This is a genomic window from Clostridium sp., assembly GCF_029258205.1.
Taxonomy (GTDB): Bacteria; Bacillota; Clostridia; order Clostridiales; family Clostridiaceae; genus Sarcina.
The window spans coordinates 1-51,128 of sequence record NZ_JARHZJ010000010.1; the positions used below are offsets into that span (position 1 = coordinate 1).

The window sequence follows — 51,128 nt, forward strand, 5'->3', positions numbered from 1 at the left end:
AACCAGGATATTAAGAGTTCCAGGAAGTATAAATTCTAAATCAAAAACAGTAGTAAATATATTAGACGAGTACGAATATGTTTATGATTTAAGAGAAATACAAAATGAATTTTTACCTGAATTAAAGACATATGAAAAGAAAAAAGGTAGACCAAGTAAAATAAATTATATTTATAGAGAAAGAAGTTTGTATTATGGAAGGATACAAGACATAATAAAACTTTGTGAACTAAGAGAATATGATTTAAAAGGTCATAGAGAACTTATAATATATATATTACCACATTTCTTAAGTAAACATTGATTTAAATATCATTTTCAACTCAAAATTATACTAATTTATTTCTATGAAAGTTTTGTCGAGTGTTTATATTAAAAATTAAATATACTAACTTTAATTTTTGTACAACTTATATTAAATATAATTACATAAAAAGAAAATTAAGGTTTAAATAAAATAATATCTAAACCTTAATTTTCAATATATTTTTTAGATAGTTTACATAAAATTATTCAAATTCTCTAATAAAACTAGAATTAGTGATTTATCTGTAATTTTATCATTCTTTAAATTAGGAGTTATTAGTATATAAATTTTACAGTATGATTCTCCCAATCAATTTCATAAGCATGATTTGTAAAAGTTGGAGATGTAGCTTGTTGGTTTGATCCATACCATTCAAGTCCAGACCAATTTAAACTATATAAATCATGATATGTTCTATAACTTAATATAAGTTGTGATTTTTTCATCCCTTTTGGAGCTTTAAGAGCGACTGCCATGTCAGGAGTAAAACCACCTGAAATTAATGTAGATAAGTCTTTAGTATCAGTAAAGTTTTTATCTCCCGTGTTATGTAATCTAGATTTCATAAAAAGTTGGTTTCCATAAAACGGATGATAAGAATCTTTATCATATCCATCTTTAGTTTTATTAAAAACTATATCCCATGAAGCCACTTTAAGATTATCAGCTTTTTGGATTGTTTTAAAATCAGGTTGCTCATATTTTACTGAACGTTCAAAATTATATCCAGCATTTCCCTCAATAGAACCTTTAGAAATATTTCCACCAATAGAGTATCCAAGTGTTTCTGTTACTTCTACTTTTTCTATTGTATTACTAGGAATACTTTGTAAAATTTTAACCTCATTCTTAGGATCATCTGATTGAATAGCTATGTTATACTTGCTTGGCCAAAACATACGTCCAGAATAATAACTACCAGATTTGTTAAGTCTTGAAGGAATAAATCCTTTTAAAGAAACAAGAGCTGTTAAATTGCTATCATTTGGATCTTCAATAAAAGATGCTGATATAGAAGTTTTTACATTTGATGTAGAGTTTGCGTCTGAAGAAGTGTAAACTTCAGCCTTTTTACCATTTGAATCAATTTCTTTAGGTAACGTAGCAGCTTTTACATATGAAATATTTCCAACTAATAAAGTACATAACATTAAGCCTGTACATAAAAATCTTTTCATTTTAATTCAACTCCTTATTTTTATATTTAATATTTGTGATAATAGTTTTTAATAACTAATATATAAATTAATTTTTTAGTGGTGAATCAAAAATATGTGAAAAACACATAATTTATTGAACTAACATAAATAATTATAATTAACTAATTTTTAGCTATAATTATTGAAGATGTATTTAATATTAAATTAACATAAAATATTATATATATAATATCAATAATTTTAAAAAAATTAGAAAAAAATGATATTAGTATAAAATAGTAGATGTTTTTTTTCTAATTAATTAAAATAATATTTAGTTAGATAAGGGAAGTGTTTCTTATTATTATACTGGTGCCTTATATAGTACAACTACTTTACTTCAAATATTATGTCAAGATGAAAATCATAGTTCTATTCCATAAGGAACTAATTTTAATAAACCTGAAAATTGGGATTTAGGTTTAAAGTTTTTATATTGTATCGATTCTGTTTGTGATTTTGTATAGTTGTGTTATTTTTTTTACAAGAGAAAAATGAGATTTATTGGAGGAATGAATTATGAATTGTAATAAAACTATTTACACACCAGGGCCTACTAATTTAAGAGAAAATGTAAGAGGAGCAAGAGCTTTAAAAACTACAAATCCAGATGTTGATTTAGATTTTGTTGAGTTTTATAAAGAAACTTGTGATAGATTTGGAGAAATTATAAATACTAAAAATGATTGTTATATACTTTCTGGAGAAGGAATTTTAGGATTAGAAGCTGCTTGTGCATCCTTAACTGAAAAAGGAGATAAGGTTTTAGTTATAGATAATGGTTTATATGGAAGATGGTTTGATGGATTTGTAACTATGTATGGGGGAGAAGTGACATATTTTTCAGGAGACTATAATAAAGAAATTGATATTGAAGCTTTATCTAAGTTTTTAGAGAAAAATAATGATTTTAAATATGCTACAGTTGTTCATTGTGATACTCCAACAGGGGTATTAAATCCTATTAATAAAATTTGTCCATTACTTAAGAGTTATGGAATTTTAACTGTTGTTGATTCTGTTTCAGCTATGGTAGGAGAAGAATTTAAAGTTGATGAATGGCAAATTGATATAGCATTAGGTGGTTCTCAAAAGGCATTCTCAGCAGAACCAGGTTTAACTATGGTTAGTATAAGTGATGATGCAAGAAAAGTTATGGAAAATAGAGAAACACCTATTGTAGGTTTTTATTGTAATTTGAACATATGGAAAAATTATTATAAAGATAAGTGGTTTCCATATACAATGCCAATAAGTGATATTATTTCTTTTAGGGTTGCTATAGACAATATTCTAGAGGAAGGAAAAGAAAAAGTTATTGAAAGACATAGAAATATTGGGGAAGCGACTAGAAAGGCAGTAAAAGAATATGGGCTAGATTTATTCTTAAAAAGTGGATATTCAAATACAGTTACAGCTGTGAAAATACCAGAAGAAATAGGTGCTTTAAACTTAAGAAATAATCTAAATAAAGAATATAATGTGCTAATGTCAACATCATTAGATAAATATGAAGACAGGTTATTAAGAATTGGACACATGGGGGAAAATGCAAATATAAAAGATATAACTTATGTTTTAAATGCTATAGACAAGGCTTTAAAAGATTTAGGGTTTTCAAGTGAAAAGCATTTAGATAAATTATTTATAGATAATATCTAATTTATTTAAGGAGAACTTTGTTTTATTTTAGCTAAAAATTTTAACTTTAAATTTAGAATATAAAACTTCAAAAAGGGAAAAATTAAATTGTATTGATGTTTATTAGAAATAAATATCAATAGATTATAAAATTAAATGAACTAGTTTGCGATAAAATCAAACCCTAGTATTTAATAAGGATTAAATTATATGATTTTATAGAATTAACTTCTTCCGCAAATTAGCATATTACCTATAAAACATTTATTTTAATCCTTTTTAAATAAATTGAGATCAAGGTTTAGGTTTTTAGATTTCTTCCTAGCCTTGGTCTTATTTACTTTATACTTGTTTATTTAATTCTAAGATAGAAGTTCAAAATATAAAATTAAAAAGTTTTATTTTTATTTGAATTTAACTTGAATTATATAAAGTATCTAAATTTAAACAGTTAAAAAGATAATATAAATTAAAAAGTTAAATTTATAATTAAAGAGATTTTAAATTTAATTTAAATTATTAAAAATATGAACTATAAAACTAATATTTGTCCACTTTACACTTAATTGCTTATAAGATATCTTTAAAATAGATAATTTAGATGAATCGAAAGAAAAGAAGCCCATTAATTTGATTATTAAGCTAGTATTCTAAAGATTTATTTTATGATTTTTAAATTTATCAAGGGGTGAGATGAATGTTATTTCAGATAAATGAACGTAAGAATATTGTAAACGGTTTGTGTGAAAAGCTAGAAAAAGCAATATACAATGTAGTTGCGCCTTTAAAAATAGATATGTATATAACTAAGGAGCCAGTAAGTTATGAAAATAGATTAACTGGAGAGTATAAAAAAGGAGTTATAGGAGAATCTTGGGGAGAACTTTGGGACTGTGGTTGGTTTAACTTTAAGGGGGAAGTACCTGCAAGTTATGAAGGAGAAAAGATTGTCCTTTTAATAGATATAAGTGGAGAAGCTTTTGTAGTAGATAAAAATGGAAATCCTATGAGAGGACTTACAGCTTTAAACTCAGAGTTTGATTTAACTTTAGGAATGCCAGGTAAGAGAGAAGTTCCTATGTTTGATAGAGCCAAAGGGGGCGAAGTTATAGATTTATGGGCAGATTGTGCATGTAATGATTTATTTGGTAAATATAGAGATAATGGAATTATAAAAGATGCGTATATTGCAACTTGTAATGAAGAAGTAAAGGCTCTTTACTATGATGTAGAGGTTTTATATGAACTTATGAATCAATTACCAGAAGATAGTGCTAGATATCATACCATATTAAATGCTCTTTATGAAGCATCAAAGGTATTAAGTATTAAAACTGGAATGAGTGGATGTGATTTCTTAAAGGATGGAGTTGTTACTCAACAGGAAGTTACAATCTTAAATGAAGAAGAAGTTAAAAAAGCTAGAGAAATATTAAAGAAAGAATTAGATAAAAAAGGTGGAGATCCTTCACTTTCAGTTTCAGCTATTGGACATGCTCATATAGATTTAGCTTGGTTATGGCCAATAAGGGAAACTATAAGAAAAGGAGCTAGAACATATTCAACAGTTTTAGCAAATATGGAGAAGTATCCTGAGTATGTATTTGGAGCAAGCCAACCTCAACTTTATCAGTGGATGAAAGAATATTATCCAGATTTATATGGAAGAATTAAAGAAAAGATAAAAGAGGGAAGATGGGAAGCTCAAGGAGGTATGTGGGTTGAACCAGATACTAATGTTCCATCAGGAGAATCTTTAGTAAGACAATTATTATATGGAAAGAGATACTTTAGAGAAGAATTCAAAAAAGATATGGATACTTTATGGCTTCCAGATGTATTCGGATATTCAGCAGCTCTTCCACAAATTCTTAAAAAGAGTGGTGTAGATTATTTCATGACAATTAAATTATCATGGAACAATCATAACCAATTTCCACATCATACTTTTGTATGGGAAGGAGTAGATGGTAGTAGAGTATTATCACACATGCCACCAGAAGGAACTTATAATAGTTCAGCAGCGCCGAGAGCTGTTGCTAAGTCAGAGAAAGCTTTCTTGGATAAAGGCTTATCAGATGAATGCTTAATGTTATTTGGAATTGGTGATGGAGGAGGTGGCCCAGGAGAAGAGCATTTAGAAAGATTAAGAAGAGAAAGAAATATAAATGGAATAGCTCCTGTTAAGCAAGAGACTTCAAGCAATTTCTTTAAGAGAATAGAAAAAGATATGGATAAATATAGTGTGTGGAGTGGAGAGTTATACTTAGAGAAACATCAAGGAACTTACACTACACATGGTAAGAATAAAAAATATAATAGAAAGATGGAAATAGCTCTTAAAAACTTAGAATTAGCAGCAATGCAAGCTAAAGTTTTAGGAAAGGGAGACTATCCTCAAGATGAAATAGAAAAAGTTTGGAAGGAAGTTCTTTTATATCAATTTCATGATATTTTACCAGGATCATCCATAGGCAGAGTTTATGATGAGTCAGTAGAAGCCTATGAAAAGATGCTTGCTAAGGTAGAAGGAATGACTGAAAAGTTATATAGAGATATTTTAGAAAGTGAAGATAGCAAAGAAGAGGGAGCTATATTAGTAAACTCTTTATCATGGAGTAGAGAACAATGGATTAAGCTTTATGATAGATGGACAAAGGTTAACTTAAACTCTTTAAGTGGAGAAAAAATTAAAAAAGAAGAAATTGAGCCATATTGTGAAGTTTCAACTTTAAAAGTTTCAGAAACTAACTTAGAAAATGGATTAGTTAAAGTTGAATTTAATGAAAATGGAACAATTGCAAGAATTTTTGATAAAGAATTAAATAAAGAAGTCTTAAGAGATGAAAAAGGAAATGAACTTAGAGTTTATGAAGATAATGGAGATGCTTGGGACTTCTCAGGAGTTTATGAAGATAGACCATCTGAAATTTTTGATTTAGTAAAATCAGAAGTTATTGTAGATGGACCAAAGGCAACTATTAAGCAAAATTATAAATATGGAGATTCTACTTTAGTACAAGAAATAAGCATTTTAGAAGGTAGTAAGAGAATCGACTTTAAAACAAAGGTTGATTGGAAAGAAAATGGTAAGATGCTTAGAACTTCTTTCAATACTAATGTTTATACTAGAGAGGCAGATTGTGAAATACAATTTGGTACAATAAAGAGACCAACTCATGGAAATACTTCATGGGATATGGCTAAGGGTGAAATATGTGCTCAAAGATGGATAGATTTATCACAAAGGGATTATGGAGTTGCTTTAATAAATGATTCTAAGTATGGACACAATGTTTTAGAAACTAAAATAGACTTAAATCTATTAAGAAGTCCAGGATATCCAGATCCAAATGCTGATAGGGGAGAGCATGAATTTACTTATTGCTTATTCCCGCATATAGGAGACTATATCGAAGGAAATGTTGTTCATGAAGCTCATGAAGTTAATGCTCCAATACAAGTGATTTATAGTGAAAACTTAGGTGAAAACCTAGTTAAAGAAGCAATGGCTTCAATAGATTGTGAAAATGTAATAATTGATACAATTAAAAAAGCTGAAGATGGTGACCAGATGATAATCAGATTATATGAGTGTCATGGGGAAGATGCTAAGGCTAAAGTTAATATAAATGTTCCACATGAAAATGTAGAAATGGTTAACTTAATAGAAGATAGTATAGATGGAAAAGAATTAAACAAAGAAACAATGCACCTTACATTTAAACCATTTGAAGTTCATACTTTAAAAGTAACATTAAAATAATTAAGAATTTAAGTAATATTTATATAGAAGATAATACTAACAGATAGTAAGGGAATTAAAAGAAACACTTCTTTAATTACTTGAAGAAAATGGTAAGCATAGCTTGCCAAGTGGGAAATTAGGTATAAGGAAAAGGCAACTTTTTAGGGAAGGTTGCCTTTTTGATTGTAAAATATATTTATATAATCTTTTATTTAGAATATAATATTGTAAAGGTAATTAATTTAAATAGTATTGGAAAAAGAGAAAGGGTGAGTTAAATGAATAATTTTACTTTTTATAATCCTACTAAAATTAACTTTGGTAGAGGAGTTGAATCCTCTGTTGGAGAAGAAATTAAAAGCTTAGGAGCAAGTAAAGTACTTTTTCATTATGGTGGAGGAAGTATTAGAAAAAATGGGGTATATGATAGAATTTTAGATTCTTTAAATAAAGCAGGATTACATGTAATAGAACTTGGAGGAGTTAAGCCTAATCCTAGATTAAGCTTAGTTAAAAAAGGAATAGAACTTTGTAAAAATAGCAAAGTTGACTTTATACTTGCAGTTGGTGGAGGAAGTGTTATTGATTCAGCTAAAGCTATAGCTCTTGGTGTTCCTTATAATGGAGATGTATGGGATTTCTTTACTAAAAATATTAAAATAGAAAAAGTTTTACCATTAGGTACAGTATTAACAATACCAGCAGCAGGAAGTGAATCGAGTTCAGGAACTGTTATAACTAATGAAGATGGATGGTATAAGAGAGCAACAGGATCACCACTTTTATATCCTAAATTTTCAATGTTAAATCCAGAACTATGTTTTACTTTACCAGAATATCAAATAGCAGCTGGAAGTGCAGATATTTTAGCTCATTTAATGGAAAGATATTTCACAAATACAAAAAATGTTGAACTTATAGATAGATTAATTGAGGGAACAATGAAAACAGTAATAAATAATGTTCCTAAGGTATTAAAAAATAAGGAAGATTATGATAGTTTTGCAGAGGTTATGTGGGCTGGAACAATAGCGCATAATAATCTTTTAAGTACAGGAAGAGAAACAGATTGGGCATCACATAATATAGAACATGAACTAAGTGGAATATATGATGTTACTCACGGGGCAGGATTAGCTGTTATATTTCCAGCTTGGATGAAGTTTGTTTATACGCATGATTTAGATAGATTTAATCAATTTGCTACTAGAGTATTTGATGTTCAAGTTGAAGATAAAACTAAGGAAGAGGTTGCTTTAGAAGGAATTAAGAAACTTAAAGAATTCTTCAAATCAATAAATCTTCCAGTTACTTTAAAAGAGCTAGAAATAGATGAAGATAGATTAGAAGAAATGGCTAAAAAATGCACAGATAATAATGAACATACAGTAGGTAATTTTGTAGAATTAAACACAGAGGACATACTTAAAATATATAAATTAGCTTTATAAAATAATAAAGAATAAATTTTAAGATAGAGCCTTATTTAATAGTATAAATTAAGGGGGTTTTTGGTAAAATGAATCATAAAAAACGTTCAAAAATATTGTTGGCATCTGGAATAATAGGAACTATTTATTCATTGCTTTTGATTAGATTTTTTTTAGCATATTTTTCTGTAGGGATTGTAAGTGATGTTGATATGGAAAAGGCTGTATCAGCTCTTGCAGTTATTATTGTTATACCACATATGGTTTTATTTGTTTTAGCTACAATATTTAATTGGGTTTCCTATATAAAAAATAAAAGAGGATTTGCTTTAAGTTCAGGAATCCTTTATTTAATATCATTTATTGTATTTCCAATGGATTTAATTTTTGTTATTCCAAGTACAGTTTTAAGCTTCATAGGATATTTTAGCCTTAAAAAAATAAATAATAGTAAACAGGAAAATATGTGTATGTAAATTTGTATGATATGTATCAAAATAACTTTTTAATAAAACTTGAAATTATATTATGAGAATTAATAGATTTATATTTTTAATAAGTTTTATTATTTAGTTTTGATACATATCCTTTTTTACTGTTGTAAATGTTTTGTTAGTATCAGTTTATATAAGCTTAGATAGAATACTATAAATTATAGTTGTGGGAGTTTCAAGGAGAGGAGGAGTTAAGTATAAACATCTATATACTTAGCGTATTATAATGTTAAATAGGGAGTTAGCTCAAAATATAGTTAATAAAATGATGGAGGTTATTCCTTACAATGTAAACATAATGAATAATAAAGGAGTAATAATAGGTACTGGTGATTCAAGTAGAATAGGAATGATACATAATGGGGCTTTAGAAGCTCTAAGAGTAAAAAAGGTGATTGAAATATGTAAAGATGAGGGGAAGGTAAAATCTGGAGTTAATTCACCTATATTTTTTAGAGAAAAAGTTATAGGGGTTATTGGCATAACAGGAAATCCTAAAAATGTTAGGCAATTTACACAACTTGTAACTGTTACTGCTGAGCTTTTAATAAATCAAGAGTACACTTTAAACAAGCATATAGTTAAAGAAAGATTGAAAGAAGAATTTATTTATGAATGGTTGTATTCAAAAGAATCCTATGACTTAGAATTTATTCAAAGGGGAATCAATGTAGGCATAGATATTTCATTAGATAGAATAATACTTGTATTGGAATTTAAAAAAGATCAATTTAAGGAAATAATTAAAAAAATAAAAAGATTCATAAAAGAAGATGAGTATTATATAAATTTAACTTCAAATAGAATAGTTGTAATTTTAGTAGATAATAATTTGATTTATAAGAGATTAAACGAGTTAAAGGAAATTATGAATGACACAAATTTTAAGATAGGATTAAGTTCAAAACATAAAATTATATCAAAATCTATGAATGAGGCAGTAGAGGCCGTAGACATAGGAAATAAATTATATAAAAATGAGTTCTTTTACGATTATAAAAAAGTAAAGGTTTTTAGTTACTTAGATAATTTTTTAGATGAAGAGGAATGGAAAATTATTAATAACAAGATATTAGAGGAAAATATGGGAGAAGAATTATTAGAAACTTTTATATCCTATATGAAGCATAGTGGAGAGAGGAAAAAGACAGCAGAAGCCTTACATATACATAGGAATACATTGAATTATAGATTAGATAGAATTGAGGAAATAACAGGCCTAAGTTTTGATAATTATTTAGATTTATTTCAATTTTTGATTGCATATATAGTAAGTCAATTAAAATAAAAAAAGGTTTTCTTTGTGCATATGCATAAAGAAAACCTTTTTATTTTAGTGATATTAAATAATGATTTTGGATATGAAAACTTATACAATGAAATTCGTCAATATAAATAAGAATAAATGAGTTTAATAAGAAGGAGGAATTTATTATGAATGTAACAGTTACAGCTTTAGGAGCAGTAATTGCATTAGTTATTGCAATTACTCTAATCATAAAAAAGGTTCACCCAGCATATGGACTTATACTAGGAGCTTTAATAGGAGGACTTGCTGGTGGAGCAGGACTAACAGGCACAGTTAATTTAATGATGGATGGAGCCCAAAATATGATGCCTGCTATCCTTAGAATACTTACAGCTGGGGTACTAGCAGGGGTGTTAATTGAATCAGGAGCGGCAGCTAAGATTGCAGAAACAATAGTTGAGAAGATTGGAGAATCAAGAGCTCTTATAGCCTTAGCAATAGCTACAATGGTATTAACAATGGTTGGAGTTTTTGTAGACGTTTCAGTAATAACAGTATCTCCAATAGCTTTAGCAATAGCTCACAAATCAGGTTTAAGTAAACCAGCTATATTATTAGCTATGGTTGGTGGTGGAAAGGCAGGAAATATAATGTCTCCAAACCCAAATACCATTGCAGCAGCAGACAATTTAGGAGTTTCATTAACTAATGTCATGATAGCAGGTATAGTGCCAGCTATATTTGGAGTTATAATTACATGCATATTAGCAAGTAGAATAAAGAAAAAAGGTTCTTTAGTAGAATCTGATGAACATATGAAAGAGTTAACAGATATGCCTAGATTTTTACAAGCTATGGTTGGACCATTAGTAGCAATAATATTATTAATGCTAAGACCAATAGCAGGAATTGCTATAGATCCATTAATAGCCTTACCAATAGGTGGTATATGTGGAATAATAGCTATGGGAAAGATTAAGCATATTAATAAATATGCAACATATGGACTAGCTAAGATGAGTGGTGTAGCTATACTTTTAATAGGTACAGGTACTTTAGCAGGAATAATTGCTAATTCAGGATTGAAGGATGTTATTATAAGTGGAATAAACGCTTTAGGATTACCAAGCTTTATGTTAGCACCAGTTTCAGGAATACTTATGTCAGCAGCAACTGCCTCTACTACTTCAGGAACAGCAGTTGCTACATCAGTATTTGGTCCAACAATTGTTCAATTAGGAGTGGCACCACTTGCTACAGCAGCTATGATACATGCTGGGGCTACAGTTTTAGACCACTTACCACATGGAAGTTTCTTCCATTCTACTGGAGGAAGCGTAGCAATGGATATGGGTGAAAGACTTAAACTTATACCATATGAATCTTTAGTTGGATTAACAATGACAATTGTATCTACTATAATGTTTGGAATAATATTAAAATAGTTATTTAATGAATAAAGAAAAGTTTACTTTTAAGATTTATGATTTAAAACAGAGTTTTTAGTAAAAACACAGTGAATTTTAAAATAAAAGATTAAGATAAAATCTATTAGGAGGAAATATAGATGAAATTTGTATTAGCACCAGATTCATTTAAGGAAAGTATGACTTCAATGGAAGCCTGTAATGCTATGGAAAGAGGAATTAAAAAAGTCTTTAAAGATGCAGAATGCATAAAGGTTCCAATGGCTGACGGTGGAGAGGGAACTGTAGAAGCTTTAGTTCATGCTACTGGAGGAAGAATTGAAAGAGTAAATGTTACTGGACCTTTAGGAAACAAGGTGGAAGCTTTCTATGGAGTTTTGGGCAATGGAAAGACTGCTGTTATAGAAATGGCTAGTGCTTCAGGAATTCAACTTGTTAAGAGAGAAGAAAGAAATCCTTTAATAACAACAACTTTTGGAACTGGAGAAGTTATAAATGCTGCATTAGATCAAGGAATAAAACATTTAGTTATAGGAATCGGTGGAAGTGCCACTAATGATGGAGGATGTGGAATGCTTCAAGCTTTAGGTGGAAAACTTTTAGACAAAGATGGAAATCAAATAGCCTTTGGTGGAGGAGCATTAAAAGATATAGAAAGTATTGATTTAAGTTTTTTAGATAAAAGATTAAAAGAAGTATCAATAGAAGTAGCTTGTGATGTAACTAATCCATTAGTAGGAGAAAAAGGAGCTTCAGCAGTATTTGGTCCTCAAAAAGGGGCTACTCCAGAGAAGGTTAAAGAGTTAGATAATAATTTAGCTCATTATGCTTCGGTAATAAAAAAAGACTTAGGAAAAGAAGTTTCACAAATAGAAGGTTCTGGTGCTGCTGGAGGATTAGGTGCTGCTTTATTACTATTAGGAGGTCAATTAAAAAGAGGTATAGAGCTTGTAATAAAACATACAGAGTTAGCTGAAAAAGTAAAGGGAGCAGACTTTGTATTTACTGGTGAAGGAAGTATAGATAATCAAACTATATATGGAAAAACACCAATGGGAGTTGCTACTGTAGCTAAGGAAAATGGAGTTTCTACAATTGCCTTTTCTGGAAAAGTTGGCGAAGGAATACAAGGTCTTTATGAAACAGGTATAAAGAGTATATTTAGTATAATGACTGGAGTTTTAACTTTAGATGAAGCTTTAAAAGAAGGAAGTAGGAATTTAGAGATAACAACTGAAAATGTAGTTAGACTTTTAAAATAAAGTTTATAATTTGTATATAGTTATTTATTAGATAATTAAGTAAAGGTTAAGAATTAATTAAAATTAATATTTTATTAAAATAAATAGTTTAAAGTGAAGATAAGCAATAAAAAATATATTGCTTGTTTTCACTTTTTATTTTTATAAAATAAGATTCTTTTAAAAAGTTATTAAAAAATAAAAATAGAGAAAAGAATAAATAAGAAAATATAATATAATCTTATTTTATTAGGATTTTAGTAATTAAAATTAGTAGAAAAAATGAATATATGGTATAACTATAAGAAGACTAATAAAGTTTTAAAAAGGAGATAAAAATAATATATGAAATTTAATCAATTAAATCTAAGTGAGGATATTATTAAAGCACTTAATAACTTAGGATATAAAAATCCATCAGAGGTTCAGGAAGCTTCTATTCCAAAGTTATTAAAGGGTAAGGATATAATAGTTAAATCTCAAACTGGTAGTGGTAAAACTGCAAGTTTTGGAATACCTGTTTGTGAAAAGATAAATATTGAAGAAAAAAAGGTTCAGTGTCTAGTTTTAACGCCAACTAGAGAGTTAGCAATTCAAGTTAAAGATGAGATTTCTAATATAGGAAGAATAAAAAAGGTAAGATGTGCAGCTATATTTGGGAAACAACCTTTTAATGAGCAGATTAGAGAACTTAAACAAAGAGTGCATATAGTAGTAGGAACTCCAGGAAGAGTATTTGATCATATGGAAAGAGGCACTTTAGACCTAAGCGAAGTGAATTATGTTGTCATAGATGAAGCTGATAAAATGCTTTCAATGGGATTTATTGATCAAATAAAGGATATATTAGGAGAATTAAGATCAAACAAAACTACTGCATTATTTTCAGCTACATTTTCTAAAGAAATAGAGGAAATATGTGAAGATTATATGAGAAATCCTATGCTTTTAGAGATTAAATCAAAGGTATTCAATAGAGAGAGAATAGAAGAAAGTGTACTTGAAATAGAGGAGAGAAATAAGGAGAAAGCTTTATGGAAATGTCTTTATGCTTATCATCCAGATAGTGCTATAGTATTTTGTAATACAAGAAATAAGGTTAAGTCTGTTTACAAGATGCTTAGAGATGAAGGAATAACTTGTAACGAGCTTCATGGTGATATGGAGCAAAAAAAGCGTATTGAGGTTATGGAAAACTTTAGAGATAAGCACTTTAAAGTATTAGTTTGTACTGATATAGCTGCTAGAGGAATTCATGTAGATAGCATAGAACTTGTTATAAATTATGAGGTTCCAATGGAAACAGAAAGCTATGTTCATAGAATAGGAAGAACTGGTAGAGCGGGAAGAGAAGGAAAAGCTATTACTTTTGTAAATCATTATGAGAAGAAATATTTAGAAAATGTTGAAGAATATATTGGGTATGAAATAAGAAAAGCAAGTCTTCCTGTTGATGAAGAGGTTAAGTCTGGAAGAAAAATATTTAAGGAAAGCCAAAAGGTTCAATTAAAAGAGAGTAAAAAACCCAAGAAAGAAGTTCATAGTGATATAGTTAAAATACATATTAATGGTGGAAAGAAAAAGAAAATAAGAGCCTTTGATATTGTTGGATGTTTTAGTAATTTACCAGGCTTAACAGGAGAAGATATTGGAATAATAGATGTTCAAGATGGTTTTTCATATGTTGATATATTAAATGGAAAAGGCGATAAAGTTTTAAAGAGCTTTAAAGAAGTTACTATAAAGGGTAAAAAAGTAAAAATACAAATGGCAAGAAAATAAAAGACAAAGTTTCTTATATATGATTTAAGATAAAATATATTTAAGTTATATATTAAAATTAAAGTATATGTAAGAATAATAGTGAATTATAAGTTTTATTTTGAAATATTATGATTAATTCAATTATAAGATTAGTTATAATGTTAAATTATTTTAAATTATATAATGATAATTAAATATATGGTAAAATTAAAGTAAGATATAGAAAAATATATCTTACTTTTTTAAAAGGAAATTTTGTTTTTGAGAGGTGGTCTGTATGAAGAAAAAGGTTGCTATCTCTGTTACAACTTTAGTAATAATATTTTTAATATCTATAGTATATCTAGGGTTGTATCATAATGACTATATGGGAGAAAATAAGTCATTAAACAAAGAAGTTATAAGTATTATAGAAAGTGAAGAGGATAAAAAGCTAGATTTAATTTCTTTAAATAAAAATATAGCTTTTGAATGGGATGAAGTTTATTTAATATCTCCATACCAAGATGTAAGCGATTTTTTTAAAGAGATGAATACTTACGCACCTGAAAAAATATACAACTCAGAAATAAATGATGTATACATGCTAGCTTTTACTAAGTATTCTGACAAGTTAGGAAAAAATAAACTAATAGAATATATTTATATACCAGTAACTTATGTTGATTCTCAAAAATTAAAAGATATGGAAGTTATAAATGGAAATTATTATTATTCAAATGATAATTTAGTTTAGATTTTAAAGCTCTAAGTTTAAAACTTAGGGCTTTTGTTTAATTAAGAATTAATTATAAACTAAGAATTTTCTATACATTTGTATAGTTTGTAGAGATAATTTAAGAACAAAACTATATTTTAAGTAATAGTATGCATAGGTTATTTGTTCTATTCCATAACAAAATGTATAATAATGATGCTTAGAAAGGATTATAAATTTGAGGAAGTAAAATATTAGTGTGTTTTAGGAAAGGGTAAACAGTTTTGGAAAGTTATTTTAAGGATATATGAGTTATTAAAGTTAAATACTAATTAGGAACTAAATTTGAAAGGAGTGTTTAACTTTGTCTCATAAAAATAATAAAAACAGTAAAGATAATAAAAAGACTAGTCAAAAAACTAAAAAAGAAGTAGAAAAAATGAAAAATGAAACTGCTAATGAAATAGGATACTCTAAGGAATCAAGAAAACTTGGAAAAGATAAAACTAGAAATAATCCATATATGGGACCACAGTAATTAAAAATAGAAAATATTTTAAGTTGAAAAATTAGAGATTATGGCTAATTAAAGTTAGCTATAATCTCTAATTTTTTTGATTTTATTTTAAATGCTTACTTGTTTATGTAATATTATGTAGTTTTTGTAATAAGATACATTTTTTTATTTTGCTAAACATATTAATATAAATAGTAAAACACAACAAAAAGTAGTTTTATTAAATATAGTGAAGGGGGATTTTAAATTGTTTAGTAAAAAATTTAAAAAGCAAATGGCTTGTGTTTTAGCAAGTACTTTTGTATTTGGATTAGTTAATCCAAGTGTAATTAATGTAATGGCATCAACTGATGTTGAGATTACAGAAGGAGTTACTGTAACTGCAAAGGGAAATACTGGAGGCAATACAGCTGATTTAGCCATAGATGGTGATTTGTCTACATATTGGGAATCTTCAAATGATTACAAATGGATAGAGATTGATTTAGGTGGAATTTACGAATTATCAAAGATTGAAATATTTAATAAGGATGAAGCTGTGTATAAATATAATATATATGCTTCAGAGGATGGAGAAAACTTTAATAAAATAGCATATAAAAATAATGATAATGTATCAGATAGTAATGGTAATATACATACTATTGACAATGTAAGAGCTGGAAAAATTAGAATTGATGTAGTTCAAAATAGTAGTAGTGACAGGGTGAATATAGCTGAAATAAATGTATTTGGTAAAAGTACAGGAGAAATTTTACCGGAAGTTAAGAAAATTAATACAAGGAATTTTAGTGAAACTTCATGGGCTACTGAATATGAGAAATTTGAGAATGATAGTGCTTATGCTAGTGAAAAGACTTTAAACGAAATAAAGAATTTAGTTGGTAGAGTAATAGGAGAAGAATTTAAAGATAAGTTTATTTTTGAAATAAGAGATCAATTAAATGGAAATGATGTTTTTGAGGTTTCTGATTCACAAGATGGAAAGGTTTTAATAAAAGGAAATAATGGTGTTTCCTTAGCATCAGGATTTAACTATTATTTAAAAAATTATTGTAATTTAAGTTATAATCCAATAATGGGATCTAATTTGAAAATGCCTAAAACAATTCCCTCTGTTGGAGAAAGAGTAGTTATAGATACTCCATATGAGTATAGATATGCATTAAACTTCTGTACTTATTCTTACACAATGTCTTTCTGGGATTGGGATCAATATGAAGAATTCTTAGATTGGTGTGCTATGAATGGTGTTAATTTAGTCTTAGATATAATTGGACAAGAAGAGGTTCTAAGAAGAACTTTAAAAGAATTTGGATATAGTGATGAAGAGGTTAAGGAGTTTATTTCAGGACCTGCATATTTTGCTTGGTTCTATATGCAAAATATGACTGGATTTGGAGGACCACTTCCAAATGATTGGTTTGAACAAAGAGTAGAACTTGGAAGAAAGATGCATGATAGAATGCAAAGCTTTGGAATAAATCCTGTTCTTCAAGGATATTCAGGTATGGTGCCTAGAGACTTTAAAAAGAAAAATCCAGAAGCACAAACTATTTCTCAAGGTGGATGGTGTGGTTTTGATAGACCAGATATGCTTAAAACATATGTAAATGAAGGTGAGATAGATTATTTTCAAAAAATTGCAGATGTCTTTTATAAAAAGCAAAAAGAAGTATTTGGAGATGTAACTAACTTCTATGGAGTAGATCCATTCCATGAGGGAGGAAATACTGGTGATTTAGATAATGGAAAGATATATGAAACAATTCAAAATAAGATGATACAGCATGATAATGATGCAGTTTGGGTTATACAAAACTGGCAAGGAAATCCTAGTAATAGTAAATTAGAAGGATTAATTAAAAAAGACCAAGCTATGGTTTTAGATCTTTTCTCAGAGGTGAGTTCAGATTGGAATAGATTAGAGGATAGAGAGTTACCATGGATTTGGAATATGCTTCATAACTTTGGTGGAAGAATGGGTATTGACGCAGCACCAGAAAAACTTGCAACAGAAATTCCTAAGGCTTTAGCTAATTCAGAGTATATGATTGGTATAGGCATTACACCAGAGGCTATAAATACAAATCCTTTAGCATATGAACTTTTATTTGATATGGCTTGGACTAGAAATCAAATAAACTTTAGAACATGGACTCAAGATTATATTAAAAGAAGATATGGTAAGACTAATGGAGATATTTCACAAGCTTGGAATATTATATTAGACACTGCTTATAAAAAGAGAAATGACTATTACCAAGGAGCTGCTGAGTCTATTATAAATGCAAGACCTGGATTTGGAATAAAAAGTGCTTCAACTTGGGGACATTCAAAAATAGTTTATGATAAGAGTGAGTTTGAAAAAGCTGTTGAAATATTTGCAAAGAACTATGATGAATTTAAAGATAGTGATGCATTTCTTTACGACTTTGCTGATATATTAAAACAATTATTAGCTAACTCAGCTCAAGAATATTATGAGGTTATGTGTAATGCTTATAATAATGGAAATGCAGAGAGATTTAAATTTGTTTCAGGAAAGTTTTTAGAAATTGTTAAGATTCAAGAGAGAGTATTATCAACTAGACCGGAATTTTTAATAGGAAATTGGATTGAAGATGCTAGAACTATGCTTAAGGACGCTGATGATTGGACTAAGGACTTATTTGAGTTTAATGCTAGAGCTTTAGTAACAACTTGGGGTTCAAGAAGTAATGCTGATGGTGGTGGTCTTAAAGATTATTCTAATAGACAATGGTCAGGATTAACTGAAGATTACTATTATGCTAGGTGGGAAAAATGGATAAATGGATTACAAACTGAATTAGATGTAGGAACTAAAGCACCTAATATAGATTGGTTTAAGATTGAGTATGACTGGGTAAATAAGAAGAGTGATACAGATAAGCTTTATCCTACAAAAGCTTCTAATGAAAGTTTAGGAGAACTTGCTAAGATAGCAATGGAGAATTATTCAGTAACTAATATGGATAAAATATTAGGTGAAAGTGAATCAGTGGAAAGAGTTAATATTGCTCTAGGAAAGCCTGTAAGTAGTGAAACTCATGGGGAAATTGAATCTAATCCTTTAACTAACATTACAGATGGAAATACAGGAACTATTTGGGTTGCTGATAAAGAAGGATATCCTTCAAGTGTAACTGTAGATTTACAAGGAATTAAAAGTGTAGATGGAATAGAATTTGCTTTTAGAAATCAAGCTGGTGATAGGGCGGTAACATATAAAGTAGAAGTTATGAATGAAAGTGGACAATGGTTAACAGTATCAGATAAATCAAATGATTATTCTAGTAAGGGTGTCATTGAAAAGGTTGACTTTACTGGAAAGGCTAAAAAAGTTAAGGTTTCATTAACTGGGGTGAATTTAGAGTTAAGTCCATCATATAAAATACCAGAGTTAGCAGAAATAATGGTATATGAGGGAAAAGAAAATTTAGATGAGTATGTTAACGTTGCTTTAGGTAAACCAGTTACTGGAGCAGAGGCAGAGAATGGGAAATCATTATCTAATATTACAGATGGGGATTTAAATTCCCTTTGGGTCAGTAATAATGGAAAAACTCCAGCAACTACATCTATTGATTTACAAGGAACAGAAAATGTTGAGTTTTTAGAGCTTCACTTTGAAAAGTCAGGACTTAGATTTCAATTTAAAGTAGAAGTAGAAGATACAAGTGGAAATAGAGAGACCGTACTAGATATGACTTCTAATACAGAGGATAATGAAAAATCATATAATATACCTGTAAAAAAAGAAATAAGTAAAATACATGCTACCATTACTGGGAAAGCGCCAGGTGGTTCATTTGATCAAGCTTGGGCAGCTATTGCTGAAATTAAAGCTATGAGTAGAGAGGCTATAAATAAAGGTGAACAAGCTTCAATAGCATTACCACAAGGAAATATGAAAGTTACAGCAACATCAGAGCATCCAGATGTAGGAAATGAAGGGGTAGCGAAGTTTGCTATTGATGGAAAAGAAAATACTATATGGCATACAAAATATTCTCCAGTAGAAAAATTGCCACAAAGTATTACTTTAGAACTTGGAGGAAGTTACGAAATTAACAAATTCACTTACTTACCTAGAAGTGGTTCTAAAAATGGAAATATAACTAAATATGAGTTTTATGTAAGCAACGATGGAAATAATTTTAGAAAAATATCTGAAGGAAATTGGGATGATAGTGGAAGTTTAAAAATATTAAAATTCAATAGTAAAAAGGCAACTCATGTTAAACTTGTAGCTTTAGAAGGGGTTGGAGGATTTGCTTCAGCTGCTGAATTAAAGGTATTTGCAATTCCAGAAAATCTAGCTATGAAAGATGAGACTAAGGTTGAGACAACTTCAAATAGTTGTGAATTAAATAATTTAAGAGATGGAAATGAAAATACTCTTTGGATTCCAAAAGAAGATAAAAAGTCTGTAACTTTTGATTTAAGCAAGGAAAATGATATATCAGTAATAGATATAGTAAGCAAAGGGAATTCGCCATTAAAATATTCTATAGAGCTTTCTAATGATGGAACAGAGTGGACAAATTTAGTTGATGAGAGTAAAAATCAAGAGAATAAAGACATGTATTCAAATATATTAAAATTAGGAAAAATAGGAAGATTTATAAGATTTAATTTTAGTAGTGATGAGGTTAAGATTGGAGAAATTAGAATTTACAAAGGAGACTCTACTTCAAGTTTAGATTCTTATATAAGAGTTGTTGAAGATGTATATAATAGTGCAGTAGTTGGTGATATGGCTGGGAATTATACTTCTAAATCAAAAGAATTACTTGGAAATGCAATAGATGAGGCAAAATTAGCTTTAGGAAATGATGTGAATTCAAAAGAGGCTAATGAAGTTATAAGCACTTTAAAAATAGCTTTAAATGAATTCTATAAGGGATTTGTTCAAATAAATAGAACTAAACTTGCAGTTTTAATAAGTGATGTTGATATTTTACTAAATGAAATATTACCAAGTCTTATGAATAGTATGAACTATAATGAAAAGTCTATAGTAAATTTAGAAGTTAAAAAGTTAAAATCAGAAAATAATGAAGCTAAAGAAGTTTATAATAAAAAGCAAGTTTCACAAAGTGAAATAGACACAGCTTATGAGGAGCTTAAAAATATATTAAATGCATACTATGATTCTGTAAGTGCTGAAACTGCATATAAATCAATGGTACTTTTAGCTAAGGAAAAGGTAGAAAATGCAGTAGTTGGAAATGGAAATGGACAGTATTCTAAAGAATCTGTATATGCGTTAAAAGAAGCTATAAGAATTGTTGAGAAAGAATTTGAAAGTTCTACAACTTTAGAAGAGATTAGAAATATAACAAATACTTTAAAAGAAGCTATAGATACTTTCGTTGAAGCAGTTAATAAAGTTGATAAAGCGCAATTAGAAGAGATAATATCTACAATAAAAAGTAAATTAGACTATGCAGAAGGAGTATATATTCCTAATGCTATAGAAGAACTTAGAAATGCTTTAGATAAAGCTAAAGAAGTATTAAACAATCAAGGTGCAAATCAAGAGATTATAAATAATGCTATTTCTGATTTAACTGAAGCAGAAGCTAAATTTGAACTTTCAAAAGTTCCTAATAAAGATGAATTAAATTCTGAGATAGAAAGAGCATATGATGTTTTAGAAAAACTTAAAGGATTTGATTATCTTGAAGGAATAAAAATAAAATTAGAAGATGCTATTTTAGAGGCTGAAAGAGTTAAAAATGATGAAAATTCATTAAAAGTAGATGTGGATAAAGTTTTATGTGAATTAAAGGGTTTAATAGAAGGAGCTTTAAAAGATATGAATTCTTCAGATATTATAGTAAGTTCAGTTAGAGATTTTAAAGCAACTAATATTTCAAAGAAAAATGTAACTGTTTGGTGGAATGCTCCTGAAAATTCATTTGGATTAGAAGGATATGTACTATATAAAGATGGTAAAAAAGTAGCTGAATTAGGAAAAGATGAGACTACTTATAAGTTTAAAGGATTAAATAGACATACTATATATAACTTTAAAATTGTAGCAAAATATAGTTATGGAAAGCTTTCTTCAAAAGAATCTATAACTTTAAGAACTGAAAGATAAAATAAAACTTTTTAGATAAAAAGGATTTATATGAAATTTTAATGACTAGATTAATAGAGTGTATTAAAAGTTATTTTAATACACTCTATTTTATTAAATATAATTTCTTACCTTAACTATTTCATTATTCTTTTTATATATTCTAGGAACTCTGTGGCTAATCATACAAAGTATTTCGTAGTTTATTGTTCCCATAATTTCAGCCATATCATTAGCATCAAATTTCAATCCATTTTCTTCACCTAAAAGAATTACTTCATCACCAATTTTAACATCTTCTATATGAGTTACATCAATCATACATTGATCCATACAAATTCTACCTATAACATTAGCAAATTGACCATTTATTATGACTTTGGCTTTTCCGCTAAGAAGTCTTGAATATCCATCAGCATATCCGATTGGAAGAGTGGCAATTTTACTTTTCTTTTCAGTTTTATAGGTTCTTCCGTAGCTTATATACATATTTTCATCTAGTTCTTTAACAAAAGCTACGTTAGTTTTTAATGTAAGGGCTGGTTTAAGTTTTAAGTTTTCTTTTTTTACTTCTTCAGAGGGATAATATCCATAAGAAATAATTCCACATCTAACTCCATCTAAATAAGTTTCAGGCAAATCCATAATAGCTCCACTATTAGAAGCATGTTTTAACGGAATGTATATACCATTGTCTTCTAAAGCTTTATTAAAATCAGTTAATTTTGAAAATTGCTCATAAGTATAAGTTTTATCTTTTTCATCTGATGTTGAGAAATGAGTAAATAATCCTATCACTTCAATTCCAGGTAAAGAACAGATTTCTAAAACTTTATTTAATCCTTCTTCATTTGGAAGGAAACCTATTCTACCCATTCCTGTATCTATTGCAATGTGTATTTTAGCTTTTTTACCAAGTTTTAATGCGAAGTCAGATAATTCCTTAGCATACTCCACATCATAAACTGTCTGTTCAATTTCATTATTTATTAAATTCTCAGCAAAACTTATAGGAGTATAGCCTAAAATCATAATAGGTGCAGTTATTCCAGCATCTCTAAGTTCATCAGCTTCTGTTATTATAGCTACTGCTAATCTAGAAGCACCATTTTCTAAAAGAGTAGAAGCTATGTCTAAAGCTCCATGACCATAAGCATTAGCCTTAACAACGGCTATTATTTCTTTTTCACCAACTAAGTTTTTTATTTCTTTCATATTACTTGCTATTGCATCTAAATCTATTTCAGCCCATACAGGTCTAACACATATATCCATTTTAAAACACCTCAAATTAATTACACTTTTGTGATTTTAATCTAATTAAATTCAACTTAAATTATTAAATTAAGAAATTGTAGCTAAATTATTATGTTAATATAAACTATTAAGTATAAATGATTATATTTTTATTTAAAAACTCAACTACATAATATTATTATAAGATATTGTAACATAAAGTGAAGAACCACCATAATTGTAATTTTTATATAGAGTGGTTTTAATATTATTGAGTTGGTACACTTTTTATAAATTAAGTTTAAATAGATTAAATTGTGTTTATTTGGATGGTTATATAAATAAATGAAACCTTATAATGTATTAAAGCAATAAAAAGCCTAATATAATTTTATGTATATTCTAAAATAAAGTTGAAAAAAAGAAACAGAATAGAGAAATCTGTTTCTTTCCTTACTTTATTGTAGGTAAGTATATTGTAAATTCAGTGAATTCATAAGTACTACTTACTTGAATTTTACCATTATATGATTCTACTAACTCATTTACTATAGCTAGTCCAAATCCATTATTACTTTCTTTATTTTCCTTTGTGGTAAATCCAGTATCAAATATTTTATTTACTATTTGATCTGGAATTTTAGGACCATTATTTTGAATTTTTAATACAAAATAATTAAAACTATAATAAGTATTAATTTTTATTGAACCATTACCATTTAAAACTTCAACAGAATTTCTTAATATATTAGAAACTATGCGTTGAAAGTCTAATTCATTTACATTAGTTTCTAATAAATCAGCATTTTCATCTATCAATATAGTAATATCTCTTAAATTAATACTATTTACTATCATTGATATAATTGAAGTGTCATGAGACATAACAATATTATTAATAATATTATCATTACCATCTATTATATTTTTCAATAATTCTCCTAATTTTTGATAATTTCCCATAAGGTGCAATCCATATAAATAAGAAATTTGAGAACCATAATCATGTTTTAATTTTCTTAAAGAGCTAATATTCTGTTCTAAATTTAAATTTAGTAGCTCAATTTCTTTTGATTTTTTTTCTATGTTAGAAAAATATATTATTATAAATATTATAAATATGAATAATAAGGTTAATATTATTTCTGTAAATATAGGATTATCTTTTGCATTAATAATAGCATTAAATGAAGCTATAAAGTCTAGTACTATTGTAAAGAGTATTAAATATATAATTGCACTATTTCTAGACTTTATAGTTTTGTAAAGTGAGTATATACTTTTCTTTTTATATAAAACTAAAAAGGCAAGTATATACTGTGGAAAATACATTAAAATTATATTAAATATGTTACTTTTATTTATTAATGATATATTTTGGGACAAAAAATTATATACAAAAGATGAAATTATTAAGGTTATAACAATTAATGCATAAATCAAACTAAATCCAATAGCAGCAGCTAAAAAATCATCTTTATATATTATACCTCCAAAAATTAACATTATTAAATGAAGAATTAATGTTGCAACACTTGAATTCCCCATAAAAAAAGTTGCTAGTGATATTATTGTCCACAAAATAAATATATATAATAACATTTTTGACTTTGGTTTTTTATATTCTTTTTTACTGCATAAATTTATTGTAATTATAAATAATACACATTGTAAAAAAGAGTTTATCGTATCAGCTAAAAATATAGTCTTATTCATTTTTATCTAAATTTTTTCATAGATTCAGGCATTTCTTCTAATCCTATAGTAGCAAAAGAAGTAGTTGAAGCGTTGATAGTTAATGTAGTTAATAGTGCTAACATTGATAATATTTTTTTTCTCATTTTAAAAATCCTCCTTTTTATATTTATTAAATAATAGTAATGATTGTATTAACAAAGTCCATGTTATCGTTTGAGAGACCCATGAAATTTTAAAAAATATTAAGGATATCAAGAAAAGAATACTTGAATTTGTGACACTTAATATTTTATTTTTTTTGATTAAATTTTCTTTGGTTAAAGGGAATCTACTATCTATTACTGGAGCTTTATTATAAATACTAAAAATACTAAACAAATTTAAAATAACAATACTAAATAAACCTAGATTGTTAAAAATAACAAGCATAATTATGCTCGTAGTAATAATTAATGTGGCAATAAAGCATTTAAATTGGCTATCTTCATGATAACCACCAATAAATGGCTTTATAGAGCACATGCTAAGAATTATTATTAAGCTTTCTTTAAAATATCCAAAGATTCCAGAAATTATAATTACAGAAATACATTTAATAAATTCAAATGCTAATACAATTACAACATATTGAATTTGCTCTAATAATTCTTTATCAAAGTCAAGATCTTTTGCCAAATATTCTACAGCACATTTTAAAAAGTTTCTCATAAAAAATCTCTCTTATCTAAGTTTTCTATAAAAATTAAAAATGTAATATGCTTACATTATAATAAAAAAATACTTAATTTATATAGAATATACCTTTTTTTAAAGGTATATTTACAATTTTTTCATAATGAGGAAAGAATATATGTTTTATATTGTAAAATTTTTAATAAATATACAATTTTTTAGAGAAAAATTATCAATATCATTTATGATTTATATTTATAGAATTAATTGTTTTTAAGAAATGGTATTTTTAGAATAATATTTAAAATAATACTATATATTAAAATTTAATATAGAAAATATAAAGGAGCGTGTATTAAATTTAAAACTTTAATACACGCTCTCTTTAGTATTTAATTTAAATTCTATATATTATTAAATATTATTAAACTGTAAGAGAAGCATTTTTCTCTAAAACTTCAGTTTCGTTATTTTCATCTTTAGTATTAATACCATTATTTTTGTATTCATATATGACACTTATTAGTTTACCACTTATACATACGGCTATTATTGAGAAAAATATTTGCTTAAAATCTAAATAAACTAAGGACATTAATAAAACAATGGCATCTGTTAACATATATACATGTTGTACCTTAAGAGGAGTAAATTTATTACCTATTAAGGCTATTACATCATCTCCACCAGAAGCACCACCACCGCGTAATACTATTCCAGCACCAAAACCAACTCCAATACCTGCTAAAACACTAGCAACTAACATATTATCAGTAAAGTTAGGCGTTAAAAATCCTATGTTTTCCCAAAATTTATAGGATACTGAGAAGCAAAAAGTTGCAAATATTGAACATGCTAAGAATTTTTTGCCAAAGAATTTAGAACCTATTGCAAATAATGAAAAGTCAATAATTAAGTTAGTTATAGAGGGAGATATGTTAAAAACATTTTTTACTAAAAGTAATAAGCCTAAAACTCCACCTTCTGTTACATTATTTTGGTAGTTAAAATTATAGCTACCAAAGGCTAAGATACTTGAACCTAGTGCAATTAATAAAACACTTCTCAAGATCTTCTTTTTCGATTCCAAAATATCACTCTCCTAAAATTGTCGTAATTTAACTATAAAGAAAATAGCAAACTTAATATGTCTACTATATGGAAATAAAAAATTATGAATTTAAAATTATATTTTATAGTAAATTACTGTATGTTTTAATTATAATATTAAGAAATATTAAGAGCAAATCATATAAAATAATAGTAATTATGATTAAAGGGGTAATTCTGCAATAGCAATAAATAGTCTTTGTGGTCATCTGTTTTTCTTTAAAGTATTCATTTTTACAAGGTTTTCCGAAAATTTAAAATATTGTTGTTATATAGTAAGAAAACTTAACATGAATAAATGGTTAATATATATAAATTTATTTTTATTTGAAATACTATAAGAGAGAGGAAATATATATAGTATTCTTAAATTTAAAAATAAGTATTTTACATAAAATATATTTTAATTTTTAAATTTAAGAACAAAACATATGAAAAAGGATGGTATATTTATGAAAGTAATTGTTAGAAAAGAGTCAGAGCAAGATTACAAAACAGTAGAGCTTCTAGTAGAAGAGGCATTTAAAAATGCTGAATATAGTGATCATATGGAACATGTTTTAGTAAGTAAACTTAGAAAAGGAGAAAACTTTATTGATGGGTTATCTCTAGTGGCTGAAAAAGAAGGAGAAATAGTAGGGCACATATTATTAACTAAAGCCAATATAGAAAATGAAACAGGAAAATATGAAACTTTAGCCTTAGCACCAGTTTCAGTTTTACCTAAATATCAAGGTATTGGAATTGGAGGAGAACTTATAAAAGAAGGTATGAGAATAGCTAAAGAGCTTGGTTATAACTCAATAATAGTTTTAGGGCATGATAAATACTATCCTAAATTTGGATTTAAAAAAGCTGGAACTTGGGGAATAAGAGCTCCTTTTGAAGTACCAGAAGAAAACTTTATGGCAATAGAATTAAATGAAGAAGCTTTAAAAAATATAAGTGGTGTGGTAAGATATGCTAATGAATTTTTAGCAGATAATAATCAGTAATAACTTTATATATTTTATATATTTATTAAATATTTAGATGTTATTTTATTAATTTAAAGTAAAAGAATACAGTGGTTGTATAAAAATAAATTATAAGTTTTACAATTTGTTTATACAACCATATTTTTATTTTTTATATTAAAGCTTTAAAAGTTTGTTGATTTTTATAATATTTAAAAAAGTATTGCTATTTAAAATTATATTTATTTAAATAATCTATTCCAAAGTAAACATATATTATTGATACTAAAAAGCTTAATGAAAAACTAATAATTATATTTAAGCTTGTTAAATTTAGTAATGCTAATAATACTAAGCATGGAGTTATTCCATAAGTACTTATCTTCATTATTTCTCCAAAACTTACATGGTTATTTCTTATTCTACATATAAATTTAGTTATTATAGCTAATATTAAGGTTACAATGTATGAGAAAGCAATAAATACAATAACCATTAGGGATAAATAGGTATTTCCAAAGGTTTTCTCTAGACTATTTATAGAATTTTTTAAGTCATTATCATTTAAAGAGAGATTAATACTAGAATAATTAGTTTCAGTAATTTTATTATTGTCATATTTAATTATTAAAGATTCATTTCCAAAGGCAATTCCTGATTCATAATCTTTTAGTAAGTCTTTTGCAGGTTCTTTATCATTTAATATAAAGGTCCAATTTTCTTCTTGAAAAACTACAAAGTTAGAATCTTTTAGGTCTAAAACTCCATCTTTAATTTCAAATGGAGGAATTTTATCTTCAAAGGCATATTTTCTAGAAATTAAAAATTTATTAAGTTCAGTGTAATTTTTACTAAAAGCTAAAAGACCTAATAAAAGAGATAAAATAAGTAAATAAAAGAATGCACTGATTCCAGATGTTCTAATAAGTTCTTTATATCTTTTAGGAGTAAATAAACTTATATAAAATCTTTTAAATAGTTTCATATAATCACCCTTTCTATTTTTTATTAGTTTGTTCATTAAATAGAAATTTATTAATACTGTTAATATTTGTTTAATTAATTTGAAAACGATTTTAAAGAGATGTGTAGTATGATATTATAAAAAATGTATTAAATGGAAAATAAAGAATAAAAAGTATTTAATATAATTAAATATTAATGAAATGTTGGGGGATTTTTATGATTAAAAGGGATTTTAGAAGAAAGTTAACTATATGTTTAGCATCTGTTATGGCTTTAAACCTTGGTATAACTGTATCGGTAAAAGCTGATGAGGGATTAAAAAATGATATGAAAAATAATGATATTACTAAAGATATAAGTATATATCCAACTCCTAAAGATATTTCTATAGGAAATAGTGAATTTATCTTAGAGGATTCAATTAATATAGTTGGAGGAGATTTAGCAGATACATATGCCTTTGAACTTTTGAAAAATATGTTAACTGAATTTGGCATAAAAATCAATGAATCAGAAATTGAGGGGGCTACTACTATTTATATAGGAGAGCGCGATGACAATATTGAAGAATTGGAAAATACATTAGAAGAAATGAATGTAGACACATTTTCAATAAGTAAAGATGATGGATATGTATTAGCAACTGATGAAAATACAGAGGGAAATAGAATAGTTATAAGAGGAAATAATGAAACAGGAACTTTTTATGGTATAAAAAGTTTAAAACAGTTAATTAAAAAGAAAGATAATAAGGTTATTTTAGATGAAGTTATTATAAAAGATGAGCCGAGTTTTAAAATGAGAGCTGTAGTTGAAGGTTTCTATGGAACACCATGGTCTCAAAAGGAAAGAGTGGATCAAATAAAAATGTATGGAGAATATAAAATGAATGCTTATATATATGCTCCAAAGTCAGATCCATACCATAGAGAAAAGTGGAGAGAGTCTTATCCAGATTCTGAATTAGATAGAATGAAAGAACTTATAAAGACAGCTAATGAAAACAAGGTGGATTTTGTTTTTGCAATATCACCAGGTTTAGATATAAAGTTTGAAGGAGAAGATGGAGAAGTAGATTTTAAAGCTTTAATAAAGAAAGCAGAGACTCTATATGATATGGGAGTTAGAAGCTTTGCAATTCTTTGGGATGACATAGAAAATCGTAATGGAGTTCAACAAGCGGAAGTTTTAAATAGATTTAATAAAGAATTTATAAAGAATAAAGATGGCGTTAAACCATTAATAACTGTTCCAGTAGAATATTGGGGTAGCTCAATGTTCAACGGAGAAGATGTGAAGACATATACTAAAGAGTTTGCAGAAACTTTGGATAAGGATATTGAAGTAATGTGGACAGGAAATGATGTTATTCCTCCAAATGGGGTTAGTTTAGAAGATGCCAAGAAAGTTTCAAATGTATATAATAGAAAAATGATGTTATGGTGGAATTATCCTGTTAATGATTATAAAGAAGATAAGATGGCTTTAGGACCAATATATGATTTAGATAGAAATTTAGATGAGGAAGTGTCAGGATTCATAGTTAATCCTATGAGATTTTCTGATTCATCAAAGATTTCTACCTTAACAGGAGCTGATTATGGGTGGAATTCAGTTTCATATGAAGCAGAAAAATCATGGGACAAAGCTATTGAATTTATTGCAGGAGAAATGAAAGAAGAATTTAAGATTTTTGCTAATCATTCAACTAGATTAGATACAGGAAGACCAGATTCACCAGAGATTAAAAATACTATAGATAATTTATGGGAAAAGTGGGAATTAGGTTCTGATATTAGTGGAGAATTAAGCAATTTGCAAAGTGAGTTTTCTAAAATGGTTAAGGTGCCAAATAAATTAAGAACTAATTTAGAAAATAAAGTTTTATTAAATCAATTAGATTCACACTTATCAAAGTTTGAGATTTATGGAAAGGCTGGACTTAAATCCATAGAAATCTTACAAGACATATTAAATAAGGATATGTCAGAGTTTTGGAGTGATAGTTATGAAGGAATAAAGCTTCTTAGAAATTTAGATGAAATAAAAGCTACAATTGCTAACAATGTGGTTGATCCATTTATAAGAAAAGTACATGAAGTTGGAAATGAATATTTCAATAAAGAAACTACTGGTTTAGATGACAAGGAATATTTTTATACATCAATTGGAAATATTGCTGATCATAAATATTCAGAGTGGTTTATTTCTGAAGAAACACATGGTCCAAATTATATGTTTGATAATAAAGATGATACAGGCTTTTGGTCAGCAGCTCCAGTACAAAAAGATGAGTTCATAGGATTTGATTTAGGAGAAGATGAAGAAATTAAAGATATATATCTTCTTATGGGAAGAAATAATAATGATACAGATATTTTGACAGAGGGAGTAATAGAGTATTCATTAGATGGAGAAAATTGGACAGAGTTAGAGATTAATAATGGAGAGAGAGAATTACTAGTTGAAACAGAAATAAAGGCTAGATTTATAAGATATAGAGCTATTTTAGACTCTGAAAATAAGTTATATGTTAGAGATTTTAAAGTTAATACTGGAAAGAGTAAAGAAAAATTAATCGGAAATATAGAAGTTAAAGATTTAAATATTAATAAGTCTTCAGAGGAAGAAAATCAAATTATATCTGTAAGCAATATAAATAAGGTTTCATTTGAAAAGGGAGATTTCATAGGACTTGCTATAAATGATGTTAAAAATGTAATTGGATTTGAAGTCTTAGGAGATATAGAAAGTAATAAATTTGTATTAGAAAGTTCCTTTGATAATATAGAGTGGGAAGAAGTTTGTGATGGAACTAGTTTTAAAGATGAGACTCCTTTAGTAGGAAAGTTCTTTAGAATAAGAGCTAAAGAAAAAACTGAAGCTAATATTAATGAAATTAAGATTTCATTAGAAGGATATTCTAAGGGAATAGTGTCAACAAATAGAAGAATAAGTTCAAATGCGAATATACATCCTGATTTTATTGCTGACAATGATTATGGTACATCTTTTGTATGCTCAGACACTATTAAAAAAGGTGACTTTGTGCAATTAGATTTTGGAGTAGAAAAGAAAATTAGAGATATAAAATTAGTTCAAGGACCAGGTGGAGATTATATAGATGGAGATATTGAGTATTCTTTAGATGGAGAAAATTGGACAAAAGTAGGAATTGTAGAAGGAACTGATACTTTAATAAAAGATTTAGATGTAAAAGCTAAATATGTTAGAGTTATTTCAAATGGATATAAGGATCGTTGGTCAAGAGTTAGAGAATTTACTGTGAATACAACTGTAAAAGAATTTGAGACTAAGGCTACTGCAGATGGCACTTATATAGATAGAAGTGAGAATATAAGAGATAATAATTTAAACTCTGCATATATACCAGAAGGTGAAATTAAGAGTGGAGATTATCTACTACGTAGAATTTTTAATGAGAGATTAGTTTCAAAAGTTACAGTTGCTCAGAGTATAGATAATTTATCAGGAGCAAAAGTTATTGGAAAGACTGTAAATGGAGAGAATTTAGACCTTGGAGTGTTAGATAATGGCTTAAATGAACTTGTGCTTAAGAATCCAAGACAGTTAGCATCTTTGAAGTTAATATGGGAAAAAGATGCTGGAAAGGTAGAAATCTTTGAAGTAAAACCTACATTTGTATCTTTAGATTCTATAATTGAAGATATTAAAAATGAAATTCAGCGTGGAAAAGATGTTTTAGTTGAGAATAAAGATAAAGAAAATGAAGAAAGAACTCAGTTAGAAGAAGCATTAAAAAATATTGAGTATTTATTAAATAATAATGCTTCAGATGATGAAATTGTAATAGCATATGAGGATTTAACAAATAAAATAAAAAAATTTATTGATTCAGAGCCAAATAAAGAAGATAATAAGCCAATAAAACCAGAAGGTGGAGAAAATAGTTCTGAAGGTGAAGAAGATAAAGAAGATTCTGGAGATAAGAGTGATAATGAAGGGGAAAATGGAAATCTTCCAAACACTGGATCACCTTTAGGCGCAGGTGAGTTAATGTTAGTAGGAGTAGCTTTAGCTACACTTGGAGGATTGACTATTAAAAAGAAAAAGTAATTAAATAAGAAATAAAATTATTTTATAATATAGTAGCTGTATCAAGATAAAAAGTAAAACTTATTTTGATACAGCTACTTATTTAATAGAATTTGTGAATATAGAATTTTTCTAGAATATGAAATGGATCTTAAGAACCATATAAAATAAGTATTAATCTAAAATATATTTATACACTAAATTAGAATTAGTATTTTTTATATTTTTCGTGATCAAATTTTTCACGTTTTTTTTCTTTAATTCTACTATTTATTGCCCAAATAACTAAAATTATAGAGCCTAGAATCATAGAACCATAAAACAAAGAAATTAATCCTACTATAATCATAAAACACTTCCTATCTAGGCATCTTCATAAATAACAGCTGTACCATAAGCAACCATTTCAGCAGCTCCAGCAGTAAGAGAAGAAGAAACAAGTCTCATTCCTATAATAGCATTTGCACCTAAAGATTCAGCTTCGTCTACCATTCTTCCTATAGCAATTTGTCTAGCTTCTGTGAGCATTTCTGTATAAGAAGTCATTTCGCCACCAACCAAGTTTTTAAAACTTGCAGTAATATCCTTACCTATGTTTTTATATCTTACAGTACTTCCTTTAACAAGTCCTTTAACTTCTTTTATTCCTTTACCTGGTATTGTTTCAGTTGTTAATACTAACATAATTTATACCTCCTGAAAGTATTTTTATATTTATGATTTAAGTTAAAATATATTATTTTGAATATAAACTTAGTTAGTAAGATAATAAATTAAAGAATAAACCAACTAAGTTATTGGATAAATAATATCATAAGTTGACGGATAATTCAATATATAGTATTTAAAAACTTATAAAAAGATAACTAAAAGCTTATATAATTCTAAATTTTGTTAGGGTTTTATTATAATATTAATATTGTGTGAATAAAAATGGTAGTGTAAAATAATGTTATAATGTAAAATTTTACTTGAAAAGTTATCAATTTAAGTTTATTTTACATTAAATAATATTAGAAAAGAGGATAATAAAATGAAAAATATTGATGCTTATACAAGTAACAAAGAAGCTAGAAATAAATCTATTAAAGAAGGTTCTAAAATTTTTGCAGATGAAATGAGAAAATTACAAGAACAAGATGATGAGAAGAATAGAGAAGAAGATATAAAAGAAACTTCTGAAAAATTAGCTGATTATATGAGAGAGATATAAGAAAAATAGGGTTATGCCTAAGGTGGATAATTAGTAAGGTTTTTTATGGGTAAAAAATTTATAAATAGAAGCATTTCATGCTGTTTTAAATATAGAAGAAATTTATAGAAAATCATATTAAAATTATTAAGAGTCATTTTTTTTCACATATTAAGAAAAAAATGATAAAAATAATGAATTAAGTTATGTTATTATTGTTAATAAGTTAATTGAAATATTATTTAATTTTATTTAATTTTTTTTAATTATTAAATGATAATAACAATCAATTTCAATAAATTAAGTGAAGTTAGGAGGATAAGAAAGTCTTAATGAAAGATGCACTATATGTAAAGGATGATTTTTTTAAAAGCAATTTCTTTATGCAGAGATTTTATTTTGATACAGTTGTTGAAATTAGTATATGTTGTTGCATAAACAAAGGTAATGATATATTAAATAAATCATTTGATTTATGCAAATATTATGAGGAACTTCTTAGTAAAACTAAAAAAGGTAGTGATATTTACAATGTAAACAATAGTGGTATAGATGGCTTTGATGTTAATGATGAAACATTAAACATAATAAAAAGAAGTATATATTACAGTGAACTTTCTCATGGAAATTTCGATATTAGTATTCAGCCACTTTTAATGCTTTGGAATTTTAAAAATGAAAAGAATATTATTCCTAATCAAAAAGATATTGATGGACGTTTGAAATTGGTAAATTATAGAGATATGTTGGTTGATAGAAATCACATCAAGCTTAGAAAAAAAGGAATGTCAATAGACTTAGGAGGAATTGCTAAAGGATATATAGCAAATAAAATAAAAGAGTATTTAATTTCAGAGGGAATAAGTAGTGGAATAATAAACTTAGGCGGAAATGTATTGTGTATAGGTAAAAAAGATAATGGAGAAAATTTTAAAATTGGAATTCAGAAACCTTTTTCAGATAGAGGTGAGATATTGGGTGTTTTAGAAGTATGTGATAAATCCGTTGTTTCTTCAGGAATATATGAAAGATTTTTTGAAAAAGAAGACAAGATATATCATCATATAATAAATCCGAAAAATGGAAAACCTTTTGAAAGCGATTTAGTTCAAGTAACTATAATATCTGCCGATTCTATGGATGGTGATGCATTAAGTACAATAGCTCTATCACTTGGTGAAGAAGAAGGAATAAAACTTATAAATTCTATAGAGGGGATTGAAGGAATATTTATAAATAAGAATGGAAATATAAGATTTACTGAAAATTTTAAAGAAATATTCATGTTAAATTAAATAAGATAGTGAATTTGAAAATTTGAATTTTTCAGTGTAAGAATAGTTATTTGATTAAAAAGTAATATATTATTTTACATAAAACAATATAATTGATTTTCAAATTAAATTATATTGAATGGAAGGGGTAAAAATATGAATAGAAAAAATTTATCAATATTAATAACTACAGCCATACTAAGTTGTAGTATTGGGAGTTTTGTTATTAATTCACAAGAGGTTCAGGCGAAGGAGTTGAAAATTGAGCAAAATCAAGGGAATATAATACTTGAAAGTGAAGATTATAAAGCCTTATTAAAAAGTATAGATTATGCTAAAAGATTATCACAACCTAAAGATGCATATACAATATATACTAAGGGTTCGTTAGATAGATTAAAGAATGAATTAGAAAAGGCAATAAAAGTAGTTGATCAAAAGGACAATTTAACTAATAAGTTAGTTGAAACTACAAGAGATAATTTAGATTTAGCTATAGTTGAATTAATTAAGATAAAAGACATTAACACAGATTCAAGAAAATCAGAGACTAAACTTGATGAGAAAAAGCCTGAAGTAGAGAACAAAGATATAGTGGAAGATACGTTAAAAATGCTTAAAGAAACTAGGGAAATTTACTATAAATATAAGTATAAATTTGATAAAAATATAATAAATGAAGTTAAAAATCCTGTAGAAAATATATATTTATATGAGGAAGAAATTAAAAATCTTAATAATAATCCTGATAAATTAAAAGAGTATTGTGAAACAAATCCTAATATTGTTAAGTTAAGAGAAATAAATAAAAAGCTTAGAGAAGAGCGTAAAAAATATGATGAAAGTCATAAAGTTGACGAAAAGAAACCTGATAAAAGCAACCAAGAAAAACCAAGCAATCTTGAGGCAGGAAAATCAGAGACTAAACCTGATGAGAAAAAGCCTGAAGTAGAGAACAAAGATATAGTGGAAGATACATTAAAAATACCTGAAGTTCCAAATAAATATGATGATCAAATAGTTGAAAAAGAAATTAATAATAAAGTAGATATAGATAATTCAAAAATAAAACTCAATGAAAATAAACAAAAAGATCAAAGTAAAGTTGAATTAAATGAAAATAAAGAAAATAAGCAAAAAGTTCAAAATAAGGTAGAATCAAATGAAAATAAAATTAATGAACTAGTAAAGTTAAAAGAAGAAAATGATAAAAATAAAATAGAAGCTCCTAATAAAGTTATGAATAGTGAATTAGAAAAGAAAAATGTTAAAGAATTACCGAAAACAGGAGAGGCTAGTAGTTTACCGTATATAGGAGGATTTTTGATTTCTTTAGCAGCTTTATTAAAGTTAAATATGAAAAAATTTAAGAAGAATTAATTATTTATTTAGATAAAGTGTATTTAATTAATTTTGCTATATAAGCCAATTATTTTATTGATAATGAAAATTGATATTAAATGATAAAATGGATATCAACATAGTAATAATTTTAACTACTATGTTGATATTTACAGTATAAGTGTTGATTATACAAATTACTTTATATTAAGTATATCTTATTAAAAATAAACTTAATAAGATATATTAAGTTTTTTAAAGGAGTATTGTGATGAATAAAAAGTTAATTTTTTCAATAAGCACTATTGCATTAGGAGTAGCACTTTCAGGTTGTTCAGAAAAAGGTATTAGTGTACAAGAAAGTAAAGATGAAAAGCATAGCATTACTGCTAATTCAGTTGTTTTAAAAGATGGAATTTTTGAAGGTGAAGGAGAAGGATTTAATGGGAAAACTAAGGTATCTCTTGAAGTTCAAAATGGAATAATAAAAAAAATAGACATTTTAAGTTCAGATGATGATGAAAGTTATTTAAATGAAGCTACAAAGCTTATACCTACAATAATTGAAAAACAGAATTCAAATGTTGATTCAATAAGTGGAGCAACTTACAGTTCTAAGGGAATAATTTTAGCTGTGGAAAATGCATTGAAAAATGCTAAATAGGGGGAAAGTTTATGAAGAAAAAATCAAAAATAATTGCTGGTGGGATTCTTATTACAAGTGCAATTGGTACAACTAGTTTTGCAATAATTGATCCTTATAATATGCTTGGTAATAAAAAGGCGGATGTTCCAGAAAAAACTTTAAAACTTACAGAAAATACTGATAAAAATAAAGATGATATTGATAATAAAAAAGAAGAGGATAATATAAATTTAAATGGAATAAAAGATGGAATATATTTAGGGATTTCAAAAGGCTATGGTGGAGATATTAAAGTAAATGTTACTATAGAAAATGGTAAAATCAAAAATATTGAAGTTTTTTCTCATTCAGAAACGCCTAAATATTATGAAAATGGGAGCAAAGTTATTGCAAGTATATTAAAAGAAAATTCTACTAATGTAGATGCTATTTCAGGAGCAACTTTAACTTCTAATGGAATAAAAAATGCTGTTAAAGATGCATTATCTAAAGCTGGGTTTAATATAGAGGTAAATAACAAAGAAGTAAGCGTATCTAAAAATAGTAATAAAACTGGTGATTTAAAAACTAATAATATTACTCAAAATATTAAAAGTATAGATTTAAAAGAATATAAGCTTAAAGATGGAGAATATATAGGGGAAGCCATAGGTTTTAAAGGGAATGTTAAAGTAAAAGTTATAATAAGTGGCGGCAAATTAGCAGATGTTAAAGTAATTAGTCATAATGATGATTCAGAGTTTTTCAATAAAGCTAAAGTAGTAATTATTAAAATACTAAGAAATCAAGGAACTGTTGGAGTGGATACAGTTTCAGGAGCAACTTATTCAAGTAGAGGAATATTAAATGCTGTTAATTCAGCTTTAAATAAAGTAGCCAAAGAAAACAATGGTGTTTTTAATACAATAAAGATTTCTGAAAATAACAATACATCCCACAAAAATAATAATAAACAAATTAATATAAAAGATATTATTAAAGATGCATTAAATCAAAATAGTATTATGATAGATGAAACTCAAAATAGTAATACAAGCTTAGGAGAACATAAATTTAAAGACGGTGAATATATAGGACAAGCTAATGGATTTAATGGCAATGTGAAAGTAAAAGTTATAATAAAAAATGGTACATTAGTAAATATTGAAATAATTAATCACAATGATGATGAGGAGTTTTTCAATAATGCTAAAAGTTTAATATTTAAAATATTAAAAAATCAAGGTACTACTGGAATTGATACAGTTTCAGGAGCAACTTATTCAAGTAAGGGAATACTAAATTCAGTTAATGAGGCATTAAAAGAAGCAATTAAGAAAGATAATATTATTACTAATATAAATTCTTCTTCTAAAGATATGAGTGTATTAGAAAATAATAATTCAAAAGAAATTTTAGGTAATAATAAAAAGGAAAATACAGAATTATCTAAGGATAATAATGTGGAAAATGATTTGAATAATAAAGATATTAAGTATTTAGATGGTGAATACATAGGCATAGGAAAAGGATTTACAAGTAAGCCTATTAAATCAAAAGTAACATTTGAAAATAATAAAATAAAAAGTATACAGGTTGCAACAGAAGAATCTGAAGGTTACGGTGATGATTTACCTTTTAGAGATAAAGCTATAAAAATAGTTGATATTTTGAAAAATGATCCTGAAAAAACAATTAATGATGTATTACTTCTTGATGAAATAACCAACAAAATATTAAAATCAGACAATTATTATGAAACAGGAAAACAATTGATTGGAGATTACGCAGAAAAGCTTAAAGATGTATATAAAGATACTTTCAATGGACCAACAGTAAAAACTCATTCAATTGTAGTATCATATTTAAAAGAACATAAAAATGCCAGTGCTTTTGATGCTGTTTCAGGAGCTACATATAGTGCTAAAGGAATTGTAAAATCTGTAAAAGATGCTATGGATAAAGCAGCTAATGATTATAAAACAGGAAATATTGTTAATGACTTAAAGATAAAAACACCTAGTGAAAAAAATATATTTGTAGAATTTATTGATTCAGATAAAGATAAAAAATTAGATTTATCAAATTTAAAAGTAGTAATATCAACTCGTGATGGAAAAGAAAAAGAAATACCATATGATAAATTTAAAGAAAATGACATAGAAGTTTATGATAAAGAAACAGGAAAACCTATTTATCATGAAATGAATTTAAATATAGAAAATTTTAAGGGTATGGAAGCTGTGATTGAACATAAGAAATCTTTATATAAAGATAAATTTATAATAATTCCAAAGGTTGTTAATAAAAATTATATAACTGGAATTGAATATAGTACTGATAATGGAGCTACATGGAATAAAGTTTCTGATGTAGAAAAGATGAATGATAGTAATAATATTCATTTTAAGCAAGAAGTAAAAATTGCAAAAGAAGATCAGGAAAAAATATTATTTAGATTAGTATCAAAAAATGGAGATAAATACAAATTAGAATTAAAAGATAAAGTAGAAGGTCCTTATGGATATTATTATTTTAATCCAAGTAAAGAGGATAAAGCAAAGAATAAAAATATTCCAAGTGGATTTTATATAAGTTTTAAATTTACAGATACTTCTGATAATAATGTAGATAAAAATTTAGAGAAATTAAGTTATGCTAGAATATATTTAAATGAATCTGAAATATATAAAAGATATCAAGGTAAAATAAAAGTTGGTCAAAAAATTGATTGGACAGGGGCTAAGTTTAAATTTAAAGATATAGGACAAGATTCAATAAAAAATTTATTTACAGAAGATGAACTTAACAAACTTAAAAATAAAGAAGAGTTTAAAAGAAAAGGAACTATACTTTATGAAGATTTTGAAAAGTTGGGAATAGAAATATCACCAAAACAAGATACAGTAGTAACAGAAAATATGATTCCAAAAGATAAAAATTATACTGAGCTTAAAGTAGAATTAGAATATAAAGGAAAAAAATTAAAAGTTAGAGGTGGAGGAATTAATGGAGATGATGACTTTGCTGGAATATTTTTACAAAGATAAAAGGAATTAAATGAAATTATTTGGTTAAATTTGCAAAAGAGAAATAACTCTACATGCCTGTTTGTATTATTTTGAACGGTTTAAAAATATTTGTTAAAAGATAATTACTATATTTTAACTGCTCCCTTAAAAGTAGATGAGAAAAAACATTTGTTAAAATCTACTTTTAAGGGAGTTATTTTATCATAGTCAAAGAGTTAAAAGTCAACTTTGTGAAAGAAGACTGTATTAGAATTTGTGTAAAAATAAATTCTAATACAGTCTTTTTTGTTGTCCAAAGAGGTTTTTCACTAGCAACAAATATTAACTAAATTTTAAATTTTCTATTTTTTCTTTTTCGATATTATTTAAAATCTCAGTTAAATTATTTAAATCGTATTCCACTCCTAAATAAGTAAACTTAAAAATATTAGTTGATATATCATCTGAAAATTGGTCGTGAATATTTGATATTATTAAGTCATATGTATGTAAGTTTTTTTCAGAAAAAACTTCAGCTTTTGCATTAAACTTTTTTCTTAATAAATTATTGAAGTTTTTAAGTAGGATTTTAAGTGATAAATTTTCTGTTTTAGATAAGACTCCTATTTTTATGTTATATTTACTTTCCTCATCTATGTATGATAAATTTAATACTATTAGTAATTTGAAGTAATCAAAATCAAAATTATCTAATTTGAAAGATAAATTCATATTTTTAAATAAATCAATTAAAAAGTAATCTTTTAAAAAGCTTAAATGGCTATTCAAATAAAAATCTCTAGTATTTTGATCAATAGAATAAAATACACCTTTAAAATAAAATTGTTTATTGCAATAAGACAAAATATTACTTTTAATAGATTCATCAAATTCAAAATTTTTACTTAAGAATAAAGATTTCATTTTTAATAAAATAAAATTATGTAAATTAAAAGGAATAGTTGTATTTACCTCGTTTTCAAAGGATAAAATACCAAAACTTTTTAAAAAGCAAGTTGTTGAATATGCTAAATACTTTTTATAAAGTGGAAATTTTGAATAAAATAATTCAAGATTTTTAAAAGTTAAGTCATTTTTGAAACTATCTAAGTTTGACAAGAAAAATTTATCTGTAAAATTTTCTTTAGTAAATTTATTTCTGTGCTTGATAATAATTTTTGACCAAACATATATACTTAATTTTTGAGTGTAAGTAAAGTCTATAGACATGGAATCCTCTAAAAACTTAGCAAGATCTTTATCATTTGATTCATGTGAAATTTCTTTAATTACACAGCTATTTATAAATAAAGAATAATAAAAATAAGCAAATTGAAGAGGGCATCCTTTTAACTCAAATTTTTTTATTTTTAATCCAAAAGGATTTAATAATTTGTTGCATTGTTTAATTTTTCTATTAAGAGTTGATAAGCTTATATTTAAATGTTCACATAATTTAATGCTGCTTAAATTTTTATTGTAATAAATAATAGATAATAATTTATATTTTAATGAATTTTCTATGTATATGGAAACAAAGTTGTCTAAGTTAATATTATTAATATATTTTAGAAATATAGTTTCCTTATCTATATAAACATGAACATCATTATTAAGGTGTTTTAAAAACATTATATTAATATTTTTTATGTAAAGCTTTAGTGTTGGAAAAGAAATTTGTAGCTCATTGCAAAGTTTATATTTTGAAAATATACCGTTATTAATATAGAGCTTTTTCAAAATTTCAATTTCAACTTTTTCTGATGATTCTAATAAATCTTCTTTAAACATAGTAGTCTCCTTTTCTAAAATATAGATTTAAAATATACAAGGGGATATGATTTTATTATCTATTCCTAGAAATTTTGTATGTTTAATAATATTATTACTTATGTCTAATAGTAGGAAGAAAAAAAGCAATTAATATAAATCAAAATTGAAGTTTAATATGTTTTTACATTTATAAATTTTAAATTAATAGTGAAATCAGAAAGTTAAGCTAGCTATATTTTCTACAACTCTTTATTTATTATCTTATAATTGATAATGTTTTTCAACTAGTATTTTAAAAAAAGTTATACATAAATAAATTTTGAAAATAAAAATCAATTATTATTTGAAATATTTATCAAAAATTAATTGGATTTTAGTAATCAATTTTTATGTTTTTAAATTTTATTAATATGTTAAAAATATATTTGCAAAAAATTAATTTTACAAATAATGCTAGACTTATGCAATAAAAGTAAGTTATTATTTTCTTTAGATTATTTAGTTATATTTAGATAAAGATAGAAAGGAGATTATTATGTCAAATATTATTCTAAATAACAATGATATAAATAAATTTGTTGAAGAGAATATTAAATTTATATTAAATACAATCTCTAATTTGACTGGAAGATATGTGTCGATTGAAAATGATGAAGAATTTAGCTTGGGAATATTAGCTTTTGTTGAGGCTGTGGAAAAATATAATTCTCAAAAAGGAAACTTCCATTCATTTGCTAAGTTAGTAATAGAGAGTAGAATAAAGAATTATTTAAATAAGGAAAAAAAATATAGGGAAGTAGTTTCCATCGAATATTTAAATGATTTAGGAATAGATATAACAAATATAGTACATAATCCAATAGAAAATAAAGATGAACTTATTGAAGAAATACATAAATTTAAAAAAGAAATATTTTTATTTAAAATTACACTTGATGATTTAGTAAATAGTTCTCCAAAACATAGTGATACAAGAACATTTTCTATAAATCTTTCAGAGCAAGTTAGCAATGATTCAGAAGTAACTACATTTATGTATGAAAAGAGAAGATTGCCTGTAAAAAAAATTTCATTAAAATATATAGTTACAGAAAGAATTTTGAAGAGAAATAAATTATTTATAATATCAGTTATAGTAATTTTCTTTAAAAAATATAGGAATATAATTCTTTGGATAAAAAAATAAGGGGGAATGACTTTGTATTATAAAGGAATAGTTATTGATATACATGATAAGTATATAATAGTTATGGATGAGAGTGGAGAAATGCTAAAAATAAGAAAAAAAGTAAATATAAGTATTGGACAAGCGATTTTATTTGTAGATGATGATATAATAGTTGATAAAAAAATAAATAAAATTATAAAAATATGGACTGTTCCGATAGTTACTGCAGCATTAATATTTATTAGTATTATTTCTGGAATTATAAATGTTAATAATAAAAATATACCATATGCCTTATTAACATTTGATATTAATCCAAGTTTTTCAATTGAGGTTAATAAAGATAATACTGTAATTAATGTAGTGGCATTAAATGATGATGCAAAGAGTTTAGATATTGATAAAATAAAAAATAAATCTTTAGATGAGGCACTTAAATTAGTTAAAACGAGTTTAAAAGAGAATAAAAAGTTTGAAGATAAAAACTCAATTATAGTTGGATTCTCGTTTTTAGAAAGAAATAAAAATATTGAATTTGAGGATAATGTTAAAACAATAATAAATGAAAACTTCAATGATTTTAAAATTGTTTATATCCAAGGTGATGAAGGAGATAGTGATGATGCTAAGAAGGTTGGTATTAGTCTAGGAAAATATGCTATTAATAAAAAATTAAATAACAGGTTTTCAGAGAAAGAGATGAAAAATATTACTGTAGATGAGCTTATTGATATATTGAATAAAGAAAATATCAATTTGAAAGATGATGATATAGATGATGAAGTGGATAATGATGATGAAATAGATCGCGATGACAAAGTGGATAATGATGATGAAATAGATCACGATGATGAAGTAGATAATGATGATGAAATAGATAACGATGATTATTATAATAAGAAAAAAGAATATGATAAGAAAAGTAAAATTGAAAATAGTAATTTAAATGATGACATGTATGAAAATAATAAGGATAAAAATGAACAAGATGATGAAAAAGAACAACAAAAAGATAGTGATGATGAAGATTCTAGTTATGATTTAAATGATTCATATGATGATTAGATAAAGGTAGAAATAATTTTAAAATAGGCAGTATTGAAATATTATAGAAAAATATTTTGATATATGCCTTTTTTTAAAAAAAAGGTACACAAATTTAAAAATGATTTTGTATTAATTAATGAGAAAGGAGGGAGAAGATGTTATCAGTATCTAGAAAAGAAGTGAAGTTTTTAGTTTCAAGTACAGATAGAGTTTATTTATTAAATTCTTTAAGTAAAATATTAGTTCCAGATAAGTATGGGGATTATAATGGATATAAAACAAGAAGTATATATTTTGATAGTATAGATAATGAAGATTTTATGGAAAAGCAAATAAAAACTGAAAAAAGAAAGCGTATAAGAGTAAGAATTTATAATGAAGAGGATAAGTTTGCTAAATTTGAAATTAAACGAAAGCATCTTGAAAGAGAATTAAAGGAGAGTATAACAATTACTAAAGAGGATGCAATTAGGTTGATAAATAGAGAATACTCTGTCTTATTAAAATATAAAGACAATCCTTTATATGAATATGCTTTTAATTTAATGAAAAGTAAATTGTATAGACCGGTTTCTATGGTTGAGTATGATAGAAGAGCTTTTACACATGAATTTTTCAATACTAGAGTTACATTAGATAATAATCTAAGATTTACTAATTTTAATTATGATTTATTTAATAAAAATATAAACTTCCAAAAAGGATTACCAGGAGATAAAAGTATTTTAGAAGTTAAATACGACAGATTTTTATTTCAACAATTACAAGATATATTGTCTAAATGTAATTTTGTTGGGAAACCACCAAGTAAATTTGGTACTTCAAGACAATTATTAAATACATATTATTATTAATTAATATAAAGGAATTTAGGAGGAACATAATAATGAGTCAAATTTTAAATGGAAATTTCAATATAAATGATTTGAATTTATTAATTCAACATGCAAAAAGCCCAAATGTAATTTTAAAAACTATTTTTATATCTTTAATATTTTCAACAATTATTTATTTTACATATAAAGTTTCATATGATACTTTAAACTACAATAAAAAATTTAATACTACTCTTATAATGATAACATTTATTACAACTGTACTTATGGATTTAGTTCAAATAAATTTAGCTGTTTCATTAGGTATGTTAGGATCATTATCTTTAGTAAGATTTAGAACAAATGTAAAAGATACAAGAGATATAGGCTTTATATTTTGGAGTATATTTGCTGGACTATCATCAGCTACAGGAGCTATATTCTTATGCTCAGTAAGTTCAATAATACTTTGTATTTTAATGATTACTTCAAGTAAGCTTAGATTAAAGGATAATAAATTATTACTTGTTATAAGAGGGCAAAATGTAAATTTAAATAATATCGAAGAGATATTTTCAAAAGAGAAAATAAAAACTAATATTAAAGCTAAAAATATATTAAGTGATTCATTTGAATTAGTTTATGAAATAAATACATCAAAATCAAAAGAAAATTTATTAATAGATAATCTTATAAACTTCAAAGGAATAGACAGTGTAAATCTATTAGTTCCAAATACCGAAGTTGCTTAAATTTTATCAATAAGTTTATTTAAATTTAGTTAAAAATTATTTAGGCTGCATTCAAAGCTTTAAATTCTATCTAATTAGGGATTTTATAATAAGGAGCGGAATGTAGCCTTTTATTATTATAATAACTATATATATAAAGATTACTTTTCTACTATTTTAATGCCGTTCATATATGTCTTTATAAAATTTATATTTTTATATAAAATGAAATTAGTGAAATGGCTATTTAGTAAATATGAAATTTGCTAATGTATAAAACAACTATGAAATATTAATATTGTATGAATAAGAATTGTGGTGTAATATAATACTATAATGTAAAATTTAGCCTTAAAAGTTATTTGTTTCAGTTAATTTTAGTATATTTAAAGAAATTTTTAAATTTAAAAAATAATTTTAGAACTCTTTGATAAAACTTTATTAATAATTACTTAGTAGATTTGATTTACATTAAATAATATTAGAAAAGAGGATAATAAAATGAAAAATATTGATTCTTATAAAAGTAATAAAGAAGCTAGAAATAATTCTATTAAAGAAGATTCTAAAGTTTTTGCAGATGAAATGAGAAAATTACAAGAACAAGAGGATCAAAAGAATAGAGAAGAAGGTATAAAAGAAACTTCTGAAAAGCTAGCTGATTATATGAGAGAACTAGAGGAAAGATAATTTTTAAAATTAAGGTGATAATTATTAAGGAGTTTTAGGGATAAAAATTAAAAAATGGGGTGAAATATTAGTGGCTTTAGAAAATTCTAATGAGTTAATTATAAAAATAAGAGATTTGGAGATGAATTTTGGAACAAAAGAGGTTTTAAAAGGAATAAATTTAGATATACACAAAGGAGAAATAATAGGTTATATTGGAACAAATGGTGCCGGAAAAAGTACCACAGTAAAAATAATGTTAGGGCTTATAGGTGGTTATACAGGAACAGTTGAAATTTTTGGAGAAAATATTCTAAAAAGTGATGGAAGTTATAAAAGGAAGATAGGGTATGTTCCAGAAATGGCAGATATATATGATACTTTAACTGCTAAGGAATATTTAACTTTTATGGGACAATTATATGGTATGGAGTATAAAGATGTTTTATATAAAAGTAAGCAGCTTATGAAGATATTAGGCATAGAAGATGTTTATAATTCAAGAATTTCAAGTTTTTCAAAGGGAATGAGACAAAAAGTTCTTTTAATATCAAGTCTTATACATAATCCAGATATATTATTTTTAGATGAACCTTTAAATGGATTAGATGCAAATAGTGTTATGGTTATAAAGGAAATCTTATCTGAGTTAGCTAGAAGTGGGAAAACAATATTTTATTCATCACATATAATTGATGTTGTTGAGAAAATAAGTCACAGAATAATTCTTTTAAATAATGGAGTTGTTGTTGCTGATGGTAGTTTTGAAGAACTTAAGAAAAATTCTAATGAAGAATCCTTAGAAGAAATATTCAATGACTTAACTGGATTTAATAATCATAAAAGATTAGCAGAGGAATTTACTGCACTTATAAAGGAGTGTAGTTTATGAAAAAGGATAAATCTTTAACTGTAGTTAATAGATTAAGAGGATTTTATGAAAAGCTTGGTGTTGATTATGAAATGATGAGATTAATATTAGAGACCAAGCTAACAATGGATAAAAGAAGAGAAACTACAATAAACATGAATAATAAAAATAGTGATGATAAAGATAATAATTTTGGTAAGGCATTAGTTCTTTATGGAGTAATGGGAGCATTTATGTCTATGACTATAATTGTTAAATATAATATAATGCTTCAAATGTCCGTTTATTTTGGTTTTTTTATGTTTGTAATAGGTAGTAGTTTTATAGCAGATTTTGCTTATGTTCTTTTAGATGTTAGGGATAAAAATTTACTAGGAATTACAGGTGTAAGTTCTAAAACTATAAATGCAGCTAAGATTACTAATATTTTGATTTATATGACAAAGTTAAGCTTAGCTTATGGAGGTGTTGGAATAATTGTTTCTTTAAGGTATGGTATATTGTTTACTATTGTCTTTGTATTTGAGATTATACTTATTAATTTATTTATGATACTTATAACTGCATTTATTTATTATTTAGTTCTTAAGTTTTTTAATGGAGAAAAACTTAAAGATATAATAAATGTAGTTCAAATATTTCTTACTGTTGGGATAATGGTTATGTATCAAATTGTAGGAAGAATATTTGACATTATGGATATAGGTAGTAGATTTGCAATAACAAGTTGGTGGCAAGGATTTATAGTTCCTTTATGGTTTGCTGCACCTCTTGAAATAATAGAAAGTGGAGTAGTAGATAAAACATTAATAATATTTACAGGATTAGCAATTTTAGCACCAATATTATCAATATTTATTTATTTTAAAATATCTAAAAAGTTTGAAGATTATATTCAAAAGTTAAATGATAATACTTATAAGGGTAAAGATAAAATTCCATTTTCATTTAGAGTTGGAAATTTGGTATGTAGAAGTAATACTGAGAAAAGCTTCTTTAATTTTACTGTAAATATAATAAAAAGTGAGAGAAACTTTAAGTTAAAAACATATCCTAATATAGCTATGTCCTTAGTTTTTCCTTTCATATTTTTATTTAATTTTATTAAAAGTTATGAAAGTTTTGTAGATTGGAAAAACCATATGGCTAATTCAAATCAATTTTTCACGTTGTATATATGTATACTTATGTTGACTCCTGTAATTCTTATGGCTAAATATTCAGAACAGTTTAAAGCTTCTTGGATTTATAAATCTGTTCCTATAGATGATATGGCTTCAATATTTAAAGGAGTATATAAGGGTGTATTTTATAAAATGATTCTGCCTGTATATATAATATTATCTTTAGTATATTTATGGGTATTTAGTTTAAGAATTATTCCGCAAATTATAGCTATATTCTTTGTAATAATTATTCTAAACCTAATAACAGTTAAGTTAATGGATAAACATCTTCCATTTTCAGTGAGTTTTAAAGATGGTGAAAAAATGGATGATTTAGGAATAATCTTACTTATTTTTATTCTAAGCGGAATACTAGGGTTAGCTCATTATATGATTAACAAACTTACTTATGGAGTATATATTTTTATTTTTATAGAGTTGATATTAATATGGATTTTATGGACCATAATAAGTAAGAGTAAATATCATAAAATTAATTAAAATAAAAACAAGCTAAAATTTAAAAAAATTAATTATAATTTTATGTATAAAGTTACAATTAAAAATCTTAACCTTATTTTAATAGAAGGTTAAGATTTTTATTTATATATTTAAGTTTTAAGATATTTAAATATTAGGTAAGAAAATATCTTCACCTAATGGAAGAATATCATTGTTGAATGGGTTTATATCCATAAGAAAATCTATAACTACCTCATGATTATAATTAGGATAGTATTTTCTAGCTATACTATACCAAGTATCTCCTTCTTTTACAGAGTGTTTTTTTCCATTTTGAAAAGCGTTAACAGGAACTAATACTGTATCCCCTGATTCTAGAGATGAAGTATTGTTTATTTGATTGAGAGATTTTATAATGTTCAAACTAGAATTAACAGTACAAGTTTCCTTAAATTTTTTAGCAACATCACTTAATTTTTCATTCTCTTTAAGAGTATATTTTTCTGTTTCTAAATCTTTCAAGTAAGAAGAGTAACTTATTGTATTTTTACTTTCTGATTTAGTTTCAGATTTGTTTTTTTTAGAATTATTATTTAATGTTTCTTTTGAGTTGGTATTTTTATCAGAAGTATTTTTTTTGTCTTCATTGGTAGAATCATTTGACTTTTCATTAGTAGATTTATTATTTGAATTATTAGAAGTTTTTTCTGATTTATTTCCATCATTAGTATTTTTCTTTTTATCATCCTTTTTATCAGGTTCTTTTAGTCTTTCGCTTAAATCATTTTGTGAATTTTTATCTTTATTATCAGAGGAGGTATTTTCCTTAACAGAAACCTCTTGAGAAACTGATTTTGATTTAATTAATGTAGAAACAGTTGAATATGTAAAATAACCTAATAAAGTTACACATATAAATGATCCTACAAGTATAAAAATATTTTTTTTATTCATTTAATAGCCCTCCTAATATGAATTTATACTGAGATTATTGACAACTATAATAAAAATATACATAAAAAAGAATCTTAAGAAAAATATTAAATATTGTTTCTAAGATTCTTTAGTAATCAATAAATTTAATAAGGATATAAATATTATATTTAAAATTTTAACTTTTATTATGTATAAAATTAATTATTTTTTAGAAAAGCTTGATTTAGGATAAAATTATAATTATAATGTAACCGTATTTAGATATTAGTTTATATATGTATAGATTTAGTTATATAATTTATTTTTAGTCTTCCAGGTCGGTTAAAGGAAGACTATTTTTTTATATCTTTTCTTAAAACTCTATAAGTATTTTAAAAAGTTGTCTTAAATTTATTAAGTTTAATATTTCAAGATTATTAAGTTTTTCTAAATTATAAGGATTAAATTTTTTACTAATAATATGTTATATCTTTCTTATATAATTTATATTATTATCAAAGTAGTTTAATTTTATAATATTTACAATAAGTATTGAAAATAGAGTAGTGGTATTAAGAGGTAAATTCTATTATGAGTAATATTGCGAATATAAATATAATTAAAATAAAAAAGACAAATACCAATTGTATTTGTCTTTTTTAATCACATTCAATAATACGTAAATAACACAAAAGTGCATTAAAAATGAAAAAATAATTGCTTTTATCGATAATTAATTAAGAAAAGAGGGTATTATCGATAAAACCTTTACAATTATTATAATACATTGTTTTTTAAAATGCAAGAAAATGTTTTCAAAAATAGAAACTTTTTAGCAATAAATTTAAAAAGATAATTTGGTATTATTATTTATATATGAATATAATTGAGATAAATTACGAAGTTTTAATAATTATAATTTAGAAGATTTATTCTTAGAAATTAGATTATCTTTTGTTTGTGTTATTTTCAGATTTAGGCATAATAATAATGGATAGCTTTTATCTTTTATTAGGATATTTTGCATATGATAATAAATTATTTATAGAAAAAGTTTTAAGGCATTATTCAATAGCATTAATAATTATAGTAGTAACAGCTATTTTTCCATATTAAATTTATAGAAATATAAATTTAAATAAACTTAAAAAAGAGAATTGAGTTTTATTGACAAGTTTTTTTAAAAAGAGTATATTAAAAATAACACAATGTAGTGTTTAGAGAGCAAAGAAGCTCCATAGGGAATTCCTATGGAGCTTCTTATTTTTTTATAAGTATATTTTTAAAAATATCTGATTTTTTATTTATAATTAAAAATTCATCTTAATTATATCAAATATAAATAATTAATTGGAAATCATAAATAATTTAAAAAATATACTTATAAACAAGCTCTTACGAATAATTAATAAGAAGAGGGGAGCTAAAAAATGAAGAGGTTTAAGATTAAGACAGAAATTCTTTTTGGAGAAGGAGCCTTAGATTACTTAAAGGAACTTAAGAACAAAAAAGTTTTTATAGTAACAG

At 25.7% G+C, this 51,128-nt stretch carries 36 protein-coding genes and 1 pseudogene; 26 read left to right on the forward strand and 11 right to left on the reverse strand.

Annotated elements, in window-relative coordinates:
- A pseudogene (locus Q1J60_RS01045) lies at positions 1–304 on the forward strand (DNA-binding response regulator); the annotation flags it as partial.
- A 278-nt stretch (positions 305–582) separates the two neighbouring features.
- On the opposite strand, the gene Q1J60_RS01050 reads toward Q1J60_RS01045, so the two are convergent.
- Entirely contained in the window at positions 583–1,485 is a 903-nt protein-coding gene (locus Q1J60_RS01050; protein ID WP_300257312.1) for a beta-channel forming cytolysin, read from the reverse strand.
- Between the two features lie 540 nt (positions 1,486–2,025).
- On the opposite strand from Q1J60_RS01050, the gene Q1J60_RS01055 reads away from it, so the two are divergent.
- From Q1J60_RS01055 to Q1J60_RS01105, 11 genes are all read left to right on the forward strand, one after another.
- Positions 2,026–3,168, forward strand: a complete 1,143-nt coding sequence (locus tag Q1J60_RS01055) for a pyridoxal-phosphate-dependent aminotransferase family protein (protein WP_300257315.1) — start codon at positions 2,026–2,028, stop codon at positions 3,166–3,168.
- Positions 3,169–3,844: 676 nt separating this feature from the next.
- Entirely contained in the window at positions 3,845–6,913 is a 3,069-nt protein-coding gene (locus Q1J60_RS01060; RefSeq protein WP_300257318.1) for an alpha-mannosidase, read from the forward strand.
- Positions 6,914–7,173: 260 nt separating this feature from the next.
- A complete protein-coding gene (locus Q1J60_RS01065) occupies positions 7,174–8,346 on the forward strand; it encodes an iron-containing alcohol dehydrogenase (protein WP_300257321.1) in 1,173 nt (390 codons plus the stop codon).
- Between the two features lie 68 nt (positions 8,347–8,414).
- Entirely contained in the window at positions 8,415–8,801 is a 387-nt protein-coding gene (locus Q1J60_RS01070) for a hypothetical protein (protein ID WP_300257324.1), read from the forward strand.
- Positions 8,802–9,045: 244 nt separating this feature from the next.
- Positions 9,046–10,107 carry a CdaR family transcriptional regulator gene (locus Q1J60_RS01075; protein ID WP_300257327.1) on the forward strand — a complete coding sequence of 354 codons (1,062 nt, stop codon included), beginning with the start codon at positions 9,046–9,048 and terminating at the stop codon, positions 10,105–10,107.
- Between the two features lie 146 nt (positions 10,108–10,253).
- Positions 10,254–11,513 carry a GntP family permease gene (locus tag Q1J60_RS01080; protein ID WP_300257330.1) on the forward strand — a complete coding sequence of 420 codons (1,260 nt, stop codon included), beginning with the start codon at positions 10,254–10,256 and terminating at the stop codon, positions 11,511–11,513.
- A gap of 122 nt (positions 11,514–11,635) precedes the next feature.
- Entirely contained in the window at positions 11,636–12,757 is a 1,122-nt protein-coding gene (locus Q1J60_RS01085) for a glycerate kinase (protein ID WP_300257333.1), read from the forward strand.
- A gap of 324 nt (positions 12,758–13,081) precedes the next feature.
- Complete coding sequence (locus Q1J60_RS01090; protein ID WP_300257336.1) at positions 13,082–14,518, forward strand: DEAD/DEAH box helicase; 1,437 nt, start codon at positions 13,082–13,084, stop codon at positions 14,516–14,518.
- A 259-nt stretch (positions 14,519–14,777) separates the two neighbouring features.
- Positions 14,778–15,236: a hypothetical protein gene (locus Q1J60_RS01095; protein WP_300257339.1), complete on the forward strand. Its 459-nt coding sequence runs from the start codon at positions 14,778–14,780 to the stop codon at positions 15,234–15,236.
- A 325-nt stretch (positions 15,237–15,561) separates the two neighbouring features.
- Entirely contained in the window at positions 15,562–15,735 is a 174-nt protein-coding gene (locus Q1J60_RS01100; protein ID WP_003454088.1) for a small, acid-soluble spore protein, alpha/beta type, read from the forward strand.
- A gap of 226 nt (positions 15,736–15,961) precedes the next feature.
- Entirely contained in the window at positions 15,962–21,847 is a 5,886-nt protein-coding gene (locus Q1J60_RS01105; protein ID WP_300257342.1) for an alpha-N-acetylglucosaminidase TIM-barrel domain-containing protein, read from the forward strand.
- A gap of 93 nt (positions 21,848–21,940) precedes the next feature.
- Here the strand turns inward: Q1J60_RS01105 and alr are convergent, their stop codons facing one another.
- The 5 genes from alr to Q1J60_RS01130 all read right to left on the reverse strand — a co-directional run bounded on the left by alr (position 21,941) and on the right by Q1J60_RS01130 (position 26,522).
- The gene (gene alr, locus Q1J60_RS01110; RefSeq protein ID WP_300257344.1) at positions 21,941–23,101 is read right to left on the reverse strand and encodes an alanine racemase; all 1,161 of its coding nucleotides are present in this window, start codon (positions 23,099–23,101) and stop codon (positions 21,941–21,943) included.
- A gap of 414 nt (positions 23,102–23,515) precedes the next feature.
- The gene (locus Q1J60_RS01115) at positions 23,516–24,610 is read right to left on the reverse strand and encodes a sensor histidine kinase (protein ID WP_300257347.1); all 1,095 of its coding nucleotides are present in this window, start codon (positions 24,608–24,610) and stop codon (positions 23,516–23,518) included.
- Between the two features lie 170 nt (positions 24,611–24,780).
- Positions 24,781–24,903: a hypothetical protein gene (locus Q1J60_RS01120; protein WP_300257350.1), complete on the reverse strand. Its 123-nt coding sequence runs from the start codon at positions 24,901–24,903 to the stop codon at positions 24,781–24,783.
- A 1-nt stretch (position 24,904) separates the two neighbouring features.
- A complete protein-coding gene (locus Q1J60_RS01125; RefSeq protein WP_300257353.1) occupies positions 24,905–25,468 on the reverse strand; it encodes an accessory gene regulator AgrB in 564 nt (187 codons plus the stop codon).
- 388 nt (positions 25,469–25,856) lie between these two features.
- Complete coding sequence (locus Q1J60_RS01130) at positions 25,857–26,522, reverse strand: YitT family protein (RefSeq protein ID WP_300257356.1); 666 nt, start codon at positions 26,520–26,522, stop codon at positions 25,857–25,859.
- Between the two features lie 472 nt (positions 26,523–26,994).
- Between Q1J60_RS01130 and Q1J60_RS01135 the strand changes: the two genes are divergently transcribed.
- Positions 26,995–27,537 (forward strand): GNAT family N-acetyltransferase, encoded by a 543-nt coding sequence (locus tag Q1J60_RS01135; protein ID WP_300257358.1) that lies wholly within the window; start codon positions 26,995–26,997, stop codon positions 27,535–27,537.
- A gap of 187 nt (positions 27,538–27,724) precedes the next feature.
- On the opposite strand, the gene Q1J60_RS01140 is transcribed toward Q1J60_RS01135, so the two are convergent.
- Positions 27,725–28,483, reverse strand: coding sequence for a DUF1189 domain-containing protein (locus Q1J60_RS01140; protein WP_300257361.1), 759 nt, complete (start codon positions 28,481–28,483; stop codon positions 27,725–27,727).
- Between the two features lie 197 nt (positions 28,484–28,680).
- Between Q1J60_RS01140 and Q1J60_RS01145 the strand changes: the two genes are divergently transcribed.
- Entirely contained in the window at positions 28,681–32,562 is a 3,882-nt protein-coding gene (locus Q1J60_RS01145) for a glycoside hydrolase family 84 protein (protein WP_300257363.1), read from the forward strand.
- A 187-nt stretch (positions 32,563–32,749) separates the two neighbouring features.
- Here the strand turns inward: Q1J60_RS01145 and Q1J60_RS01150 are convergent, their stop codons facing one another.
- Both Q1J60_RS01150 and Q1J60_RS01155 read right to left on the reverse strand, forming a co-directional pair.
- Positions 32,750–32,890 carry a hypothetical protein gene (locus tag Q1J60_RS01150; RefSeq protein WP_300257365.1) on the reverse strand — a complete coding sequence of 47 codons (141 nt, stop codon included), beginning with the start codon at positions 32,888–32,890 and terminating at the stop codon, positions 32,750–32,752.
- Between the two features lie 14 nt (positions 32,891–32,904).
- Positions 32,905–33,225 carry a heavy metal-binding domain-containing protein gene (locus tag Q1J60_RS01155; protein WP_300257368.1) on the reverse strand — a complete coding sequence of 107 codons (321 nt, stop codon included), beginning with the start codon at positions 33,223–33,225 and terminating at the stop codon, positions 32,905–32,907.
- Positions 33,226–33,574: 349 nt separating this feature from the next.
- On the opposite strand from Q1J60_RS01155, the gene Q1J60_RS01160 reads away from it, so the two are divergent.
- The 5 genes from Q1J60_RS01160 to Q1J60_RS01180 all read left to right on the forward strand — a co-directional run bounded on the left by Q1J60_RS01160 (position 33,575) and on the right by Q1J60_RS01180 (position 40,023).
- A complete protein-coding gene (locus Q1J60_RS01160) occupies positions 33,575–33,754 on the forward strand; it encodes a hypothetical protein (RefSeq protein WP_300257370.1) in 180 nt (59 codons plus the stop codon).
- 311 nt (positions 33,755–34,065) lie between these two features.
- Positions 34,066–35,028, forward strand: coding sequence for an FAD:protein FMN transferase (locus Q1J60_RS01165; RefSeq protein ID WP_300257373.1), 963 nt, complete (start codon positions 34,066–34,068; stop codon positions 35,026–35,028).
- 135 nt (positions 35,029–35,163) lie between these two features.
- Entirely contained in the window at positions 35,164–36,387 is a 1,224-nt protein-coding gene (locus Q1J60_RS01170; RefSeq protein WP_300257375.1) for an LPXTG cell wall anchor domain-containing protein, read from the forward strand.
- 232 nt (positions 36,388–36,619) lie between these two features.
- Positions 36,620–37,012, forward strand: a complete 393-nt coding sequence (locus Q1J60_RS01175) for an FMN-binding protein (protein ID WP_300257378.1) — start codon at positions 36,620–36,622, stop codon at positions 37,010–37,012.
- Between the two features lie 11 nt (positions 37,013–37,023).
- Entirely contained in the window at positions 37,024–40,023 is a 3,000-nt protein-coding gene (locus Q1J60_RS01180; RefSeq protein WP_300257381.1) for an FMN-binding protein, read from the forward strand.
- Between the two features lie 303 nt (positions 40,024–40,326).
- Here the strand turns inward: Q1J60_RS01180 and Q1J60_RS01185 are convergent, their stop codons facing one another.
- Complete coding sequence (locus Q1J60_RS01185) at positions 40,327–41,775, reverse strand: AcpB/EbpR/MafR family transcriptional regulator (RefSeq protein WP_300257383.1); 1,449 nt, start codon at positions 41,773–41,775, stop codon at positions 40,327–40,329.
- Positions 41,776–42,292: 517 nt separating this feature from the next.
- Between Q1J60_RS01185 and Q1J60_RS01190 the strand changes: the two genes are divergently transcribed.
- The 7 genes from Q1J60_RS01190 (at position 42,293) to Q1J60_RS01220 (ending at position 48,725) form a co-directional block, all read left to right on the forward strand.
- Positions 42,293–42,943, forward strand: coding sequence for a sigma factor (locus tag Q1J60_RS01190; protein ID WP_300257385.1), 651 nt, complete (start codon positions 42,293–42,295; stop codon positions 42,941–42,943).
- A gap of 6 nt (positions 42,944–42,949) precedes the next feature.
- A complete protein-coding gene (locus tag Q1J60_RS01195; protein ID WP_300257387.1) occupies positions 42,950–43,990 on the forward strand; it encodes an anti-sigma-I factor RsgI family protein in 1,041 nt (346 codons plus the stop codon).
- 137 nt (positions 43,991–44,127) lie between these two features.
- Positions 44,128–44,826, forward strand: a complete 699-nt coding sequence (locus tag Q1J60_RS01200) for a polyphosphate polymerase domain-containing protein (protein WP_300257390.1) — start codon at positions 44,128–44,130, stop codon at positions 44,824–44,826.
- 32 nt (positions 44,827–44,858) lie between these two features.
- Positions 44,859–45,539 carry a DUF4956 domain-containing protein gene (locus Q1J60_RS01205; RefSeq protein WP_300257392.1) on the forward strand — a complete coding sequence of 227 codons (681 nt, stop codon included), beginning with the start codon at positions 44,859–44,861 and terminating at the stop codon, positions 45,537–45,539.
- A 480-nt stretch (positions 45,540–46,019) separates the two neighbouring features.
- Positions 46,020–46,208: a hypothetical protein gene (locus tag Q1J60_RS01210; RefSeq protein WP_300257395.1), complete on the forward strand. Its 189-nt coding sequence runs from the start codon at positions 46,020–46,022 to the stop codon at positions 46,206–46,208.
- A gap of 70 nt (positions 46,209–46,278) precedes the next feature.
- Entirely contained in the window at positions 46,279–47,079 is an 801-nt protein-coding gene (locus tag Q1J60_RS01215) for an ABC transporter ATP-binding protein (RefSeq protein WP_300257397.1), read from the forward strand.
- A complete protein-coding gene (locus tag Q1J60_RS01220; protein WP_300257400.1) occupies positions 47,076–48,725 on the forward strand; it encodes an MFS transporter in 1,650 nt (549 codons plus the stop codon). The genes Q1J60_RS01215 and Q1J60_RS01220 overlap by 4 nt, the downstream gene beginning before the upstream one ends.
- Before the next feature lie 126 nt (positions 48,726–48,851).
- Here the strand turns inward: Q1J60_RS01220 and Q1J60_RS01225 are convergent, their stop codons facing one another.
- Positions 48,852–49,640, reverse strand: coding sequence for a LysM peptidoglycan-binding domain-containing protein (locus Q1J60_RS01225; protein WP_300257403.1), 789 nt, complete (start codon positions 49,638–49,640; stop codon positions 48,852–48,854).
- Positions 49,641–51,128: the final 1,488 nt, after the last annotated feature.

Excerpts from the sequence above, each read along its gene's own strand:
- Q1J60_RS01050 (WP_300257312.1), bottom strand. The coding sequence starts at position 1,485 with ATGAAAAGATTTTTATGTACAGGCTTAATGTTATGTACTTTATTAGTT.
- Q1J60_RS01055 (WP_300257315.1), top strand. The coding sequence starts at position 2,026 with ATGAATTGTAATAAAACTATTTACACACCAGGGCCTACTAATTTAAGA.
- Q1J60_RS01060 (WP_300257318.1), top strand. The coding sequence starts at position 3,845 with ATGTTATTTCAGATAAATGAACGTAAGAATATTGTAAACGGTTTGTGT.
- Q1J60_RS01065 (WP_300257321.1), top strand. The coding sequence starts at position 7,174 with ATGAATAATTTTACTTTTTATAATCCTACTAAAATTAACTTTGGTAGA.
- Q1J60_RS01070 (WP_300257324.1), top strand. The coding sequence starts at position 8,415 with ATGAATCATAAAAAACGTTCAAAAATATTGTTGGCATCTGGAATAATA.
- Q1J60_RS01075 (WP_300257327.1), top strand. The coding sequence starts at position 9,046 with ATGTTAAATAGGGAGTTAGCTCAAAATATAGTTAATAAAATGATGGAG.
- Q1J60_RS01080 (WP_300257330.1), top strand. The coding sequence starts at position 10,254 with ATGAATGTAACAGTTACAGCTTTAGGAGCAGTAATTGCATTAGTTATT.
- Q1J60_RS01085 (WP_300257333.1), top strand. The coding sequence starts at position 11,636 with ATGAAATTTGTATTAGCACCAGATTCATTTAAGGAAAGTATGACTTCA.
- Q1J60_RS01090 (WP_300257336.1), top strand. The coding sequence starts at position 13,082 with ATGAAATTTAATCAATTAAATCTAAGTGAGGATATTATTAAAGCACTT.
- Q1J60_RS01095 (WP_300257339.1), top strand. The coding sequence starts at position 14,778 with ATGAAGAAAAAGGTTGCTATCTCTGTTACAACTTTAGTAATAATATTT.
- alr (WP_300257344.1), bottom strand. The coding sequence starts at position 23,101 with ATGGATATATGTGTTAGACCTGTATGGGCTGAAATAGATTTAGATGCA.
- Q1J60_RS01115 (WP_300257347.1), bottom strand. The coding sequence starts at position 24,610 with ATGGGGAATTCAAGTGTTGCAACATTAATTCTTCATTTAATAATGTTA.
- Q1J60_RS01120 (WP_300257350.1), bottom strand. The coding sequence starts at position 24,903 with ATGAGAAAAAAAATATTATCAATGTTAGCACTATTAACTACATTAACT.
- Q1J60_RS01125 (WP_300257353.1), bottom strand. The coding sequence starts at position 25,468 with ATGAGAAACTTTTTAAAATGTGCTGTAGAATATTTGGCAAAAGATCTT.
- Q1J60_RS01135 (WP_300257358.1), top strand. The coding sequence starts at position 26,995 with ATGAAAGTAATTGTTAGAAAAGAGTCAGAGCAAGATTACAAAACAGTA.
- Q1J60_RS01140 (WP_300257361.1), bottom strand. The coding sequence starts at position 28,483 with ATGAAACTATTTAAAAGATTTTATATAAGTTTATTTACTCCTAAAAGA.
- Q1J60_RS01145 (WP_300257363.1), top strand. The coding sequence starts at position 28,681 with ATGATTAAAAGGGATTTTAGAAGAAAGTTAACTATATGTTTAGCATCT.
- Q1J60_RS01150 (WP_300257365.1), bottom strand. The coding sequence starts at position 32,890 with ATGATTATAGTAGGATTAATTTCTTTGTTTTATGGTTCTATGATTCTA.
- Q1J60_RS01155 (WP_300257368.1), bottom strand. The coding sequence starts at position 33,225 with ATGTTAGTATTAACAACTGAAACAATACCAGGTAAAGGAATAAAAGAA.
- Q1J60_RS01160 (WP_300257370.1), top strand. The coding sequence starts at position 33,575 with ATGAAAAATATTGATGCTTATACAAGTAACAAAGAAGCTAGAAATAAA.
- Q1J60_RS01165 (WP_300257373.1), top strand. The coding sequence starts at position 34,066 with ATGAAAGATGCACTATATGTAAAGGATGATTTTTTTAAAAGCAATTTC.
- Q1J60_RS01170 (WP_300257375.1), top strand. The coding sequence starts at position 35,164 with ATGAATAGAAAAAATTTATCAATATTAATAACTACAGCCATACTAAGT.
- Q1J60_RS01175 (WP_300257378.1), top strand. The coding sequence starts at position 36,620 with ATGAATAAAAAGTTAATTTTTTCAATAAGCACTATTGCATTAGGAGTA.
- Q1J60_RS01180 (WP_300257381.1), top strand. The coding sequence starts at position 37,024 with ATGAAGAAAAAATCAAAAATAATTGCTGGTGGGATTCTTATTACAAGT.
- Q1J60_RS01185 (WP_300257383.1), bottom strand. The coding sequence starts at position 41,775 with ATGTTTAAAGAAGATTTATTAGAATCATCAGAAAAAGTTGAAATTGAA.
- Q1J60_RS01190 (WP_300257385.1), top strand. The coding sequence starts at position 42,293 with ATGTCAAATATTATTCTAAATAACAATGATATAAATAAATTTGTTGAA.
- Q1J60_RS01195 (WP_300257387.1), top strand. The coding sequence starts at position 42,950 with ATGACTTTGTATTATAAAGGAATAGTTATTGATATACATGATAAGTAT.
- Q1J60_RS01200 (WP_300257390.1), top strand. The coding sequence starts at position 44,128 with ATGTTATCAGTATCTAGAAAAGAAGTGAAGTTTTTAGTTTCAAGTACA.
- Q1J60_RS01205 (WP_300257392.1), top strand. The coding sequence starts at position 44,859 with ATGAGTCAAATTTTAAATGGAAATTTCAATATAAATGATTTGAATTTA.
- Q1J60_RS01210 (WP_300257395.1), top strand. The coding sequence starts at position 46,020 with ATGAAAAATATTGATTCTTATAAAAGTAATAAAGAAGCTAGAAATAAT.
- Q1J60_RS01220 (WP_300257400.1), top strand. The coding sequence starts at position 47,076 with ATGAAAAAGGATAAATCTTTAACTGTAGTTAATAGATTAAGAGGATTT.
- Q1J60_RS01225 (WP_300257403.1), bottom strand. The coding sequence starts at position 49,640 with ATGAATAAAAAAAATATTTTTATACTTGTAGGATCATTTATATGTGTA.